The 57,671-nt window shown below is 44.1% G+C and carries 51 protein-coding genes and 1 other annotated feature (2 of these 52 cut by a window edge); of the genes, 13 read left to right on the top strand and 38 right to left on the bottom strand.

Annotation, left to right across the window (positions count from 1 at the left end; translation table 11 throughout):
• The 14 genes from recA to ANCC_RS06530 all read right to left on the bottom strand — a co-directional run.
• On the bottom strand, positions 1-370 hold the 5' portion of the coding sequence (gene recA / locus ANCC_RS06595) for a recombinase RecA (protein WP_006568920.1). Its footprint begins 680 nt before the window's first position; 370 of the gene's 1,050 nt are visible here — the first part of the coding sequence; it begins with the start codon at positions 368-370; its stop codon lies beyond the left edge, outside the window.
• Positions 371-505: 135 nt separating this feature from the next.
• A complete protein-coding gene (locus ANCC_RS06590) occupies positions 506-1,744 on the bottom strand; it encodes a competence/damage-inducible protein A (RefSeq protein WP_006568919.1) in 1,239 nt (412 codons plus the stop codon).
• A gap of 12 nt (positions 1,745-1,756) precedes the next feature.
• Positions 1,757-2,290 (bottom strand): CDP-diacylglycerol--glycerol-3-phosphate 3-phosphatidyltransferase, encoded by a 534-nt coding sequence (gene pgsA, locus ANCC_RS06585; protein WP_006568918.1) that lies wholly within the window; start codon positions 2,288-2,290, stop codon positions 1,757-1,759.
• Positions 2,274-3,611, bottom strand: coding sequence for a 30S ribosomal protein S12 methylthiotransferase RimO (rimO, locus tag ANCC_RS06580; protein WP_006568917.1), 1,338 nt, complete (start codon positions 3,609-3,611; stop codon positions 2,274-2,276). Before rimO ends, pgsA begins: the two co-directional genes overlap by 17 nt.
• Positions 3,612-3,614: 3 nt before the next feature.
• A complete protein-coding gene (folD, locus tag ANCC_RS06575; protein ID WP_006568916.1) occupies positions 3,615-4,463 on the bottom strand; it encodes a bifunctional methylenetetrahydrofolate dehydrogenase/methenyltetrahydrofolate cyclohydrolase FolD in 849 nt (282 codons plus the stop codon).
• 21 nt (positions 4,464-4,484) lie between these two features.
• A complete protein-coding gene (locus ANCC_RS06570) occupies positions 4,485-6,158 on the bottom strand; it encodes a formate--tetrahydrofolate ligase (RefSeq protein ID WP_006568915.1) in 1,674 nt (557 codons plus the stop codon).
• 18 nt (positions 6,159-6,176) lie between these two features.
• Positions 6,177-8,537 (bottom strand): DNA translocase FtsK, encoded by a 2,361-nt coding sequence (locus ANCC_RS06565; RefSeq protein WP_006568914.1) that lies wholly within the window; start codon positions 8,535-8,537, stop codon positions 6,177-6,179.
• 160 nt (positions 8,538-8,697) lie between these two features.
• On the bottom strand, positions 8,698-10,185 hold the full coding sequence (locus ANCC_RS06560; RefSeq protein WP_006568913.1) for a 4Fe-4S dicluster domain-containing protein: 1,488 nt from the start codon (positions 10,183-10,185) through the stop codon (positions 8,698-8,700).
• A 129-nt stretch (positions 10,186-10,314) separates the two neighbouring features.
• Positions 10,315-10,965: a ClpP family protease gene (locus ANCC_RS06555; RefSeq protein ID WP_022260846.1), complete on the bottom strand. Its 651-nt coding sequence runs from the start codon at positions 10,963-10,965 to the stop codon at positions 10,315-10,317.
• Positions 10,966-11,045: 80 nt separating this feature from the next.
• Positions 11,046-14,507, bottom strand: coding sequence for a pyruvate carboxylase (locus tag ANCC_RS06550; protein WP_006568911.1), 3,462 nt, complete (start codon positions 14,505-14,507; stop codon positions 11,046-11,048).
• A 181-nt stretch (positions 14,508-14,688) separates the two neighbouring features.
• Positions 14,689-16,590 carry a bifunctional 4-hydroxy-3-methylbut-2-enyl diphosphate reductase/30S ribosomal protein S1 gene (locus ANCC_RS06545; protein ID WP_006568910.1) on the bottom strand — a complete coding sequence of 634 codons (1,902 nt, stop codon included), beginning with the start codon at positions 16,588-16,590 and terminating at the stop codon, positions 14,689-14,691.
• A 3-nt stretch (positions 16,591-16,593) separates the two neighbouring features.
• The gene (gene cmk / locus ANCC_RS06540; RefSeq protein ID WP_006568909.1) at positions 16,594-17,256 is read right to left on the bottom strand and encodes a (d)CMP kinase; all 663 of its coding nucleotides are present in this window, start codon (positions 17,254-17,256) and stop codon (positions 16,594-16,596) included.
• Between the two features lie 12 nt (positions 17,257-17,268).
• On the bottom strand, positions 17,269-18,489 hold the full coding sequence (locus ANCC_RS06535) for a BaiN/RdsA family NAD(P)/FAD-dependent oxidoreductase (protein WP_006568908.1): 1,221 nt from the start codon (positions 18,487-18,489) through the stop codon (positions 17,269-17,271).
• A 25-nt stretch (positions 18,490-18,514) separates the two neighbouring features.
• Positions 18,515-19,855 (bottom strand): MATE family efflux transporter, encoded by a 1,341-nt coding sequence (locus ANCC_RS06530; RefSeq protein ID WP_039947089.1) that lies wholly within the window; start codon positions 19,853-19,855, stop codon positions 18,515-18,517.
• Between the two features lie 108 nt (positions 19,856-19,963).
• On the opposite strand from ANCC_RS06530, the gene ANCC_RS06525 reads away from it, so the two are divergent.
• Together ANCC_RS06525 and ANCC_RS06520 are read left to right on the top strand one after the other, a co-directional pair.
• Positions 19,964-20,629: a DUF3298 and DUF4163 domain-containing protein gene (locus tag ANCC_RS06525; RefSeq protein WP_006568905.1), complete on the top strand. Its 666-nt coding sequence runs from the start codon at positions 19,964-19,966 to the stop codon at positions 20,627-20,629.
• Between the two features lie 345 nt (positions 20,630-20,974).
• A complete protein-coding gene (locus tag ANCC_RS06520; protein WP_006568904.1) occupies positions 20,975-22,090 on the top strand; it encodes a C45 family autoproteolytic acyltransferase/hydolase in 1,116 nt (371 codons plus the stop codon).
• 5 nt (positions 22,091-22,095) lie between these two features.
• On the opposite strand, the gene ANCC_RS17505 is transcribed toward ANCC_RS06520, so the two are convergent.
• The 6 genes from ANCC_RS17505 to queA form a co-directional block, all read right to left on the bottom strand.
• Positions 22,096-22,437, bottom strand: a complete 342-nt coding sequence (locus ANCC_RS17505) for a GyrI-like domain-containing protein (protein ID WP_156782927.1) — start codon at positions 22,435-22,437, stop codon at positions 22,096-22,098.
• Positions 22,438-22,457: 20 nt separating this feature from the next.
• Positions 22,458-22,790: a helix-turn-helix transcriptional regulator gene (locus tag ANCC_RS17500; RefSeq protein ID WP_006568902.1), complete on the bottom strand. Its 333-nt coding sequence runs from the start codon at positions 22,788-22,790 to the stop codon at positions 22,458-22,460.
• A 44-nt stretch (positions 22,791-22,834) separates the two neighbouring features.
• A complete protein-coding gene (locus tag ANCC_RS06510; RefSeq protein WP_006568901.1) occupies positions 22,835-23,032 on the bottom strand; it encodes a YwbE family protein in 198 nt (65 codons plus the stop codon).
• Between the two features lie 9 nt (positions 23,033-23,041).
• The gene (locus ANCC_RS06505) at positions 23,042-23,770 is read right to left on the bottom strand and encodes a Fic/DOC family protein (RefSeq protein WP_039947075.1); all 729 of its coding nucleotides are present in this window, start codon (positions 23,768-23,770) and stop codon (positions 23,042-23,044) included.
• Position 23,771: 1 nt separating this feature from the next.
• Complete coding sequence (locus ANCC_RS06500) at positions 23,772-24,296, bottom strand: DUF6788 family protein (RefSeq protein WP_039947073.1); 525 nt, start codon at positions 24,294-24,296, stop codon at positions 23,772-23,774.
• 172 nt (positions 24,297-24,468) lie between these two features.
• Positions 24,469-25,494 (bottom strand): tRNA preQ1(34) S-adenosylmethionine ribosyltransferase-isomerase QueA, encoded by a 1,026-nt coding sequence (gene queA, locus ANCC_RS06495; protein WP_009288729.1) that lies wholly within the window; start codon positions 25,492-25,494, stop codon positions 24,469-24,471.
• Positions 25,495-25,668: 174 nt separating this feature from the next.
• Between queA and ANCC_RS06490 the strand changes: the two genes are divergently transcribed.
• Positions 25,669-26,022, top strand: a complete 354-nt coding sequence (locus ANCC_RS06490) for a hypothetical protein (protein ID WP_006568897.1) — start codon at positions 25,669-25,671, stop codon at positions 26,020-26,022.
• 86 nt (positions 26,023-26,108) lie between these two features.
• Here ANCC_RS06490 and ANCC_RS06485 read toward each other — a convergent pair whose 3' ends face one another.
• The 4 genes from ANCC_RS06485 to ANCC_RS06470 all read right to left on the bottom strand — a co-directional run bounded on the left by ANCC_RS06485 (position 26,109) and on the right by ANCC_RS06470 (position 34,104).
• Positions 26,109-27,806: an aryl-sulfate sulfotransferase gene (locus tag ANCC_RS06485; RefSeq protein WP_006568896.1), complete on the bottom strand. Its 1,698-nt coding sequence runs from the start codon at positions 27,804-27,806 to the stop codon at positions 26,109-26,111.
• A gap of 161 nt (positions 27,807-27,967) precedes the next feature.
• The gene (pheT, locus tag ANCC_RS06480; protein WP_006568895.1) at positions 27,968-30,388 is read right to left on the bottom strand and encodes a phenylalanine--tRNA ligase subunit beta; all 2,421 of its coding nucleotides are present in this window, start codon (positions 30,386-30,388) and stop codon (positions 27,968-27,970) included.
• A 54-nt stretch (positions 30,389-30,442) separates the two neighbouring features.
• The gene (pheS, locus tag ANCC_RS06475; RefSeq protein WP_009288732.1) at positions 30,443-31,462 is read right to left on the bottom strand and encodes a phenylalanine--tRNA ligase subunit alpha; all 1,020 of its coding nucleotides are present in this window, start codon (positions 31,460-31,462) and stop codon (positions 30,443-30,445) included.
• Positions 31,463-31,531: 69 nt separating this feature from the next.
• Positions 31,532-31,705, bottom strand: a binding site (T-box leader).
• Between the two features lie 53 nt (positions 31,706-31,758).
• Positions 31,759-34,104 carry a transcriptional regulator gene (locus ANCC_RS06470; protein WP_233458251.1) on the bottom strand — a complete coding sequence of 782 codons (2,346 nt, stop codon included), beginning with the start codon at positions 34,102-34,104 and terminating at the stop codon, positions 31,759-31,761.
• Between the two features lie 262 nt (positions 34,105-34,366).
• Between ANCC_RS06470 and ANCC_RS06465 the strand changes: the two genes are divergently transcribed.
• From ANCC_RS06465 to ANCC_RS06435, 7 genes are read left to right on the top strand one after another with little or no spacing between them, the layout of a single operon-like run.
• The gene (locus tag ANCC_RS06465) at positions 34,367-34,780 is read left to right on the top strand and encodes a PTS sugar transporter subunit IIA (RefSeq protein WP_006568891.1); all 414 of its coding nucleotides are present in this window, start codon (positions 34,367-34,369) and stop codon (positions 34,778-34,780) included.
• The gene (locus tag ANCC_RS06460) at positions 34,777-35,253 is read left to right on the top strand and encodes a PTS sugar transporter subunit IIB (protein ID WP_006568890.1); all 477 of its coding nucleotides are present in this window, start codon (positions 34,777-34,779) and stop codon (positions 35,251-35,253) included. Before ANCC_RS06465 ends, ANCC_RS06460 begins: the two co-directional genes overlap by 4 nt.
• Before the next feature lie 14 nt (positions 35,254-35,267).
• Positions 35,268-36,032, top strand: a complete 765-nt coding sequence (locus ANCC_RS06455) for a PTS mannose/fructose/sorbose/N-acetylgalactosamine transporter subunit IIC (RefSeq protein WP_006568889.1) — start codon at positions 35,268-35,270, stop codon at positions 36,030-36,032.
• A 12-nt stretch (positions 36,033-36,044) separates the two neighbouring features.
• The gene (locus tag ANCC_RS06450; RefSeq protein ID WP_006568888.1) at positions 36,045-36,869 is read left to right on the top strand and encodes a PTS system mannose/fructose/sorbose family transporter subunit IID; all 825 of its coding nucleotides are present in this window, start codon (positions 36,045-36,047) and stop codon (positions 36,867-36,869) included.
• 10 nt (positions 36,870-36,879) lie between these two features.
• Positions 36,880-37,644 carry a ChbG/HpnK family deacetylase gene (locus tag ANCC_RS06445; protein WP_006568887.1) on the top strand — a complete coding sequence of 255 codons (765 nt, stop codon included), beginning with the start codon at positions 36,880-36,882 and terminating at the stop codon, positions 37,642-37,644.
• A 25-nt stretch (positions 37,645-37,669) separates the two neighbouring features.
• Positions 37,670-38,302 (top strand): beta/alpha barrel domain-containing protein, encoded by a 633-nt coding sequence (locus tag ANCC_RS06440; protein WP_006568886.1) that lies wholly within the window; start codon positions 37,670-37,672, stop codon positions 38,300-38,302.
• Positions 38,303-38,306: 4 nt separating this feature from the next.
• Positions 38,307-39,251, top strand: a complete 945-nt coding sequence (locus tag ANCC_RS06435) for a phosphoglycerate dehydrogenase (RefSeq protein WP_006568885.1) — start codon at positions 38,307-38,309, stop codon at positions 39,249-39,251.
• A gap of 117 nt (positions 39,252-39,368) precedes the next feature.
• Here ANCC_RS06435 and ANCC_RS06430 read toward each other — a convergent pair whose 3' ends face one another.
• From ANCC_RS06430 to licT, 7 genes are all read right to left on the bottom strand, one after another.
• The gene (locus tag ANCC_RS06430) at positions 39,369-41,474 is read right to left on the bottom strand and encodes a PTS sugar transporter subunit IIABC (protein ID WP_006568884.1); all 2,106 of its coding nucleotides are present in this window, start codon (positions 41,472-41,474) and stop codon (positions 39,369-39,371) included.
• Positions 41,475-41,536: 62 nt separating this feature from the next.
• On the bottom strand, positions 41,537-42,472 hold the full coding sequence (locus tag ANCC_RS06425; RefSeq protein WP_006568883.1) for a type I phosphomannose isomerase catalytic subunit: 936 nt from the start codon (positions 42,470-42,472) through the stop codon (positions 41,537-41,539).
• Positions 42,473-42,492: 20 nt separating this feature from the next.
• Positions 42,493-42,864, bottom strand: coding sequence for a DUF956 family protein (locus tag ANCC_RS06420; protein WP_006568882.1), 372 nt, complete (start codon positions 42,862-42,864; stop codon positions 42,493-42,495).
• A 152-nt stretch (positions 42,865-43,016) separates the two neighbouring features.
• Positions 43,017-43,928: a PTS system mannose/fructose/sorbose family transporter subunit IID gene (locus ANCC_RS06415; RefSeq protein WP_006568881.1), complete on the bottom strand. Its 912-nt coding sequence runs from the start codon at positions 43,926-43,928 to the stop codon at positions 43,017-43,019.
• Between the two features lie 18 nt (positions 43,929-43,946).
• Positions 43,947-44,747: a PTS mannose/fructose/sorbose transporter subunit IIC gene (locus ANCC_RS06410; protein WP_006568880.1), complete on the bottom strand. Its 801-nt coding sequence runs from the start codon at positions 44,745-44,747 to the stop codon at positions 43,947-43,949.
• A gap of 35 nt (positions 44,748-44,782) precedes the next feature.
• Positions 44,783-45,769, bottom strand: a complete 987-nt coding sequence (locus ANCC_RS06405) for a PTS sugar transporter subunit IIB (protein ID WP_006568879.1) — start codon at positions 45,767-45,769, stop codon at positions 44,783-44,785.
• Positions 45,770-46,039: 270 nt separating this feature from the next.
• Positions 46,040-46,870, bottom strand: a complete 831-nt coding sequence (gene licT / locus ANCC_RS06400; protein WP_006568878.1) for a BglG family transcription antiterminator LicT — start codon at positions 46,868-46,870, stop codon at positions 46,040-46,042.
• A 367-nt stretch (positions 46,871-47,237) separates the two neighbouring features.
• On the opposite strand from licT, the gene ANCC_RS06395 reads away from it, so the two are divergent.
• On the top strand, positions 47,238-48,053 hold the full coding sequence (locus ANCC_RS06395; protein WP_006568877.1) for a YihY/virulence factor BrkB family protein: 816 nt from the start codon (positions 47,238-47,240) through the stop codon (positions 48,051-48,053).
• Positions 48,054-48,118: 65 nt separating this feature from the next.
• Here the strand turns inward: ANCC_RS06395 and ANCC_RS06390 are convergent, their stop codons facing one another.
• Complete coding sequence (locus ANCC_RS06390; RefSeq protein WP_006568876.1) at positions 48,119-49,339, bottom strand: 6-phosphofructokinase; 1,221 nt, start codon at positions 49,337-49,339, stop codon at positions 48,119-48,121.
• A gap of 112 nt (positions 49,340-49,451) precedes the next feature.
• Between ANCC_RS06390 and ANCC_RS06385 the strand changes: the two genes are divergently transcribed.
• Positions 49,452-51,233 (top strand): aminopeptidase P family protein, encoded by a 1,782-nt coding sequence (locus tag ANCC_RS06385; protein ID WP_006568875.1) that lies wholly within the window; start codon positions 49,452-49,454, stop codon positions 51,231-51,233.
• A gap of 67 nt (positions 51,234-51,300) precedes the next feature.
• On the opposite strand, the gene ANCC_RS06380 is transcribed toward ANCC_RS06385, so the two are convergent.
• The gene (locus ANCC_RS06380) at positions 51,301-52,227 is read right to left on the bottom strand and encodes an AEC family transporter (protein ID WP_006568874.1); all 927 of its coding nucleotides are present in this window, start codon (positions 52,225-52,227) and stop codon (positions 51,301-51,303) included.
• Between the two features lie 11 nt (positions 52,228-52,238).
• Positions 52,239-53,075, bottom strand: a complete 837-nt coding sequence (locus ANCC_RS06375) for a substrate-binding periplasmic protein (protein ID WP_022260854.1) — start codon at positions 53,073-53,075, stop codon at positions 52,239-52,241.
• A 162-nt stretch (positions 53,076-53,237) separates the two neighbouring features.
• Between ANCC_RS06375 and sigG the strand changes: the two genes are divergently transcribed.
• Positions 53,238-54,014 carry an RNA polymerase sporulation sigma factor SigG gene (gene sigG / locus ANCC_RS06370; RefSeq protein WP_009288745.1) on the top strand — a complete coding sequence of 259 codons (777 nt, stop codon included), beginning with the start codon at positions 53,238-53,240 and terminating at the stop codon, positions 54,012-54,014.
• Positions 54,015-54,057: 43 nt separating this feature from the next.
• Here the strand turns inward: sigG and ANCC_RS06365 are convergent, their stop codons facing one another.
• From ANCC_RS06365 to ANCC_RS06350, 4 genes are all read right to left on the bottom strand, one after another.
• Positions 54,058-54,927 (bottom strand): AraC family transcriptional regulator, encoded by an 870-nt coding sequence (locus ANCC_RS06365; RefSeq protein ID WP_006568870.1) that lies wholly within the window; start codon positions 54,925-54,927, stop codon positions 54,058-54,060.
• Between the two features lie 174 nt (positions 54,928-55,101).
• Positions 55,102-56,040 carry a hypothetical protein gene (locus ANCC_RS06360; protein WP_182483051.1) on the bottom strand — a complete coding sequence of 313 codons (939 nt, stop codon included), beginning with the start codon at positions 56,038-56,040 and terminating at the stop codon, positions 55,102-55,104.
• A gap of 144 nt (positions 56,041-56,184) precedes the next feature.
• Positions 56,185-57,132 (bottom strand): magnesium transporter CorA family protein, encoded by a 948-nt coding sequence (locus ANCC_RS06355; protein ID WP_009288749.1) that lies wholly within the window; start codon positions 57,130-57,132, stop codon positions 56,185-56,187.
• A gap of 59 nt (positions 57,133-57,191) precedes the next feature.
• A protein-coding gene (locus ANCC_RS06350; RefSeq protein ID WP_006568867.1) for a Gfo/Idh/MocA family protein crosses the window boundary here: on the bottom strand, positions 57,192-57,671 show its final stretch. The gene runs 492 nt beyond the window's last position; the window shows 480 of its 972 coding nt (coding positions 493-972); its start codon lies off the right edge, out of view; the stop codon is at positions 57,192-57,194.

Genomic DNA, 57,671 nt, shown 5'->3' with positions numbered 1-57,671 from the left:
CTCCGGTATCCGGCTGAGAAATATAGAGGTTGTCCACATCCACTCCGATATTCTGCGCATAGACCGGGTCGAGAGCATGCTCTGCATCTATAAACCCTGCAATGCCGCCCCGCTTCTGCACTTCTGCCACCATATGTAATGCGACCGTTGTCTTACCGCTTGACTCCGGACCGTAAATCTCGATCACCCTTCCCCTCGGTATACCTCCGACTCCGAGAGCGATATCCAGGCTCAGAGATCCTGTCGGTGTAGTCTCAATGCTCATGTCTGCCTGGTATTCTCCAAGTTTCATCACGGCTCCTTTGCCGTAATCTTTCTCTATCTTCGTAAGAGCTGCATCCAATGCCTTTAACTTCTCTGTCTGTTGCATCTGTATTCTCCTTTTATCTTATTATGAACCGTTTTTGATTATATCATAGCACAAAGAGAAAAACAAGTGTTCGGCGAATATTTGTTCGTACTTGTTTTTCTCTTTTATTTTAACATATTTTTACATGTTTTACAATCACTCTGACAGCGCTTTCCGTATCATCGTCAGTGCCCTGCACACAGAAACTTCTCTGATCTTGGCGCGGTTTCCTCTCAGATCATACTTCTTCACAACAGTATTTCCCTTTCTGCTGACTCCGATATAGACCAGCCCCGGTTTCTTTGTTCCGGTCTCTCCTCCCGGACCGGCAAGTCCGGTAATCCCCACACCGATGTCGGCTCCTGAAGCTCTTAAGACGCCTTCCGCCATTTCCCGGGCAGTTTCTTCCGATACCGCCCCGTGGGCTTTCAGAGTGTCCTCTTTTACACCAAGATACTTCTTTTTAGCTTCATTGGAGTAAGTAATAAAACTTTCTTCCAGCACATTTGACGCCCCGGGAACATTGATCAGCCTTCCGGCCAGCAGGCCGCCGGTACAGGACTCGGCACAGGCGATCTTATCGCCCCTGCTCTCAAGCATCTTTACGACCACTTCCTCCAGTGTTTCGTCTTCCTCAATGGTATAAATCTTATCCCCAAATCTTGATTTCAGTTCTTCCACCATAGGCATGACAAGTTCCTTTGCCTCATCTTCAGAGTCAGCCTTGGCCGTCACCCTCAAATGCACTTCTCCTAATTTTGCATACGGTGCCACCGTCGGATTGCTCTGTTCATCGATCAGGTCCATGATCTGGGTTTCCACATAGCTTTCTCCCAGGCAGTCGATCTTGACAACCTTGGAATATAAGATACCAGGCTGAAGTCGGGAAAGAATCGGTTCTGCCTGCTCATGAAACATCGGGATCAGCTCACCTGGAGGTCCCGGCAGCAGGATAATCTTCTTGTCTTCCGGTGCGTTGACCACCATACCGGGCGCTGTGCCGTTTTTGTTGTATAAAACAGTACAGTCTTCCGGCACCATGGCCTGTTTTAAATTGTTTTCCGTCATCGGGCGTTTGATGCTCGTAAAGTAGGAAGTGAGCCGCTCCTTCGCCTCTGCATCTTCCACAAGTTCCTGTCCGCATGCTTTTGCCGCAATCTCTTTTGTCAGGTCATCCTTCGTAGGCCCGAGACCCCCTGACAAGATCAGGATATCCGACCGTTTCATTCCTGTCCGAATCACTTCTTCCACACGCTCCGGATTGTCACCCACAGTGGTCTCAAAAAAAACGCTTATCCCAAGGGCGGCTAAGCGTTCTGACAGGTAGGCAGCATTGGTGTTGACAATGTTGCCTAATAATATTTCTGTTCCCACACAAATAATTTCTGCTGTCATAATTGTCTCCTTCTATTTCAAGACATTCTTGTTTTTTAATAAATAATCCAACAATGATATGATGGTCAACACAAGCGAAATGTATACTAAAATATTTTCAATAAGCACCGCTGTGCCGGTTCCCAGGTCGATGATCAGCATGATGATCATAAACATCTGAAAATTGGTTTTGAATTTGCCCCAATAGCTGGCTGCAATTACCACACCGTTGTCTGATGCAATCAGACGGAAACCGCTGATAATAAATTCTCTGACGATAATAATGATTGCGATCCATGATGCCAGGCGGTTCATTCCCACGAGAGCAATCATGGCAGAGCAGACCAAAAGCTTATCTGCCAAAGGGTCCATAAATTTCCCAAAATTGGTCACAAGATTGTACTTCCTCGCGATGTGTCCGTCTAGAAAGTCCGTAAGGCTTGCGATGATAAAAATGGCCACGGCAATCCACTTGCTGATCTCGCCAAACGGTTCCGCCAGCAGTACAAAAATAAAAATCGGTATCATTAATACTCTCAATATCGTTAGTTTATTCGGTAAATTCATAGTCCATCTCTCCTATCAAATCGTACTCATTTCCTTTGGTAATTTTCACATAAACATAGTCTCCGGTCAGCAGTTCTTCCGGTGAAGTCACAAAGACACATCCGTCCACTTTCGGTGCATCCATATAGCTGCGGCCTACATACACATCATCTTCAAACAGGTATCCCTCAATCAGGACCCGGATGGTTTTTCCAACCATTTCATGAGTATGTTCATAAGAAATCTTCTGCTGCAGAGCCATCAGTTCATCCCTTCTGGCTTCCTTCACATCTTCTTCAATCTGTCCCTCAAATTCTGCTGCCTTAGTATCCTCCTCGGGAGAATAAGTGAAGACTCCCAGGCGCTCAAAGCGCTGCTGCCTCACAAACTCCTTCAGTTCTTCGTGCTGTTCTTCTGTCTCGCCAGGGAAACCGGTGATAAGCGTTGTACGAATCGCCATATCCGGAATCTCTTTTCTAAGCTTTGCGATGATCGTTTCAATATCATGTTTGGATGTCCTGCGGCCCATCCTCTTCAAAATCCCGTCACTGCAGTGCTGAATCGGCATATCGATATAGTTTACAACCTTTTCTTCTTCCTTTATGGTCCGGATCAGCTCATCGGTGATCTCCTCAGGGTAGCAGTACAGCAGGCGGATCCACTCAATTCCTTCCACCCCGCACAACTCTTTCAGAAGCGTTGGAAGCTCTTTTTTCCCTGTCAGGTCCTTCCCGTACAGAGTCGTCTCCTGAGCCACCAGAACAAGTTCCGTCACACCAGATGCAGCCAGCTCCCGGGCACTCTTTAACAGTTCCTTCATCGGAACACTCCGAAATCTCCCCCGGATCTTTGGTATGATACAATAGCTGCACCTTTTGTCGCATCCTTCGGCGATCTTTAAGTATGCCATGTGGCTTCCAGTTGTGACCAGACGCCGGTGTCCGGAATTGTCCGGAAGATAATCGATACTCTCATAATGTTCATAACCATTGCCCGCAAGAGCCTCATCCACTGCCTCGACAATGGAATCGTAACTGGTAGTCCCGAGTACCGCATCAATTTCCGGAATCTCCTCCAGTATCTCGTCTTTATAGCGCTCAGACAGACATCCTGCGACCACGAGAGCTTTCAGATTCTGCTCTTTATAAGCTGCCATCTCAAGGATCGTATTAATGCTCTCTTCCTTGGCGTCATGAATGAAACAGCATGTGTTGATGACGATCACATCCGCCTCTTCCTCGTCGTTCGTCAAAGTGTGTCCTCTCTCTGTGAGCAGTCCCAGCATCACCTCACTGTCTACAAGATTTTTATCACATCCAAGAGAAATAAAAAGTATTTTCATCTGTTATTCTCCAAACAATTTTTTTGACTGTACACAGTTTTTCATCAGCATAGCGATAGTCATCGGTCCAACGCCGCCCGGCACCGGAGTGATCGCAGATGTCTTTTCCTTCACTGCGTCAAAATCCACGTCTCCGCAAAGCTTGTTATTTTCATTTCTGTGAATACCCACATCGATAATGACAGCCCCTTCTTTGACATAAGATGCATCAATGAATTTAGGCCTTCCGACAGCTACTACCAGGATATCCGCGCGGCTGCATACTTCCCGCAGATTCCTTGTCCTGGAATGGCAGACGGTCACGGTACCGTTTTCTCTGAGCAGCAGCATGGACATAGGTTTGCCTACAATATTGCTTCTTCCCACGACGACACATTCTTTTCCGCCGATCTCCACACCGGACCGCTTCAGGAGTTCTATAATGCCGGCCGGAGTGCACGGAAGAAATCCGTCATTTCCAATTACCATATTTCCCACGCTGACCGGATGAAACCCATCTACGTCCTTTTTCGGATCAATGGCATGGATCACTGCGTCCTCATCCATATGCGGCGGCAGAGGGAGCTGGACTAAAATCCCGTTGATCTTTGGATCTTTGTTGCACTTTTCCACCAGATCAAGCAGTTCCTGCTGGGTGGAATCTTCCGGTATCTCATAAGATACAGAAGTAATCCCAATATATTCGCATGCTTTTTTCTTATTCCTCACATAGACAGAGGATGCAGGATCTTCACCTACCTGGATCACTGCCAGAGCAATCTCTTTTCCCTCTGCTTTCATGGCTGCTACTTCCTGCTTTAACTCGTCTTTGATCTCCGCTGAGATCTTTTTTCCATCTATTATCTGTGTCATGTCTGTTTCCTCTCGTCACTCCTAGAATAAACCGGTGATCTCACCGTCTTCGTTTACGTCAATGCCTTCTGCCGCCGGCTTTTTCGGAAGCCCCGGCATGGTCATGATATCTCCGGTCAGCGCTACAACAAATCCGGCTCCTGCATTTACATAGATTTCGCGGATCGTAATATCAAAATTTTCCGGACGGCCAAGCTTTTTCGGGTCATCAGATAAAGAATACTGGTTTTTCGCCATGCAGACCGGAAGATTTCCGTAGCCAAGTTCCGTAAGCTGCTTTTTCTGTCTGGCTGCCGCCGGTGCATAGATTACATTGTCCGCACCATAAATCTTTGTGGCGATCGTCTCAATCTTCTCTTCAATGGAAGTATCCTCGTAAGAATACAGCGGGCGGTACTCGCTTTTTTTCGTCTCTAACGTCCTGAGAACTGCCTTTCCAAGCTCAATGCCGCCGTCTCCGCCTTTTTCCCATACCTCTGACAGGGCAAAATCACAGTCTCTCTCCTCGCAGAAATGTTTGATAAAGTCCAGCTCAGCCTCCGTGTCTGTGACAAACCGGTTCAGTGTGACAACCACAGGCACCCCATACTGCTTCAGGTTGGAAATATGCTTTTCCAGATTTACAATACCTCTGCTCAGGGCGTCGATATCTTCCCTCCCCAGATCTTCTTTGGAAACGCCGCCGTTATATTTAAGAGCCCTGACCGTTGCTACCAGGACAACCGCATCCGGAGAGAGTCCTGCCATCGGACATTTGATATCCAAAAACTTCTCGGCTCCAAGGTCCGCTCCGAATCCTGCTTCCGTGACAGTGATGTCGGAAAGCTTTAAAGCCATCTTCGTAGCCTGGACACTGTTGCAGCCATGAGCGATGTTTGCAAAAGGACCGCCGTGTACAAAGGCCGGCGTATGTTCCAGCGTCTGGATCAGGTTCGGCTTTAAGGCATCCTTTAAGAGGGCCGCCATGGCTCCCACAGCATTTAATTCCGCTGCTGTCACAGGTTCTTTATCCATATTATAGGCAACAATAATCTTGCCTAAACGTTTCTTCAGATCTTCCATGTCATTTGCAAGGCAGAGAATTGCCATAATCTCGGAGGCCACCGTGATCACAAAGTGATCTTCACGGACAACTCCGTCCACTTTTCTTCCCAATCCCACGACAATATTTCTCAGTGCCCTGTCATTCATATCCAGGCATCGTTTCCAGACGATGTCTCTCGTATCGATCCTCAGTGCATTTCCCTGCTGAATATGATTGTCAATCATGGCTGCCAAAAGATTATTTGCGGAAGTGATGGCATGAAAGTCACCGGTAAAGTGAAGATTTAAGTCTTCCATCGGCACCACCTGGGCATATCCGCCTCCGGCAGCACCTCCTTTGATCCCGAAGCACGGTCCGAGAGAAGGTTCTCTTAACGCAGCCACCGTTTTCTTCCCGAGCTTTGTGAGTCCCTGTGCGAGACCAATGCTGGTCGTAGTTTTTCCTTCTCCCGCCGGAGTCGGATTGATCGCCGTCACAAGTACAAGCTTCCCGTCCTCACGATCCTTGATTTCGTTCATGAATCCGGAAGACAGCTTCGCTTTATATTTGCCGTACAGCTCAAGATCGTCTTCACTGATCCCAAGAGACGCCGCTACTTCCCTGATTGGCTGTAACTTTGCTTCCTGTGCAATCTGAATGTCTGTTTTCATTGGTTGGATTCCTTTCTTCTATAAATATTCCTCTTTGTATTGTTCAAATTCTTCCTGGCTCATAAGAACCTTACGGGGCTTTGTGCCTTCCTCTTCTCCGACGATCCCGGCTTCACAGAGCTGGTCCATCAACCTTGCCGCCCTGTTGAATCCGATCTTAAAAATCCTCTGAAGGCTTGCAATGGATGCTTTGTCCTTATCTATGATAAATTTGGCCGCATCTTCAAAATATTCGTCTCTGTCTGCCGAAACCGATGCCTTCACACTGGCCGTCTCGATTTTTTCTTTGATCTCACTGCCGTAGTCATCTTCTATGTTCTGGCTCTTTAAGAAGTCTACGACACGTCCCACTTCCTCATCGCTGATAAATGCTCCCTGGACCCGGACCGGCTTCTGGTATCCTGCCGGATAAAAGAGCATATCTCCTTTTCCTAAGAGCTTCTCTGCTCCGTTCATGTCAATGATCGTGCGGGAATCCACCCCGGAGGACACAGAAAATGCGATTCTTGAAGGGACATTAGCCTTGATCAGTCCTGTGATGACATTGACAGATGGTCTCTGGGTGGCAATGATCAGATGGATGCCTGCCGCTCTGGCAAGCTGAGAAAGCCTTACGATCGCATCCTCTACCTCACCCGGCGCAACCATCATAAGGTCCGCAAGCTCATCCACAATAATGACGATCTGAGGCAGCGGCTGGAAGTCTTCACCTTCCATTCCCTTTTCCATCATCTCTTTTACTTTTTCATTATATCCGGTCAGATTTCTTACATTGACGTCCGCAAACTTCTTATAGCGGTCTCCCATCTCCATAACTGCCCAGTTAAGCGCGCTGGATGCCTGCTTGGGATCTGTGACCACCGGGATGAGAAGATGCGGGATTCCCTGATATGTACTCAGTTCCACGACTTTGGGATCGATCATGATCAGCTTCACATCGTTGGGACTTGCTTTATATAAAATACTCATGATCAGCGTATTGATACACACTGATTTCCCGGAACCTGTGGCACCTGCAATCAAAAGGTGCGGCATCTTTGCAATGTCTGAGATAATCACCTTGCCAGCCAGATTCTTTCCTACCGCAAACGCGATATTGGAAGAGAAGCGTTTAAAGTCATTATTTTCAATCAGATCCCGGAACATGACCACCTGATTGGTCTTATTCGGCACTTCGATGCCCACTGCTGCCTTTCCCGGAATCGGAGCTTCGATCCGTATGTCCGGGGCCGCCAGATTCAGTTTAATATCATCGGAAAGCCCGACGATCTTGCTGACCTTTACTCCCTGCTCCGGCTGAAGTTCAAACCTGGTAACAGACGGCCCGCAGCTGATGTCCGTAATCGTCACATTGACGCCGAAGTTTCTCAGCGTCTGCTCCAGCTTCAGGGCTGTCTTTTTAAGTTCTGCCTGACTGTTTCCTCCGGCCTTCTTTCCCTTTTTCAGCAGAGTCACCGGCGGAAACACATAATCTCCCTCCTCCAGCGCAGAAGGATGTATGGAAATCTCCGGTATAGGTTCAGGCTCTGATTTCTCTCTGTTCACAAAAGATCTTTTGCCCGGCTTCAGCTCCGGCTCCTCCGGCAGTACTTCCTCATCGGGCTGTCCGATCATCTCGTCCAGATCAAACGGCTTGTCCGGTTCTTTTGCCGGCTCTTCCGGCATCAGAGTAAGGTCATCCAGTACCTTTGACTGTTTCTCTCTCCTTTTCAGCTTTAAGTCTGGAAGCTTTGGAGTCTTGATTCCTGATGCCTGCCTGTCCTCTTTTTCTTTTGGCTTTCTCTTATCAGCTGTTTTGGTCTTCTTTCCTGAAGTCCGTTCGGGTGCAAAAAATGCTGCCACACGCTTTACAAAGGAGAGCAGTGATCTCTCAGTAATCAGTATCATAGAAATTGCTGTCAAAAAAAATACGACAACATAACTTCCTGCCAGTCCCAGCTCCTTATACAGAAAAGAAGCGATGACACCTCCGACCACTCCGCCTCCCGCATGATGTTCCGATCCGTACCGGTACAACACTGCTGCATCAGACATACGGATGTCTGTCGCCATCTGCCATATCGCCGCAGTCATACACAGGAGCAGAACAATAAAAAAAGACTTCTTTGCCGAGATGCTGCTATACTGATTGGAGATCAGCAGAAGGATCATGATCAATATAACAATAGGAGCAGCATAGTGAACACCGCCCAGCACTCCGAACAGCGCGGAACTTACCGTGTTTCCCACTTTTCCGCAGAGTCTGAAATTACTCAAAAATAAAAAAAGACAAACTGCAAAACTTAACAGAACCGCAATTTCCTGATAGAACCCTGCAAAGTCTTTTTGCTTTTTCTTCTTTCGTGCTGTGTTTCTTCTCTTTCTTTTTTTTGCTGCCATTCTTCTGGAATCTCTTTTCTTCTTATATTTAATACTCAACAACCCTTCATCAAAAGAGTTATATGACTATTTTACAATTAACCTAAATAAATGTAAAGAGCCTGGACAGAACTCTTTGGTTCCGTTCAGACTCTTTTGTATCTTTGAAATATAATGAATATCAGTATTTTGCTGTCTCAGGCGGAATGAACTGCTCTGCTTCATTCACGAACTTCTTAACCTGTACACCCGCTTTGACTACCGGGATATTGGTTCCGGCTCCGGCAACGCATCCTCCCGGACATCCCATTCCTTCGATCAGGTACCCGTTCTTCTTGCCGGCTTTTGCCTGAAGAAGCATCTTCTTGCATTCTGCGAGTCCTTCCACATGGTCAATCTTCACATCCACTCCCGGATGGTATTCTTTTACGCATGCTTCAATAGCCGCGGCAACACCGCTTGCGACTGCATATCCGCGTCCTGCACCGAACGCATCGTTCATCTCGACTTCCTTGTCGTAAGTACTGAAATCAATATCCTTGGCGGTAAACATGCCGTCCAATTCTTCAAATGTAATGACAAAATCCACTTCACTTCTGACAGACTTTCTGGAAGCTTCCAGTTTTTTAGCCACACAAGGACCGACGAATACGATTTTTGCGTTCTTGTTGGTCTGTCTTGCGGCTCTGGCTGTCGCCACCATCGGGGTCAGTGAATTTGAAATCTGGTCGATCAGTTCAGGGAAGTACTTTTTCCCGAGCATAGACCAGGACGGACAGCAGGAGGTCAAAAGGAACGGCACCTCTCCTGTAGCAACTCCATGTGCATAGTGATCCGCTTCTTCCAGGGCACCTGCATCCGCTCCCACTGCCACTTCCCATACGTCGGCAAATCCGATCTCCAGCAGTGCGGCCTTCACCTTGGCAGGGGTTGCCTTCGGCCCAAACTGTCCAACAAAAGCAGGGGCCAGGATGGCGATGACTTCGTTGCCTTCATTCATGGCTTTGATCAGCTGGTAGATCTGTGACTTGTCTGCAATGGCTCCAAACGGACAGTTGACCATGCACATGCCGCAGGATACACATTTGTCAGGATTAATGGTAGCACGTCCTGCATAATCAGTCTCGATCGCTCCCACGCCACAGGCTACTTCACACGGCCTTTTTCTCTCATGGATCGCACTGTATGGGCATACTTTCTGGCACTGTCCGCACTTAATGCACTTTTCCTGATCAATGTAGGAATATCCGTCCACAAAACTGATTGCATTTTTCGGACATACTTCCATACATGGATGTGCCATACATCCCTGACACTCTCCTCCTACAATGAATGCTCTGTCCTTGCAGGCGTTGCATGCTGCCGGGATCACCTGCAGAAGCGGCGGCTCGTAGTATTTTTCAGCAATGTTGCTCTGTTTGATTCCTTTTGTTATTCTTGCAGGCTTATCAGCAGGTCTTAAAGACATCCCCATGGCAAGACGGATTCTCTCTCCTACCACTGCCCTTTCACGATAAATACTGTCGCGGTATGTCGGCAGCTCACCTTTCACTAATTCGTACGGCAGATCCTCGATTTCTTCAAGGTCTCTTTGTTCATAGGCAAATTTAGCAATCTCTGTAAATACCTTTTTTCTGATCTCTCGGACCGGGGTCTCAATTCCTCTCATAGCTCCTCCTTTAATGTTCGTTAAAATAAAAACAATCTATTATCATTCTACACTACTTTTACCCGAAATTAAAGGATTTTTTTGCTTTTTTTGTACTTTATTCTGTACACCGGAACCCCCGGTTTTTTCTCAGTTTTCCGAGGTATTTTGTATGAGTTCCTTAAGCTTTGCAAAGGCCTCGCTCATGCCCCCGATTTCATTGATCAGGCCCAGTTCCACCGCCTGTTCTCCCTCAAGTACGGTTCCTGCGTCTTTCACCTGTTCTCCGATGTGCAGCATCAGTTCTTCCACCTTATCCTCCGCAATGTCAGAGTGATCGCTGATGAATCTGGTAATACGGTCCTGAATCTTCTCAATATTACGGTAGCTTTGAAGCACACCGATGAAGGTTCCGCTGGAGCGCACCGGATGGATCATCATTGTTGCACTTTTAACAATAAATGAATAGTCAGAAGAGACTGCAAGAGGCACTCCGATGGAATGGCTCCCTCCCAATACAAGCGTTACCGTTGGTTTACTCAGGGAAGCAATCATTTCCGCAAGGGCAAGCCCACATTCCACATCCCCTCCAACCGTATTGAGCAGAATCAGTATCCCCTTGATATCGTCAGAGTACTCTGCTTTGGCAAGCGCAGGGATCATATGCTCATATTTGGTTGTCTTGGAGTTCTGCGGGGACAGCTGATGCCCCTCGATCTCTCCTATGACCGTCATGACATGAATCCCGCCCAGGTCCAGTTCTCCGGTATCTCTTATCTCATTTCTTTGATCTTCATTCATATCGAAATCCTCACTTTGATTTAATAAAAAGGAAGAAGCGCAGTGCTTCTCCCTTTTATTGTCTGTCATTATGAGTAAGATTATTCTTCTTCGATTTCAAAAGATACAAGCAGATCTTCCTGATTGACCTGTTCGCCTTCATTAACGTAGATCTTATCCACCTTTCCGTTAACTTTGGATACGACGGTGGTTTCCATCTTCATTGCTTCCACGGTAAGAAGCGGCATATTCACAGTTACCGGATCTCCCTCTTTTACGAGGACTTTTCCGACGGTTCCAGGAATTGTTGAGCCTAAATGTCCCGGATTGCTCTTATCCGCTTTGATCCTGTGGTCGGCCTTGACTTCCAGGTTGCGGTCTAAGATCTTCACTTCACGCATGGAACCGTTGACCTCGAATTCCAGCAGACGGTATCCGTTCTCATCGGGTTCTGACATATCCACAAACTTGATGATCAAATCTTTTCCTTCTCCGATGGTCAGTGTCGTCTCCTCACCCTTTCTCAGCCCGTAGAAATACACATGGCTTTCCAGCCTTGTGACGTCATTGTAAGCCTCAAAATGTCTGCAGTAATCCTCATATACTTTCGGATACATCGCATAGCTGATGGCTTTGCGGTGAAGCGTCTTTTCGTCTTCCATTGTATCAATATAAAAGAACTCTTTGAGCCCTTTCTTGATCTGATCGAAATCTTCCGGAGGAATCAGGCTTCCCGGACGGACGGTGATCGGCTCTTTGCCTTTCAGCACGATAGCCTGAAGTTCTTTCGGGAATCCGCCTTCCGGCTGTCCGATCATTCCTTCAAAATATTCGACTACGGAATCAGGATAAGATAATCCTCTGCCCTCTGTCAGAATATTTTCTTTGGTCAGACCGTTTTTAAACATAAAGATGGCAAAGTCTCCGACGACTTTAGAGGAAGGCGTAACTTTTACAATATTTCCAAGCAGATCATTGGCATCTTTGTACAGACTCTTGATCTCCTCAAAATCCTCTGCTGCTCCCATCTCTTTTACCTGAGCCAGCAGGTTGGAGTACTGTCCTCCCGGGATCTCATACTTGTAGATCTCTGTGTTCGGAGCGTCCATGCCGCTTTCAAACTGTTTATAAACCGGTCTCAGTCTCTCATAGTACTGGCTTAATTCTGTGAGTTCATCCGGAACTAATCCCGTATCCCTCTCGGTTCCCCTGAGTGCCTCTGTAAGAGAGTTCATGGACGGGTTGCTTGTCATGGAACTCATAGATCCGATGGCACAGTCAACAATATCCACTCCCGCTTCCGCTGCTTTCAGCAGAGTGCTGACTCCGTTTCCGGTGGAATCATGGGTATGCAGATTAACCGGTATATTCAGTTCTTCTTTTAACGTTTTGATGAGCTTTTCGGCTGCATAAGGCTTTACAAGCCCTGCCATATCTTTGATGGTAAAGATGTGGCATCCCAGGCTTTCCAATTCTTTTGCCTTTTTTACATAGTAATCCAGTGTATATTTTGTCTCATCCGGATTCAGAATATCCCCGGTATAACAGATAGCTCCTTCCACGATCTTACCGGTCTTTAAAGCCGTTTCAATCGGAAGCTTCATATTCTCAACCCAGTTTAAGCTGTCAAAAATACGGAATACATCGACTCCGCGGGATGCCGCCTCTTCGATAAAGGTTGTCACTACATTGTCCGGATAATTCTTGTATCCGACCGCATTGGACGCCCGAAGAAGCATCTGAATCAGGGTATTCGGCATTCTTTCTCTTAAGAGTGCCAGTCTTACCCACGGAGATTCCTTTAAGAAGCGGTAAGAAGTATCGTATGTGGCTCCTCCCCACGCTTCCATGGAAAATGCATTTGCCATGTACTGGTTGGATGCCTTGGCAGCCCCTGCAAGATCCTTCGTTCTCATACGGGTGGCCATCAAAGACTGCTGGGCATCTCTCATTGTTGTGTCAGTTACATAAAGTTTTTTATCATTTAAGATCTTCTGAGTATAACCTTCGGCTCCGAGTTTTAAAAATTCATCCCTGGCGCCGTAAATCTCTTTCTTTTTGTCATACTTCGGAAGCACACGGTCTTCGAAAAACGGTTTTTCTTCTGCCTTCTGTTCGTTGACCATTTTATTTCCGAGGAACTCCAGAATCTTTGTGGCACGGTCCTGGGATGCGGCGAAAAGGAACAGCTCAGGAGTATCTTCTATAAATGTCGTATAGCACTGTCCTGATTTAAAAGTCTCATGGTTAAGGACATTGATCAGGAACGGGATGTTGGTCTTGATACCCCGGATTCTTGTCTCTTTCAGCACACGGGTAGACTTCATCACAGCCCCTAAGAACGTACGGTCATGAGAGCATGCCTTTACGAGGAGACTGTCATAATATGGAGTGATCTCTGCCCCTGCATATGCATTTCCTCCGTCCAGGCGGATTCCGTTTCCGGCTCCGGAACGGTATACTGTGATCTTTCCTGTATCCGGCAGGAAGTTGTTTGAAGGATCTTCGGTGGTGATACGTGTCTGAATAGCATAGCCCGTAGTTTCCACACTTTCCTGAGAAGGAATCTGAATCTCATCAGAGTCAAGGGCATACCCCTGAGCAACGAGGATCTGCGTCTGTACGATATCGATCCCTGTTACCATCTCTGTCACCGTGTGTTCTACCTGAACCCTCGGATTCATCTCGATGAAGTAAGGATTGTTATCGGCATCCACAAGAAACTCTAAGGTTCCGGCGTTGCGGTATCCGACCGTCTTTGCCAGCCTTAACGAACTGTCAAATATCACCTTCCTTGTCTCTTCCGGAATGCTGAAGGCCGGTGCATACTCTACCACCTTCTGGTGACGCCGCTGAACGGAACAGTCACGGTCATACAGATGAACGACATTGCCGTAGTTATCTCCGATGATCTGTACTTCAATATGTTTCGGACTTTTCAGGTACTTTTCAATAAAAATCTGATCGTCTCCGAATGCCTTTTTGGATTCATCTCTTGCTTCCGCATATTCCTTCGGCATATCTTCTGCCGTGTGAACGATGCGCATGCCGCGTCCGCCGCCTCCGTTGGATGCTTTCAGCATCACAGGATATCCGACCTTCTCTGCAATCTCAATGACTTCTTTTTCACTATATACCGCATGGTCCACACCCGGTATGATCGGCACATCCGCTTTGATTGCCATCTGCTTGGAAGAGATTTTATCTCCCATCGCCCTCATGATGTCAGATGTCGGTCCGATAAAGGTAATCCCGTGTCTCTCACAGGCATCTACAAATTCCGGATTTTCAGACAGGAATCCATACCCCGGATGGATCGCATCCACATTTTTCTCTTTGGCAATCCGGATGATGGTCTTGATATCCAGATACGCATCGATCGGTCCTTTATCCGGATTCAGCTGATATGACTCATCCGCCTTGGAGCGGAACAATGCATAGCGGTCTTCTTTTGAAAATACACCAACAGTGGTAATCCCCAGCTCATTGAGAGCACGGAATACACGGATCGCAATCTCACCGCGGTTGGCTACTAATACTTTTTTAAATTTCTTTATTTGCATTGGTAAACTACTCCTTATATAAAATTTGTCTTTCCTGACAGGACAATGATCCGCCACAGCAAGACGTATTAGAAAACATTATAGCTTAAAATCAGCCATATTACAATAGCCGATTCAAAGGGAACCCCCGACAGGTCAAAAAAAGACGGTTTCCTGCATCGGAAACCGCCCCGTCAATCTCTTATTCTGCATCCTCTGCATTGTCATTGAGCAATGCTTTCATGCTCAAGCTGATCTTCTTTTCATCCTTTTTGAAGTCAACGACTTTGGCTGTGATTTCCTGTCCAACGGATAAAACATCAGATGGCTTGTCAATATGTTCCTTGGCAATCTGAGAAACGTGAAGCAGTGCGTCAATGCCTGATTCCAGCTCAACAAATGCTCCGAAATCTGTCATACGTGCGACTTTTCCGTCCACAACATTGCCAACTTTGTATTTCTCTTCTGCCTTTAACCATGGATTTTCCTCTGGGAATTTCAGGCTCAGCGCGATCTTTTCACCCTGGATATCCTTGATCAGTACAGTTACCTTATCACCGATAGAAAATACCTTTTTCGGATTTTCCACACGTCCCCAGGACATCTCTGAAATATGAAGCAGTCCGTCTGCGCCGCCTAAGTCGATGAATGCACCGAAGTCTGTCACGTTCTTGACAACTCCGTCGATCTTCATTCCAGGCTCGATCTTTGCGAATAATTCTTTCTGTTTTTCTTTCTTTGCAGCCACTAACAACTGCTTGCGGTCTCCGATGACTCTTCTCTTTCTCGGGTTAAACTCACTGATGACAAACTCGATTTCCTGTCCGTCGTATTTCTTTAAGTCTCTCTCGTAAGAATCAGATACAAGGCTTGCCGGGATGAAGACTCTCGCCTCATCAATAATCACACTTAAACCACCATCTAAAACCTGAGCCACAGGCGCTTTGAGCACTTCCTTGTTTTCGTAAGCTTCTTCCAGGCGCTTGTTGCCTTTTTCTGCTGCCAGTCTCTTATATGTCAACAACACTTGTCCTTCTCCGTCGTTCACTTTAAGGACTTTTGTCTCCATCGTATCCCCTACTTTGGCGATCGTTGTTAAATCTAAGTTAGCCGCATCATTAGAGTACTCACTGCGTGTCAGGATACCGTCAGCTTTGTAACCGATGTTTAAGATGATCTCATCTGGTTTTACGTCAATGACTGTTCCTTCCACTACCTCTCCGTTACGAATCGTAACTAAACTTTCCTCTAATAATTGTTCAAAACTCTTTTCCGTCATGCTAGCATGAACCTCCTTGATAATTTTCTCTGGGGTGGATGCCCCCGCTGTAATACCTACCTTACCAGTCGATTCAAAAAGTTTCAAATCCAGGTCTTTAAGTGTCTGCACAAAAAAGGTGTTCCCACACTCTTTTTTGCTGATCTCATATAATTTCTGGCTGTTAGAACTTTGTCTGTCGCCAATGACAATCATTGCATCTACATCGTGTGCTATAGATTTTGCTTCCAGTTGACGCTCTTCTGTGGCATTACAAATTGTATTACATACTTCTATATGATAACTCTTTTCCTTGATAATTTCAACTATATCTTGAAATTTATTGTAATTAAATGTCGTCTGTGAAACAACACAGGCCGGTTTGTCTCCGAGTTCGACTCCCGAAAGCCCCTCTGCATCGGAGATCACATGGACTTCTCCGCTGCACCAGCCCCTGATTCCTTCTACCTCGGGATGCTCCGAGCTGCCGATGATCAGGATCTGTTTTCCTTCGGCACTGGCCTTCTCCACGATCCTGTGGATCTTTAAGACAAAAGGACAGGTGGCATCTACCAGATGCAGCCCCTTCTGCCGGATCAGCTCATAAATATCCTTTGCCACGCCGTGGGACCGGATGATCACGGTTCCCTCTGAAATCTGCTCCAGTTCTTTTCTGGAACGGAGGACTTTTACGCCTCTTTGTTCCAGATCGGAGACCACTTCCGAGTTATGGATGATCGGTCCGTATGTATAGACCTGTTCTTTTCCTGCCTCCTCATATACCTTATCCACCGCGCGTCTGACACCGAAACAAAATCCTGCTGTTTTCGCTAAGTTTACTTCCATCTCTTATTTCACCTTTTCAAATTCGCGGATCACCGTATCGGCTACTTCTTCGATCGTCATCCCGGAAGAATCCACGAGAACCGCATCCTCCGCCTGTCTAAGCGGCGCGATGTCTCTGGTCATATCCTGGTGGTCCCTTTTCTTTATATCTTCTTCAATGACAGCAAGATCTGCCTCCTGCCCTTTCTCAATGAGTTCATCATAGCGGCGCTTTGCCCTGACCTCCACGGAAGCCGTCAAATATATTTTTAAATCCGCATCGGGAAGCACATTGGTCCCGATATCCCTTCCGTCCATTAAAATGTCCGCAGTTTTTGCGAGATTTCTCTGCAGATCTAAAAGAGCAGCCCTCACAGAAGGATATGCGGATGTCTTGGATGCCATATTCCCCACTTTCTCCGTCCGGATCTGCCCGGTCACATTTTCTCCGTTTAAAATCACCTGCTGCATCCCGTTCTCATAAGTTATGCTGACTCTTATATCCTTACAGGCAGCGTCAATGGCCGCTTCATCTGTATAATCGATCTGGCTGCGGATAAAATACAAAGCCATGGCCCGGTACATGGCTCCCGTATCCACATAGATAAATTCCAATTTTTTTGCGATTGTTTTTGCGATCGTGCTCTTTCCGGCTCCCGCCGGGCCGTCAATGGCAATACTGTACATATATGATTCCTCCTAATTCATTCCTGCCAGGTATCCTGTGGACCATGCGATCTGAAGATTATAACCCCCGGTCAGCGCATCCAGATCCAACACTTCCCCTGCAAAATATAATCCCTGCACCTTCTTGGATTCCATGGTACTCGGGTTGATCTCTTTTACATCCACTCCGCCGTGAGTGATGATAGCCTCTTTAAACCCTCTCGTACTCGTGACCATAAGAGGCATAGCTTTTAATAGTGCTGTGAGATTCCTCCGCTCATCCTTCGTGATCTCATGAACCTTTTTGTCCTCCGGAATTCCGGATAGTTCTAGGATAACCGGGATCATTTTTTTTGGCAACAGCTTTCCAAGAGAATTTTTGAATTCTTTATTGATATTTTTCTGAAAATCTTTCAGAATTCTCTGATCCAGCTGTTCTTCCGATAAGGCCGGCTTCAGATCGATACAAAATTTTAACTGTTTTCCTTTATACCGCACCGCATAGCTGCTGGCGCTTATGATAATTGGTCCGCTGATGCCAAAATGAGTAAACAGCATCTCTCCGAACTCCTTATAAATCCGTTTTCCGTCTGCATAGAGGGACGCTTCCACATTTTTAAGGGAAAGCCCCTGAAGCCTTGAGCAGACTGTCCCGTCGATATTAAAAGGAACAAGCGCCGGGTCCAGATGAGTCACCTTATGTCCCGTTTTTTTTGCAAATGAGTGCCCGTCTCCGGTGGAACCTGTGGAAGGATAAGAAACGCCTCCCGTTGCGATGACTACCTTGTCCGCCTTCAGCTTTCGCCCGCCGTTTATTTCAACACCACTGACGCTGCCATTCTCCGTCAGAATCTGTCTCACCTCCGTATTCAGCTTAACAGACACCTTTCTTTTGCCAAGTTCTCTCTCCATGGCTCTGATCACGTCTGACGATTTGTCAGACACAGGAAACACACGGTTCCCCCGCTCTACTTTCACCGGACATCCCCATTGCTCCATCCATTCCATCATCTGTTCATTGGTGAAAGAATAAAATGCACTGTATAAAAATTCCCTGTTGGTAACTACATGGCCCATCAGATCTTCGATGTCACCGGCATTGGTCAGATTACACCTGCCTTTCCCTGTAATGAAAAGCTTTTTCCCCAATTTTTCGTTTTTTTCTAATAGGGTGACTCGATTCCCCTCTCCTGCAGAACAGATGGCAGCGATCATTCCCGCCGCACCTCCTCCGACTACGATTACTTCACTCATAAAACTCCTTTATTTACTTGATGATTTATTCTTCCAACAGCAGCCGTTTCTTCCGGCATGCGAAATACAGCAGGCCGAACATATCTGCCAGAGCCCAGCCGATGGGCACCGCCCACCAGATCCCCAGTAGTCCGATGACAGGCACCGATGACAGTGCATAAGCCAGTACAACTCTGCTTCCCAGTGAAATGACCGTCAGCCAGATAGAAACTCCGGAACGGCCCAGGCCCCGGTAAAGCCCATAGAGCAAAAACAAAATGCCGATCCCTGCATAAAAACAGCCCACGATGTGCAGATACTGCACCCCGACAGCGATGATCTCCGTCTCCTGGGGTTTTATAAAAATCAGCATAAGCTGTCTTGCAAAGGCCACGACGATAACAGACGCAGCCGCGCAAAACCCAATAGAAATGAATACCGCTGACCGAAGACCTTGTTTTATCCTGTCTGGTTTTCCCGCTCCATAATTTTGTGCGATATAAGTGGTAAAAGCATTTCCAAAATCCTGTGCCGGCATATAGGCGAAGGCATCAATCTTTACCACTGCGGCAAAAGCTGCGGAAGTAAGAAATCCAAAACTGTTGACTAATCCCTGCACCATCAAAATTCCAAGATTCATGATCGACTGCTGTATAGCTGTCAGAATAGAATTATTAATGATCATACCAAGAAGTTCCCGGCTGTAATACATATGACAGCGTTTTGGACACAAGTCTCCTGCTTTAGAAAAAAAATATACTGTAATCAGTACGGCAGATACCCCCTGGGCGGTTACTGTGGCCCACGCCGCCCCGGCAATCCCCATCCCAAATTTTAAAATAAAAACCACGTCCAGTATAATGTTCAGCACCGCAGAGACAGCCAAAAACACCAACGGTGTCACCGTATTGCCGATGCTGAGGAGTACAGAGCTGAAAAAATTATAGATGCAGACAAAAAAGATTCCAAAAAAAATAATAAATAAGTATTCTTTTGTAAACGGGGCCGCTTCTTTTGGAATGTGAAGCCACACAATCAAATGATCCAGCAGAAGAAATGCTGCTGCCGTAATCACGGCGGAAACCAACATAATAAAGACGAATGCATTGACAATAGATGTCTTCATTCGGTCATGCTCTTTACGCCCATAGAGTTGGGCAAAGACAACGCCGCTTCCCATACAAAGTCCCAGTAAAACAGAAGTCAGAAGAACCATCAGAGCATAGGCCGAACCGACTGCAGACAGTGCGGCAGCACCGATCGTTCTGCCTACAATCAGGGTATCAGCGATATTATATAACTGTTGTAAAAGGTTGCCCACAATCATTGGCAGGCTGAATAATATAATAGAACGGCCAATCCGGCCGTCGGTCAGGTCGACTTGCATCTGTACCCCCATATCTTTTGGTAATTCTGTCAGAAGAAAAAACATTTATATTCATATTTAAAAATTTCCACAAGTATACTGTCAATAATAAAAACTTATGAGGCCCTCATGCAGAAAATCCATAATAAAGTTCTGAAAGATACTATGTTCTATCATGATATCCCAGTACTCACCTATAAGATAAACTATCCTTTTTTTGAAACTACATGCAGTCCGCTGGCAGCCTGCCATATAAACGGTTATTATGCATTAAAGGCTGAAAAAACAGAGAAGAACTGCCGCACAGATCTCTATTCGCAGGCAGTGCAGGCGGCTCAGTATATTCCAGAGAATATACCGCCATTCAACAGCTATGAATTTCTTTCTGATTACCATATAGTTTACAATAAGGGCTGTATCGTAAGTCTTTATACAGATCAGTATTCTTATTCAGGCGGGGCTCACGGAGCAACTGTGCGCAGCTCTGACACCTGGGATTTCCGTATGGGAAGGCAGATAAACCTGACGGAATTTTTTCCCGGAGTACAGGGATTTCCCGAATGCCTTTTCCAACGCATAGAAAAACAGATAGAGGATCGTTTAAAAGAATCCCCAGCCACTTTTTTTGAGGATTACAGCCAGCTTCTCCGTAATAACTTTCATGCTGAAAACTTTTATATAACCCCAGCCGGCTTAGTGATTTATTACCAGCAATATGACATTGCCCCCTATGCATCCGGTATTCCGGAATTCGTCATTCCTTTCAGAAACAGCCGGTCCCCTGAAATTATGTAATCAGCATCGCGTCCGCAGAAAACGAGCGGTGCAGGGACACTTTTCCTACATCGCTTTTCTGTATATTTTATAATAGCCTATTTCAACTGTAAAGTTAATATAAAAGACAAGAAATTTTGTGTTTTTAATCTTCTCATAAACTTAAAATAAATTTCTGATTATCTTTTCACAAATTCTTATATGTCCGCAAAGCCTTATTCTGCAGGCTTTGCGGGCATTTTTACTGTCGGCAGATACTTCACGTTGTAAGAGAAAAATCAAGACGAATTAAATGCGCAAAATATATCATGAATTAAGTTGTCTGCTAATTTATAATATGAATTATATTAAGAAAAGAGGTGCTTTATGGAAAAAGCAAATGTAAGTATTTTTGAATTATGCGGCTCGAATTATGAAATTGGGTATCAGCTTGGGAAAATCGCAATGAACTGCCCTCAATTTGCAGAAATGCAAAAATGCCCACCCGGTGCTTATACGGAAAAACAAGCGGCACAAATGACCGAAATGTTTGATTGTTATTGCCCCGGACTGAACGAAGAATTGCAAGGTTTTGCAGAAGCTATTAAAACAACAAGATTGCAAATGCTTTACTATGCAATGACTTATTTAACGCCCGGTTGTTCTTTGCTTGCTGTACTGCCTAAATTAACAGCAAACGGACATGTAATGGCAGCTCGTAATTATGAGTTTTCTCACAAGATGGAGGACTTTTCCTTCTGCAAGACCAAAGTTACAGGTAAGTATGCTCACATGGGTGGAAGCATGATGCAGTTTGGGCGTGGCGAGGGAATAAATGAATGTGGCCTGATGGCTGCTCAAACATCTTGTGGTATGCCGGTTGGCAATATGGAAGTCATGCGCAGACCCTCTGTTACAGGTTTACAATTTTGGGCGGTCATTCGATCTTTATTAGAAAACTGCAAGAATGTAGAAGAAGCTCTGCAGACTCTAGAAGATATGCCGATTGCCTACAATATCAATCTGATTCTTGCTGATAAAGAGGGGAACGCTGCTTTATTTGAAACATTAGATGGGGTTAAAGCTTTTAGAAAAATTGATGATACTACTGAACAGCAGTATTTACATTCAACCAATCACGCACATTTGCAGGAAATAATTAATCTTGAGCCGATGGCAATGAAACATTCAGTTTGTCGATATAATTATATTGAAAATTTCGTGAATCAATCTCATGGGATAAATACCAGGGATTTAAAGACATTACTTTTATCTAAATATCCTGAGGGATTATGCTGTAACTGGTATGATAATTTCTTTGGCACAATTAAAAGTATGGTTTTTGATGTGACATTGGGTACTGTTGAAATTTGTTGGGGTGGATTAGAAAAAAATGGTTGGAAGACATATTCTTTAGTAAATGATATAAAAGCAGAAAATTTCACAGTTGACATCAAAACTTCCAATTCACAATTTGAGGATGGTGCATTCGTCAAAATATAAAAAGCTTATTTTATAGGAATGTAGATAAGGACATAATTATCTGCGTCTGTATACTCACGTACTTGCCCGTCGTATATTTCATATGATTCACGATTATCTAGTTGAAATTTTGAAGACATTGCCCAAACTCCATAAATATAGTCATAGGATAATACCAGGTTCTGGAGAGAACCGGTATGTGTAAACACCGCATATTTTCCTTTGGACAATGTCTTTTTTTCACAAGATTTTGGTACAGTTGAAAATGCTTCCATTGGTGAGCCTATCATCACTGAAAAACGAACATCATCATTTTCTAAATATGAAGCATTATGACTTTCACATATACTGTAACCAATTGTATTCATATTATGAATTCTACACATTTTCATATATTGAGACCATTTTTTCTATAAACGGTAGGTGACACATGAAATATATTTTTAAAAGCGCGGCTAAATGCTTCTGATGATTCAAATCCGCTGTCTATTGCAATATCTATAATTTTTTGTTTCGAATAAATCAGACTTCTTGAGGCTTCATACAACCTGCGTTTATTTATGTAGCTGCCCACAGATTCACCTAAAACCGCAGTAAACACACGTGTCATATGAAAATATGAATAACCTGCGTGATTTGCAACATCACGCAGCCCTATATCATTATGGAGGTTTGATTCTATAAAATTTACTGCAGTGTCTAAAATGTTTTTTTTACTCATAGATTAAGTCTCCACAAATACCATGGTTTCTTTCATATCCATATCTATCTGATAATCTCCTGTACCCGGCCTACCTGCCCATCCTCAAGCATCACTTTTATGCCATGGGGATGGCAGCTGCTCTTTGTCAATAGCCGAGCTACAATTCCTTCTGTCAGCTTTCCGGTCCGTTGGTCCGCTTTCAGGACAATCTTGACCGCCGCTCCAATCTTCACATCAGACCTGTTTTGTCCGTTCATCATTTTCCGCTCCTATTTTTTGAATTTCTCATGTTCCTGATATTCGTGCGGCCGCTCTTTATAGTCCCGCACCATATAATCGCCAATTTTCTCATATTTCCCAGCAGAATGTGCGCTAGCTTCATCACAAGTTCCCTCATCGTGGAGAATCGCGTCAAAAAAAATATTCTCCAGGTACTCGTACTTTGCATATATCCCCTGCGACGCCCAAACAAGGGCGCCGCGGACATAAGCGGAATGTGCCTTGAATAACTCGTGATCCACCTTAAAGCCGAGCGCCTTGGCAAGCAATACCGCAAAGACGATAACGCTGCGGGTATTGCCCTCCCGAAAGGGATGTGTCTGCCAAATCTGGGCAGTGATCCTTACGATACGGAATACAATGTCATTGTCAGTCTGCCTGTTTCGCTTCAGTTTGGAAATTTCTTTCATAGATGCCGTCAACTGCTTCTTAATTTCCTTGGGATACGCATAGTGCACCGTGTCGCCGCCCAAAACGTCTTCCGGCTTGATCATCTGTATCGTACGGAATTCTCCCGCCCAATCATAAATCTGTCCAAAAATGGTGCGATGAATGTCTTTTAACGTGTCTGTATTGAATTTCTCGTACGTCTGGTTATAGATACCCGTCATTGCTAAATTGGTGATGTCCGCCTCTGCCATATGAAGGAGCTTCGAATCTTTGATGCCTGCAAGATTTATCAGGACATCAGCGTCGTCATATAAATAGGGATCCCGCATTTTACACCTCCACAGAAAAGCCATATCGTTTGAGTGTTGTTTCAAAGACCGATAAGAAAGGTTTGTTTCCGTTTTGCCAAGCCGCAATATCCTGCGCTGTTTGTTCGCTGACAGGAATCCCCTCGACAGCGTTAATAGTATCGGCAAAAGACGAGCTCCTCCTTTTTTGTTCTGCAGTCAAACTGTCCATCCCTGTACTAAGCTTCAAAAGCATGAGTTGGCGGCTGATATTTTTCCCAAGCAGCCCCGCAGCCTGTTCCAGTTCACTGAGCCGGGCTCTCAGCTTTGGTAATTCCGCCTCACATTGTCTGCGGCGTGTAACCTGTTTTGTGATCTCATCAACTTCCTCTTTCTTTAGATACTGACTTGTCAGTTTCCCATCAACTCTGCTCTGAAGATAACAGTAGGTTTTGCCCTTAATCGTCTTTTTTGAAATGTAGCCCTGCACTAATTTCTGTAACTCTATTTCCAACTTCAATTTACGTTCAAGCAAATCTTTATATTCTGATAAGATCATATCTTCCATATGTTTCACACCCCACTTTCGTTTTTCTATTATATCATATTTTAACCTCATAATAAATACTTATTCAAGTTTGTAGGTTATCCATATAAGATGTATCATCTTGTGCTAAAAGCCCGCAAAATCCCAGTATTGTCAGGCTTTTTGCGGGCTCTTGTCCGTTCTAAATTTTTACTCACATTATAAACATCGCATCACCAAAGCTGAAGAAACGGTACCGCTCCTTCACAGCCTCGTCATACGCCTTTAAAATATGCTCTTTTCCCGCCAGTGCAGACACCAGCATTAAAAGTGTAGATTCCGGCAGATGAAAATTAGTGATAAGACCGTCAATGACCTTAAACTTATAACCCGGATAAATAAAGATCTCCGTCCATCCGCTCTTAGGTTCAATAAATCCGTTTTCATCTGCCGCGGATTCCAAAGTTCTTGTGCTGGTCGTACCAACGGAAATGATCCTTCCGCCTTCTTTTCTGGTTTTATTGATTTTTTCTGCTGCCTCTTCATCTACAACATAAAATTCAGAGTGCATATGATGTTCTGTGACATCTTCCACCTTCACAGGACGGAACGTTCCAAGCCCCACATGCAGAGTGACATAGGCAAGCCGTATTCCTTTTTCTTCGATCTCTTTCAGCAGTTCCTTTGTAAAATGCAGCCCTGCTGTCGGCGCCGCCGCAGACCCTTCGTGTTTGGCGTATACGGTCTGATACCGGTTCTTATCCTTCAGCTGATGAGTGATGTACGGAGGCAGAGGCATCTGTCCCAGCTCGTCCAGCACTTCCTCAAAAATCCCATCAAACTCGAACTTCACGAGACGGTTTCCTTCGTCCACAATGTCCGTAACCTCACCGACAAGTTTCCCCTGTCCAAAAGAAATTCTCGTCCCCGGCTTCGCCTTCCTTCCCGGTTTTACAAGTGTTTCCCACGTATTGTCCTGTTTTCTTTTTAAGAGCAGGACCTCGATTTTCGCACCTGTTCCCTCTTTTTCACCAATCAGCCGGGCAGGGATAACCTTCGTATCGTTTAACACAAGGCAGTCTCCTCTTTTCAGATAACCGGCAATATTCCGGAAACCCTCGTGTCTTATCTCCCCTGTTTCTTTGTCTAACACTAATAATCTTGAACTTGAACGGTCGGTCAGCGGATCCTGTGCGATCAGCTCTTCCGGCAGGTCAAATGTAAAATCTGATGTTTTCATAATTGCTCCTGTTTTCTCTAATTTCTTTTCAATAGGATAGTATAGCATTAAAAACAAAGCGCCGCAATGCAGAGCCCGGTTTTCTTTGATTTCCTATTGACCTGGTATTATTGCAATTCTTCTTAAATAAGAGTAAAATAAAATCAAAACCGGACGACAGAGGAGGTTCCCATTATGAAAAAAGATGTATTAGATTTTGTTGTAGAAAAAACCCGCGAACTAATCGATTCTCCTACATGCAGCAGTGAAACCAGAGATGCGGCTAACACCTGGCTGGATTCTGTGGGCACCGAAGCGGAGACAGAGGAAACAAAAAAATACATTGCCGAGTTGGAAGAAGATATTATGCCCATTGACACTTTGATCGGTTTTGCAGAGTCCGAAGCCGGAGCTCAGGTTTTCGGGGCAGACAAAGCAAAAGATGTTGCGGCACATGCCAGAGAGATCAAGGCGGAAGGCGCCGAATACTGCGACTGCCCTGCCTGCGCAGCTGCAGCCGCCATCCTGGAAAAGAAAGACCAGCTCTAGGAAAACAACCAAAAATACATAACTCCAATAAAACCCGGATATGCAGCATAACCTCTGCATATCCGGGTTTTTGTGTCATTCAAAAACTATTCCCTGAATAAATATCCTTCAAAATCATACTTCATAACACGGTAAGAGTACTTGTCCGCATCGTAGTAGAAGGAATAAATGAGTTTTCCGTCCTTGTCATATTCTCCGAATGTTTTGCTGGTACCGCTTCCAAAAGAAATATTATTCTTCAGGTGTTCAACACTGCTGACGATCGGAGAGTAAGGGATCGAAAAGGACTGCACCAGTTTATAAGTCCTCTTGTTTTCATCCACGAGATACTTATAATACATAGACTTCTCCCCTTCTTTCATTGTTCCGGTTCCTGGGAACATACTCCAGTCAAAATTCTTGATCGTGGCAGAATATCCGTAATTATTATTGAACATGTAGAGATAATACTGGCCTTTCGGAAGTGACTTATCATGTTCCACCGAAATTGTATGCTGTCCCGCCTGGCCAACAAAATTTCCTTCTTTTTTCAGCAGATATTTCTGATAATCCGTTCCATTATAGACCGTGCCTCCATGGATCAGATAATCCACTTCCGGTTTTTCAAACACATTTTTCATCTTAATAAGCGTGCTCTGCTCCCTGCTGCTGAAAATCATACTGTCATCATCGATCATATTCATGGAGTTTAAATGAAGCCAGTCAAGTCCCGTTCCTCCATAAGTGTTTTTCTTCGGGCGGTATGCCAGAAGCCGCATGGTCTTAAAATAGTCTTCAAAATCAATCAGTTCCTTTACTTCTCCCGTCTTTACATCAACAGAAATTACAATGTCCTCAATGGTATCCTGTTTTTTGTCATTGACGAGGCAGATAAATTTATTTTGTTTTTCTGCATAAAGAAAGTCATGATGAAATTCATAATTTTCTCCAAGATCATAAGTCTTTGTGACTTTCCCCAGCCTGTTGACCATGGCGATCTTGTTAAAGTCGTAAGAGTAAGCCATATCATCGCCGATGAAAAGCAGACGGTCTGTGCGGTAGTCATTTAAAGGCATCCTTCCCCGGTTTACTCCATTGTTATCATAGAGATAAATGTTTGCATTCTGTGCCTTATCATGTCCAAGCAGTGCAAACAGTCCATCTTCCATTTTTTGTTCGGAACTTCCCTTGGACTTTTTCAAAATTCTAGGAATCACATCGTCTTCAGGTATATCCACATAGAAATACTGTTTTTCCACAGCCCTGTTTTCTTCATTGAAAAACTCCATCGTCACCTTATTCCGGGTGCCTGCGGACAGGCCTATGATCTGGTATTCATGGGTCGTGCTGTACTTTTTCTTGCTTTTCAATTTATGCTTGTATACAGCTGCCCCGGCATTGGGCGCTTCAACCGTACACACAGCATAGGAAGCACGGTCGGTTTTTCCGTAATAATACAGAGCCGTCGTATTTGTCCCATAGGCATTCTGGATTACCATTGGCTTTTGGATGGTATAGTTTTTCTTCTTCTGTTTGTCAATCTGATCCTGGGATTCTTTCTGGTAAGCTTCTGTAAACACATCCTTTTCCTTGTGTTTAAGTGTCATAGGCTTTACTTTGATCTCTCTTAGTTTTACGCTTTTAAAGAACTGTTCTTCTTTGTAATTCGCATAAACACGGTATCCCAAGAAACCAGCTGTCAAAAGAACCAGAACCGCCAGAATGCAAACGATGACTTTTTTCTTCCTGTGTTTCTTGCCCTCGGTCTCCTGCATTTCTTCGATCATTCCTTTCAAATAGCTCATTTCTCATATCCTCCTGTGACATTTTCAACGGTATTATAACACATTTCCATAATATATGTAACTATTTTGTAATAAATTTAACACAAAAGAAAAGAAGAGTAGAAATATATGCAGAATCCGCACTCTCTCTACCCTTCTTATTATTTCCTCTTATTTCCCGCTTATGCCCTCAGTTCAATGCCTAATGTCTTTAATTCTTCTAAAATCTTATCAACGATCTTATTAACCTCTGCTTCCTCCAGTGTCCTGTCCTGAGCACGGAAGGTCAGGGAATATGCCACAGACTTATATCCTTTTTCGATCTGGTCGCCCTCATACACATCGAACAGTTCAAAGCCTTCCAGCAGTTTTCCTCCCTTGTCTCTGAAGATTTTTTCGATCTGTCCAACGAAGATCTCCTTTTTCACCACCATACTGAGATCCCTCTTCATCGCAGGGAATTTTGCCACCCCGGTATATTTGCGGTCAAAGGTCGCCTGTTCCGTAAGAACCGGCATATCTATGACGGCCACATAGACTTCCCCTTTCATTCCGTAGTTTTCTGCGGCCTGTGGATGCATCTGTCCGATATATGCGGCCTTTTGTCCTCTGATCAGCACATCTGCCTGACGGCCCGGATGCATGAAAGGATGCTCCCTGGTCGGAATATATTCGGACGCTCCGCCGAGTCCGAGATCTTTCAAAATATCTTCCAGCACTCCCTTAAGCGTAAAGAAATCGCCGTCTCCGTACATTCCCAGAGTCAGCTGCATCCGCTCCTCCGGAAGTTCCGTGAGGGGAAGAGCCTTTGGAATATAAATATTTCCGAACTCGTAAAGACGAACATTCTGATTTCTGTGGCTGTAATTATTGGCCAGAGACGTCATCATGCCGTTCAGTGAAACAGTTCTCATGATACTGAAATCTTCACCCAGCGGATTGGAAATTTTAATTGCTTCCCGCTCTTTTGCGCCTTCCGGAATCAGCAGCATATCAAACACTTTCGGGCTCTCAAAAGAGTAGCACATTCCTCCGCTGAATCCATTCTGCTCAGCAGACTCTCTCGCAATATCCTCCACACGGATCTTAAACGGCTTTTTCCCCGCAGTCGCTTCTCCTCTCGGCAGAGTGACCGGAATGTTGTCGTATCCGTAGAATCTTGCCACTTCCTCTGCCAGATCCGCCATACAGTTCAAATCCTGCCGGAAAGAAGGAATCCGTAATTGGTTGGAATTCATATCATATTCCACATCAATACGCCTGAAATATTCGATCATCTCTTCCATAGAAATATTCGTTCCGAGCAAAGCATTGATCTTATCCACTTCCAAAGGAAGACAAACCGGCTGTTTTGGTTCCGGATAGACATCCACTGCCCCTCCGATCACTTCTCCTGCTCCCAGTTCCTCGATCAGCTGGCATGCACGGTCCATAGCCGCCATGGCATTTTCCGGGTCCAGCCCTTTTTCAAACTTGCTGGAAGCGTCAGTCCGAAGTCCGATCCTCTTTGAGGACAGACGGATGTTTGTTCCGTTAAAACATGCAGCTTCAAATAAAAGTGTTTTAATATCATCTGTGACCATGGAATTTTCTCCGCCCATGATACCGGCGAGTCCAACCTCTTTTTCACCATCACAGATCATGAGGACATCACTGTCTAAATTCCGTTCTTCACCGTCAAGAGTCGTAAATTTGTCTCCGTCCTTTGCCCTCCGCACGATGATCTCATTTCCAGCTATGGTATCCAAATCATAGGCGTGCATCGGCTGTCCGTATTCTTCCATCACATAGTTGGTGATATCTACCAGATTGTTAATCGGACGGATTCCCATAGCTGCAAGTCTTCTCTGCATCCATTCCGGCGACGGTGCCAGTTTGATATTTTTCACAACCCTTGCCGTATAACGCGGACAAAGATCGGTGTCCTCTACGGTTACTTTGATAAAATCATTGACGTCTTCGCCATTGCCTGTCTTTGTAACGACCGGCGGATGAAATTCCTTCCGAAAGGTCGCCGCAGCTTCTCTGGCCATACCGATCATACTGAAACAGTCCACACGGTTTGAGGTAATCTCAAATTCCACCACCTGGTCGCGGAGTCCCATGGCTTCCACCGCATCGTCTCCCGGTTTTACATCTTTCTGGAAGATATAAATTCCCTCTTCCGGTGCTTCGGGATACATATCTCTGCTTGTTCCCAGCTCTTCCACGGAACACATCATGCCAAAGGATGGCACTCCCCGAAGCTTTCCTTTTTTGATTTTAATTCCCTCTTCCGGGTTTGGGCTTCCGTCATGGCCGCCGGCCACTTTCCCCCCTGCTAAAACGACCGGTACCAAATCACCCTCAGAAACATTCTTTGCTCCGGTGACGATCTGGACATTTTCCGTCCCCACATCCACCTGACAAATGATCAGTTTGTCGGCATCCGGATGCTTCTCTATGGAAAGAATTTTTCCCACTACGATCTTTTCCAGATTTTTATCTAATTCTTCATAGCATTCCACATTGGACCCGGAAAGTGTCATCTTGTCTACATATTCCTGTATCGTACAGTCAAGATCCGGCACATATGCCCTGATCCAAGAAATTGGTGTATTCATTCTCTATTCTCCTTCAAAATCTAAATATATTCACTTGCCTTTGCCGCCCGAAAGTTAAAACTGGCTCAAAAATCTCTTATCGTTTTCATACAGCAGGCGCATATCGTCAATCTCATACTTCAGGAGCGCCACACGTTCCAGACCGATTCCGAATGCAAATCCTGAATAAACTTCCGGGTCGATCCCGCAAGCCCGCAGAACATTCGGGTGCACCATACCACATCCGAGAATCTCGATCCATCCGCTGCCCTTGCACATACGGCATCCTTTCCCTCCGCACTTAAAGCAAGTGATGTCCACTTCCGCACTCGGCTCTGTGAATGGGAAGTGATGGGGACGGAATTTCACCTTTGTCTCCGGTCCGAAAAACTCTGTGGCAAACTGCTGAAGGGTTCCCTTTAAGTCCGCAAAGGTGATTCCCTTGTCCACGACCAGACCTTCGACCTGGTGGAATGACGGTGAATGGGTGGCATCCACCTCGTCAGAGCGGAACACCCGTCCCGGAGCAATCATACGGATCGGCATCTGACCGGTCTCCATGACCCGTGCCTGTACCGGTGAAGTCTGGGTGCGCAGAAGAATATCCTTTGAAATAAAGAAGGTATCCTGCTCATCTTTTGCCGGATGGTTTTCCGGGATATTGAGCATCTCGAAATTATACTTATCGTATTCTACCTCCGGTCCTTCCACGACTTCATAACCCATTCCGATGAATACCCGTTCCAAGTCTTCAAGAGCAATCTGGTTCGGATGGCGGTGTCCTTTCTCATGGACTTTCCCCGGAAGCGTCACATCAATAACTTCTGTTTTGAGCTTTTCTTCCATAATCTTTTTCTTAAGAAGAGCCATCTCCTTTTCCAATGCCTGTTCTACGGCTGCCCTCGTGTCATTGACCATCTGTCCGACCATCGGACGTTCTTCTTTGGCAACATTCTTCATGCCTTTTAATACCTGGGTAAGTTCTCCCTTTTTGCCCAGAACCGCTATCCTGATATCATTCAGAGTGTCCATGGCATCTGCTGTGTTGATCTTCTCCAAGGCTTCTTTTTTAATCGCCTCAAGTTTCTCCTTCATAATCACTTCTCCTTGTTTTATAATCTGATCTAATAGAATGAAAAAAATCCCATCCCTTATATAAAATATATAAGGGACGGGAATCATCTCGCGGTACCACCCTAATTCCAGGAAAAAACGACCTGGCTCTTAGTCTCCTGCGTAACGTGCAGATAACGTTATCCCCTACTGTTCTTTCAGGGATACGACTCCGGTGTGAAATTCGGGAAAGACTTCCTTACTGTGCACCTTCTCTGTCTTTATCATTCCTTATTTTATCACACAAAAGCGGAATGTCAAGACGGAAAACCGATTCTTTATCTCTCCCATAAGCTCTGCAGCGCACTGTGGAAAACAGCCTCATACAGAATCTGATAATCCTTCATGGTAAATGCAGATACATGAAAATCAGGCGAGGACAGCTCCTGTATTTTCTCCTGGATGACCTCTAAGACAGCATAATCAATATCCATGTGATCCATGACATTTTTAGAAAAATCAAAATTATGTTTCTTCTGAAATAAGATACAGTTTGCATGAAAAAGGAATTCAAAGATCAGGCTGTTATTTAACTTGATATCAAGCTTCTTTGCAATTGCTCTCAGAGCACGAAAAAATAGTTCATTCGTTGTAAACGTATTGATTCCGGGGGTAAGCTTGGACGCAAACAAGAGATGTTTATCTGCGGATCTTAAAGTATAACTCTTTAACTGGTTGTCTTTTAATATCTTCATCTCATCATTCTGGCTTATTAACAGGTTTGGGATGATGGAAATAATACTGGCATTTTTCTTCACAGACAGCTTTAAAATCTCTTTCACCAGAATAAAGGAATGAAACTGGACATTATAAGACAATACCTTCGTCTTAGGAAAAAAGTAATTGGTAATGGTTTGTTTCATATCCGCGTCTGATAAGATCAGGACCCCCTGTCCCCGATTAATACTGACCGCAAATTCATATAAATTCTCAAGGTTCGTTCGTGTCTCATTTCTTTTTCCGGATAAAACAGCAGGAAAGGTATGAATGATTCTCCGGTCAAAGAATAAATTGAAGAGATTTGCGTAATTGCTTGCCAACAAATGATATTTTGAGGTAATAATCACAGGAATATGGATATCACTCATGATTAAGTGGGCATATGCCAGTATAGATTGGATCATTTTTTCTTGGGTTTTTGACAGTTTGCAGTGGTTTGTCTGTGCTAATTGAATCAGATTGTTTAACAGTGCTTTCATCTGTGGTGTTTGAATGTCCATAGAAGGGGTTTCCTTCACAATATCCAGACTTTTATCTTTCCGGAATACAGACAGAATCATATGTTCCACTTTTTCTTTTAAAAATGGGTCCTGGCAGAATACACTTTTATTGAATGCCTTTGTGATCCCTGAAATAAGCCTATCGCCGGAATAACTGTTCTCAGATACAGCGGCAGTCACCCTGGAACAGATCAGCAGCTGCTTTGTAAAATAATCTGAAACTATATTTTTTGTTTCAGCCAAAAGCTCATTGGAGTTAAGAAACAATTTATCAAAATCAATTTCTCCGTTTGGTCTGATTTGTATCTTGTCAGGGATCTCTGCCTTTAGTTCTGGAATGGATTTTATAATTTCATCCCTTTCACTATCAAGCAAAACCGATGCATCTAACATAAGTTCATTGTTTTTACCTGCAGTACTTGATGTATAGAGAATCCTTGAAATTGTATATAAAATCTCATTTTCTAATTGATGCAGATTGCTGCACTTATGTAAAACCAGCTGAATGAACTGGGAAGATACAAACATTGTTTTATCTAAACGGTTGCTCTCTTTTTGGATCATACTCAATAGAATCGAAATCAATTCTGATTGCGGCCGGTCTTTTGCGGAAGGAAAGTTCAGGATGACAGGACTGATGGAATGAAGCAGGTCTGACTGTAATTCTGATGCCCCGATAAAGGCAATCATCGGCGCGTCTTTTTTATTTTTATATTGAATTTCAAGAGAATGTACAAAACCGCTTAAGACTTCAGCGTCTACGTTTTTTTGAACAAACTCGATTGCCAGGATAAAAATATTATGATCCTTTTCCATCATCTCTATGGTCTTTCTTAGATTGACGTAGATATCGCTGAATTCGATATAATAAACCGATGATTCCCGGGAAGCCAATCCCAACATTTTTGCACGGTTTAACATTTCTTCTAAGAAAAACTTCTTCCCCGTCCCAGCTTCCCCCTGCATAAAAAAGATCTTAAAGAAATATTTGGGGAGATAAAACACAGGCAGGATTCTGGTTACAGCTTCATATAAGGACCCATTTTGCTGACTTCCGACCATAGAAAATGACTGGACGATGGTCTGTTCTTTTGTAGGTACGTCATATCGGATGAAGTCTGAAATAGTTTCATTTTTATTCAATGTATCAGGGATGGATGCAAAAGGAAAAGAGTTCCGGATGATCTCTCTTGAAATAAAAGTGGTGGGGCGTCCTGCCTTCTTGATTAATTTTCCTTCTTTGTGCAGATCATTTAGGATACGTGACACGTTTGTCCTGTCAATATATAAATCCATCGACAGAATAAGCGCATTGCATTTTTCAAAGGTAAAATTATGATGATTGATGCTTTGCAAGGTTTCTTCTTTTAAATAGGATAAAATCTTCTCTTTGTTCGTAGACATGGCCATATCTCCTGCGTATATTTGGTGCTGATTACGGTGTTTCTATAACACACACAAATTGAATCAGATGTAATTAATATACACTTATCATACACGAAACTTAAAATTTACGCAAAATCCACAGTAAAAAACTCAAATAGAGTGTAAATTAAGTGTGTATATAAAAAATTTGCGTATATAAAGATTGTGGGTTAGGATATGCCCAAGTGATGTAAGCGCATACAGAACGAATTACCATATTAACGGATAAAGGAGGATGTAGATGACAGACATTATAGTGGCGACACACGGGGGACTTGCAGAAGGTATGATCGATGCATTGGAACTTATGATAGGGAAGCAGGAAAATATATGGTTTCTTGGATTGCGGCATGAGGACAGTATTGATACTTTTATCAAAAGGGTCGATTCTTTTGCCGCGGACACAGATCACGATATCTTATTCATGACAGACTTATTAGGAGCCAGCCCATACAATGCCGCAGCCCAGGCGATTCATCATAACAGGGATAAACATGTTATCTGTGTGTCGGGAATTAATCTATCTATGCTGGTGGAAGCAGCTTTGAAAAGAAACGATATGAAATTGGATGAGCTGGCAGATTATCTTGTTGAGACCGGAAAACAGGGAATTGCCAAATTATCATTAAATATGGAGAGAGGAGGGACATTATGAGCAAAATAGTATTATCACGGATTGATGACCGTTTGATTCACGGCCAAGTCATGACAGCATGGGTCCAGCATGTGGGAGGGAATGAAATTGTGATTGTAGACGACAAAGTCGCAAAGGATCCATTTTTAAGTGCAGTCATTACAGGTGCAGTACCAAAGCACCTAAACGCTCAGGCAATGACCATTGACGACGCCGCAGAGTATTTAGAAAAGATAAAAGATAAGGATAAAAACATCATTCTTTTAGCAAAGGGACCCAAAGTTTTTCTGGATTTGCTTGAAAAAGGTGTCCAAGTAAAAGAAATCAATTTAGGCGGAATGGGTTCTACTCAAGAACGAAAAAAATTATATAAAAATATTTCAGCAAGTGATAAAGAGAGAGATATGTTGAAGCAATTGTCAGCACAACATATACATGTGTATATTCAGGTCGTGCCAAATATGGAAACTGTAGAGATAAATAAAATACTTTAAGCGGAGGGAGAAACATGCATATTTCAATTTTACAGGCAGTTTTGATTGGCCTGGTCTACTATTTGGGAGCAAATGGGACACCATGGCTTACTGTTAACATGAGCTGGGCGCTGAGAAGGCCTTTAATATCCGGAATCCTGGTTGGTCTTATCTTAGGCGATCCTGTCAAAGGCTGTATGGTCGGTGCGGCGATCAATGTAACCTATCTTGCACAGATTACGGCAGGCGGCGCCCAGACCATGGATGAGGGCCTGGCGGGAACTGTCGGAACAGCACTGGCAATCATTTCAAATGCGTCCACAGGAGTCGCAGTGACACTTGCAGTACCGATTTCCTTGCTGGGCAACTTGTTATGGATGATTTATATGACAGGGGATATTTTCATTGTCCATAGAACCGATAAAATTGCGGAGACAGGAGATGTAAAGAAAATTATTTTCTATAACATCGTTCCTTCCCAGATTTTTAAGTGTATCATTTATACCATTCCGGTAGCAATTGCCGTATATAGCGGGTCAGGTGTTATTACAAGTATGCTGCAGGCATTAAAAGGGACACCAGTGATTGATGTATTGACTACGATCGGGACAATTCTTCCTGCCCTTGGTATTGCAATGAATTTTAAAGCCATCTTATCTAACGCTGGGGCAAAAGCATACTTATATCTGCTGTTAGGTTTTATTTTATCTATTTATATCAACCTGCCACTGGTGGTCATCGGTATTTTAGCAGTGATTATAGCACTTTTACAGAACAGCGAAAGTTCAGCTTTAAGTTAGGGAGGAATCAACATGGAAACCATAGAAAAAAAGAGATTAAGTAAAAAAGATATCATTAAGTCCTATCTGATCTGGACATTCTTCAGCCATTCAACCTACAACTATGAACGAATGCAGGCTTCCGGGGTGCTGCATACTCTGGCGCCGAGTCTGGAAAAATTATACGGAAAAGAGACACAGGAATTAAAAGACGCATGCAAACGACACATGGAGTTCTTTAATACAGAACCGAATGTAGGAGGCTGTATCTTAGGGATTACTCTTGCCTTAGAAGAGCAAAAAGCAAACGGTGAAGATGTAGACGAAGAAATGATCTCAAGCATCAAAACAGGTTTGATGGGACCTCTGGCAGGTATCGGCGACACAATCTGGCAGGGAACGTTATCCCCCATAGCATTGGGTATTATCCTTGGTATGGCAAAGGCCGGCAACTTCTTAGGACCGATCATCTACTTATTGATCATTGGTGTTGTGTTATTCGGTCTTGGTTACTTATCCTATACCAAAGGTTACTATATGGGACGCGAAGGAATCGGAAAGATCATCGGAAGCGGTTTATTAAACAAAGTAACCGAAAAAGCAACCATCGTCGGGGCAACTGTACTGGGAGGACTGGTGGCATCTTATGTAACTGTGTCCTGCGGATTAAAGTTAAATTTAAGCACAGGTACACTGGACGTGCAGACTGCGGTATTTGACAGTATCTTAAAAGGTATACTGCCGTTGGGAATCACTCTATTAACTGTATTTATGTTGAGAAAAAAAGTCAATGTAAACATCATATTGCTGGTGCTGATCCTAATTGGCACAGTGGGAACACTGATCGGATTCTTTTAGAGGATAAACCATGAAAATTATACTAAATGCTGACGATTTTGGATTGACCCATGAAGCGAATCTGGGAATCGCAAAAGCCTTCAATGAAGGTTTTTGCTCCCAGGCTTCTGTCGTGACCAACACGAATTATTTTGATGAGGCAGTGTCCCTGGCAGAAAAAAATAACTTTAAGCACAAGGTCGGCTTACATATCAATCTGTTCGACGGGACACCGTTAACCTCCGGGATTAAAAAGCTGAAACAATATGCCAGATCAGATCTGTTTGATTATCACCCCGATTTTCTGCACCGGGTTACACCAATGTACGCAGATGTCATCGCAGAGGAAATAGAAGCACAGATCCAAAAGTATTTAAGCGGAGGTTTTTCTCTAATGAATATAGACTCCCACCACTGTGCATTTTATGATATTCCGGTTCTTTACGGATTGATACCCTTGTTAAAAAAATACAAATTTGAATCTGTCCGTTACATTGGAAACAGTTTTTTTAACGGGAGTAAATGGCGGCATTTCTACGGCACCCAGTGGAAGAAAAAAATGAATCAGCTGCACCTTCGTCATACAGACTATTCCAGCAGTGTGGCCACCTTTGATAAAAACCGCAAGAGCAGGAATCCCCAGCTTATGAAAGAAAAGAAGGCAGAGGTATACGTTCATCCTGTCTTGGTCGAGGGTTATTTTATTGATAACTACACAGGCGGTACGCATCTTGAAGATAGTTTCAAAAAGGCTAAATTAGACAAAATGAAATTTATTACATCCAGAGACTTATAACTTATAAAAGAAAGAAGAGATAAAAATGAAAAAGGAAGAAATTATTTTAGGAATCAAAAAAACCGGCTTAATGGCAATCGTCCGGGTGGATACTGTGGAACGTGGTTATGAGATCGCTCAGGGATGCCTGGATGGCGGAGTCAATGTTCTTGAAATCAGCTATACCAACAACAACGCCGGAGAAGTGATCTCTGCTTTAAAAAAGAAATATAAGGAGGATCTTCTGGTCGGCGCAGGCACCGTCCTGGACGGAACAACGGCCCGCCTTGCAATTATGAGCGGGGCACAATTTATCATTGCCCCTTGTTATGACGACGGTGTCGCGCAAATTTGCAACTTATACCAGATTCCATATGCACCGGGATGTACTTCTTATACGGAAATGTTGACGGCATTAAAGGCAGGCGCATCCTTTATAAAGGCATTTCCAATCTCCAATTACTACGGCCCCAGCTTAGCTAAAGTGGTAAAAGTCCCATGCCCCCAGGTGCCGGTCATGGCATCAGGCGGAGTTGACTTCGACAACCTTGCAGAGTGGTTTGACAGCGGAGCTGACTGCGTTGGCCTGGGCGGATTACTTACCAAAGGTTCCACAGAGGAAATTGCGGCAAACGCAAAAAAGCTGCGTGATATTGTAACAGACGTAAGAAAAGGATGAGCATATGAAAACGATTCTAGTAACACCGAGAGGATACGCAAAATACGGCAGTAAAGCAGGAAAACGTTTAGAAGTACTTGGCTATGAAATGGACGTCAATCATACAGGCAGACCACTTCCAAAAGACGTGTTTGCAGAAAAAGCAAAGCGGGCGTCCGGGATCATCGCGGGCGTTGACGAACTGAATGAAGAGCTCCTCCGGAAATGCAGGCACCTAAAAGCCATTGTGAAATTCGGGGTTGGGACCGATAATATTGATCTTTCTGTCTGTGAAGAACTAGGGATTAAAGTCGGCCGCTGCATTGGAACGAATTCCAATGCAGTCGCCGAACTCACCATCGGAATGATGTTTGCAGCGGCAAGGCATATTGTGAGCAATGCTATGAATGTCAAAAGTCACGGCTGGGACAAACCAACAGGACTGGAACTCTTTCATAAGAAAATTGGTATTATCGGGTTTGGTAATATCGGAAAACATGTCGCGAGAATAGCAAACGGGATCGGAATGGAAGTTCTGATCTATGATATGTTTGATGCTGCCCAAGATGTACTGGCTGAATACAACGCAAAGCAAACATCTGTGAATCATATCCTGAAAGAATGTGATTTTATATCCATCCACGTGCCGCTTACTGAAAATACAAAAGACATGATCTCAACCAAAGAGTTTAAAATGATGAAGGACACGGCTGTCTTAATAAATGCAGCCCGGGGCGGAATTGTAAACGAATACGCTCTTTACAAAGCTTTAAAAAACAAGGAGATCTACGCCTGTGCATCCGACGTCTTCACCACAGAACCTCCCCATAGGGAACCGTGGGTCGATGAGCTGATCAAGATGGATCACTTTATCCAAACTGCCCACATCGCATCCCGTTCAGTAGAGTCTGAGATCAATACCGTAAATACAGCAACGAATATAATGATCCAGCTTTTGCAGGATCCATGATCCATATCTCCCTCAATATATTATATATTTATGGCACTTGATGACTTTGTGATAAAGAACGATCCAGACAAAAGATCTTCTTGCGGCCATCCGTTGGAAGATCTTTTTCACTTATTCCTATTTTTTTAATGTAAGCACTTTTGTTCCGGCGTCCAATTCCCCGGTGTTCTCTATGGTAATGCTTGTATACTCTTCACTATTGCTCACCACCACAGGTGTTGTGACAAAAAAGCCCTCCTGCTTGATCTTTTCAAGATCAAACTCAGCGATCCGGTCCCCTTTTCTCACTTTCATGCCTGACTCCACCTTCACATGATAATATTTCCCGGCAAGTTTGACTGTATCAATTCCCATATGAACCAGGACCTCAGCCCCGCCCCCAGACGTGATGCATATAGCGTGCTTCGTGTTAAATACCGTAGTGACTGTACCGTCCACAGGTGAAATCACATTTCCGTCAGAAGGTCTTACGGCAAACCCCTGTCCGAGCATCCCTTCTGCAAAGACCTCATCTTCCACTTCATCCAGTTCTACTGCTTCTCCATTGACCGGCATACAGACAGTTTCCGCTGCCACCTCCGGCATCTCTTCTGCCACAGGGGCTCTCGGTGCTTCTGCTGCCCTGTCCGACAAGCTGCTGGCCAGATAATCTTCCAGATTTGATTTTATAACAGTGACCATCGGCCCATAGATAATCTGAACCCCGTCTCCTTTTTTTACAATGCCCCGTGATCCGCTTTTTTGCAGCATCCTGTCATTCACTTTTGAAGGGTCGGCAATGGTACATCTTAGCCGTGTCACACAGCAGTCCACGTCTTTGATGTTTTCCTTCCCTCCCAGCCCCGCGGCAATGAGCGCTGATAGATCAGAACCGTCGGTTTCTTCTCCTTCTTTCTGATGTTCTGCAGCCATGTCGGCTCTAGTGTATAGTTTTATTTCCTTGTCTTCCTTTTCACGTCCAGGGGTTTTTAAATCCAGCTTCCTGATCAAAAAACTGAACATAAAGTAGTATACAGTGAAATATATGAGGCCTACCGGAATAAACATCAGCCAGTTTGTTTTTGCCTGTCCCTGCAGAACTCCAAACAAGAACATATCAATAATGCCGCCCGAAAATGTCAGGCCGACACAGACATTCAGGATATGCATCAGCATATAAGCCGCTCCTGCAAACACGCAGTGAATCACATACAGTCCAGGTGCCACAAATAAAAAAGTAAATTCCAAAGGCTCCGTAATCCCTGTCAGCATAGATGTGAGGGCTGCGGATATCAGAAGGCCGCCCACGGCTTTCCTCTTTTCCGGTTCCGCACACCTGTACATAGCAAATGCAGCTCCAGGCAGGCCAAAGATCATCAGAGGAAACTTACCTGTCATAAATCTTGTGGCGGAAACCGCAAAATGGGTTGTCCCCGGATCGGCCAGCTGTGCGAAGAAGATATTTTGAGCACCGTCGATCATCCTTCCTCCGATTTCCATCGTTCCTCCAAGAGAAGTCTGCCAGAAGGGCAGATAAAATACATGGTGCAGTCCAAACGGAATGAGCGCACGCTCCATAACGCCATAGATAAAGGTGCCGAAATAACCCGATGCACTCACAAGTCCCCCTGCCGCATACATGACATCCTGGATCGGCGGCCAGATAAAATACATAATGATCCCGACAAATACGAATACAACCGTACTGATTACCGGCACAAATCTTGTTCCGCCAAAAAAAGACAAGGCTTCCGGAAGCCTGATCTTATAAAATTTGTTATGCAGCGCCGCTACGCCAAGACCCACAATAATTCCTCCGAAAACTCCCATCTGAAGAGAGGTGATCCCCAGAACAGAAGTCGTTGCACCCTCACGCATGGCTGCCGCTCCGCCGTTGATCGAGATCATAGCCGATATCGCCGTATGCATAATAAAAAATGCAATAGCACCGGCCAGTGCCGCAACCTCCTTTTCAGCCCTTGCCATCCCAACCGCAACACCAATGGCAAAAATCAGCGGTAAGTTTCCGAAAACGGCATTCCCACAGTCACCGCATACTTTCAGGACCGCATACGGAATCGTATCCGGCCCCATGACTCCAAGCAGTCCATAGGCGCTCAGCATGGTTTCATTTGTCAGAGATTGTCCGATCCCCAGCAGCAGCCCGGCCACAGGCAGAATTGCGATCGGAAGCATGAAGGAACGTCCCACACGCTGCAAAACACCGAATAACTTGTCTTTCATATTCTCCCTCCTAAAAACCTCATATCAAAGACATATCTGAACTTACCTGCAGCTTAAGCCATTTACAGAGCTGCTATCATAACATCCATCGTTCCATCGAATATCGTTTCTTTTTGATCTGAACAAATAAGAAAATGATCACCTTTTATGACATCATTCCCTCCAATGGTTCCTTTTCCTTCAATCACACTCACCATTTGGAACGGCACACAGTTTTCTACCGTATTTTTTCCGTTTATTCGGTAACAGTCTACTTTAAAGAAATCACTTTCCACATATCGTACTTTTGTTCCGTTTTCCAGCAAAATCTCATCGAAAGATTTATTGCCGCTGATCTGCGCAGGTACATTGGTAACATCAATGGACTGCTGTACGTGCAGCTGTCTTTCATTTCCATCCTTATCTTTCCGGTGATAATCATAAACACGGTAGGTAATGTCGGAAGACTGCTGAGCCTCGTAGATCAGTGACCCGCTGCAGATAGCATGCAGAGTTCCTGATGGAATGTAGAAGAAATCTCCCTCCTGAATCTCAAAGGAATTTAAAAGGTTCTCATAATCATCTTCTTCGATCGCTTTCACAAATTCCTCTTTGGTCTTGGCATGATGACCCATGACCATCTTCGTACCCTCGTCTGCCTGGAGCACATACCAGCATTCCGTTTTTCCCAGAGAGTCCTCGTGGTCCTTTGCATATTCGTCATTCGGATGTACCTGAACTGACAAGTCATCTTTTGCGTCGATGATCTTCACCAGCAGCGGGAATTCATTTCCTTCGATATTGCCGAACAATTCTCTGTGATTTTCAAACAGCCAGGATAAGGTCTTTCCCGCAAATTCACTGTTTTCAATGGTACAGTCCCCGTTTTTATGGGCAGAGATTGCCCAGCATTCTCCCGTGTGATCGCTGGGGATATCGTATCCGTACACATCTCTGAGTTTATGTCCGCCCCAGATCATCTCTTTAAACACCGGTTTAATTTTTAGAATATGTCCCATAATCTTATCCCTCCTAAGACTTATTTGTTAAACTTGGCTTTTAACTTCTTTTTGATCACTCCAAAAAAGCTTAAAGAGCGGACCATATGGTCAGGTGCAACATACCTGCTGACCGCACGCAGTACTTTCTTCGGCTCTTTTGAGGCAAAAGAATAAGTTCCGTTTTCTTTTGTCTGGATCGCATAGCGCGGAATGTGTTTTCCCTTAAACATGACTGAGGCAATCACGTAATCAACTTCTTTCCATGGAATCTGAATATAATCATTTACATTCCGGTCATTGTAAAATTCAAATCCTTTATCGCCGATCATGATCTTTCCATAACTGTTCAGGCCGTGATAAGAAGTTCCGCTGATTACCAAATCTACTTTTGTGTTTATTGACTGAGCCATAACAACTCTCCATTTCTAATTTATTCTTAAACAGTATCTAAAACATTATATCACGATATGGTTCAGTAAACAAAGCAGGCAGACCTGCTTTATTTCTCAGGCTCCTCAAAGAATAAAAAAAGTTCGGATTGCTCCGAACTTTTTTCATTAGCTTATAACAATCCGATAAGGTGTCCGCCAATACCAACTAAGAATAATGCGATGATAATAATGATTGGTGAAACATTCTTTTTCAGCAGCCACATACAGAATAATGTTAATAATAATGGAACTAATCCAGGAATCAAAGAATCCAGGTTGTTCTGTAAAGTTGTGATCTTGGTCGGGGTCAGTGACAGGCCTGATGCATACTGCTCAAATGCCTGCTGGATTCCCTTTGCTCCCTCAGGAAGTTTTCCCCAGTCAATGTAGGCTCCGTCACTCAGAGATACCTTTGATACAACGGGCTGGAAACTGATGGATACCCACCGCTGAACCAGCGAGCCGAGGATAAACATACCGAGAATGGACGCACCCTTCGTGACTTTCTGCAGCAGTCCTCCGGAAAGGTCCTCTGTGATCTTTGCGCCGGCTTTGTATCCGAATTCCTGTGTGTACCACATGAATCCCCAACGGATCACATTCCACAGTACGAAGAATAAGATTGGTCCCATGATGTTTCCTGTCATCGCAAGAGATGCTCCGAGAGCTCCAAGGATCGGACGAACGGTGAACCAGAATACCGGATCTCCGACACCGGCCAGAGGCCCCATCATACCGACTTTAACACCCTGGATCGCTGCGTCATCGACCTCTGCTCCGTTTGCACGTTCTTCTTCCAGCGCCAGTGTAACACCGATAACCGGAGAAGCAACATACGGATGCGTGTTAAAGAATTCCAAGTGACGTTTTAACGCCGCTGAGCGTTCTTCTTCTGTCTTATACAACTTTTTGATTGCCGGGATAATTGAAAATGCCCAGCCACCATTCTGCATACGTTCATAGTTCCAAGAACCCTGAAGGAAGGTAGAGCGCAATGCAACGGACAATCGTTCCTTCTTACTTAATGTAATTTTTTCTGCCATTTTTCATACCTCCTTCAATTAATAATTATTCAGAATATCGCCGAGCGGATCACCTGTATTGCTTCCTCCGCCGTTAGAAGAACCGCCGCTCTCAGACAGTGTAAGGTAAATCAATGCCAGAGATACACCGATAGCTCCCAATGCGATCAATGTCAGATCTGAAAGTGCAGCAACACAGAAACCGATTGCAAAGAACGGCCAAACTTCTTTTGTTGCCATCATGTTGATAACCATCGCATAACCAACGGCTACAACCATTCCACCGCCGATTGCCATACCATCTGTCAGCCATGCCGGCATAGATGTAAGGAAATTCTGCACGGTTGTCGCAGGAATGAACAGAAGCGCTCCTGCCGGAATTGCAATACGGAGTCCCTGCATAGCAATCGCGATGATGTGCCAAATTTCAACACCTTTGAAATTTGCTTTTTCAGCAGCTGCGTCCATACGGTGAACACATGCCACAGAAAGTGTACGTACAACCATTGTTAAGAATAAACCTGCAACTGCCAAAGGAATCGCAACTGCGATGGCAGTGCTGACACCAGCGGTGCCCTGTCCTCCAAGGACTAAGATGATAGCGGAAGCTACAGAAGCTAACGCGGCATCCGGTGCAACAGCGGCACCGATGTTTGCCCATCCCAAAGCGATCATCTGTAATGTACCGCCCAAAATAATACCTGCTTCTAACTGACCGGTCACAAGTCCAATTAATGTACACGCAACCAGCGGCTGATGGAACTGAAATTCATCCAGAACTCCTTCCATACCAGCTAGAAAGGCAACTATAATAACTAATACGATTGAAATTGCTGACATTATAATTCCTCCTCTATTTTCTGAATGTGTGAAGCCTAAGATAACTCGGCTTCTGCTTTTTTAATGATCTCATCCATGTTTTCTTTGGAATCGCTCGGCACCTTGCGGACATCAAAGCCGATTCCATGTTCCTTTAATTTTGCAAACGTCTTGAGGTCTTCTTTTCCGAGAGATACAACTTTGCTCACGGCTACTTTTCCGACAGAATGAGCCATGGAGCCGATGTTGAGCTCCTTGATGTCCACTCCGCCTTCGATGGCACGCAGAGCATCCTGAGGTGTCTCAAAAAGCAGCAGTGCTTTTGTGTTTCCAAAGCGCGGGTCTTTTGAGACCTCAATCATTTTGTCCACAGGAACAACATTTGCGCGTACTCCCGGAGGCGCAGCCTCCTGAATCAGTTTTTTACGCAGATCGTCATGAGCCACTGAATCGGATACGACGATAATCCTGTTCGGCTGTGTTGTCTTTGTCCATGCAGTTGCCACCTGTCCGTGAAGCAGACGGGAATCAATGCGGGCAAGCACAAATTTGATGTGTCCGTCCCCTAATACGGTTCCTTCCGGGATCGCTCCCTGAGGCTGTGCTTCTGCCTGCTGTCCGGCTGCCGGCTCCTCCTTCGGTTCCAGAGACTCCGGATAGATGCGCACCCCTTCTTTTCCGCTTCCTGCGATCTGGACTGCAACTTCGTGAGCTGTCTCCATCGTCATGCGTGAGCCGTAGGCATCGATCAGCATCGGCAAATTTAAGCCGGCTACAATCGCCCATTTGTCCTCATGCTCTGATACAAGTCCGTTTGCCTGATTGAATGGAGTTCCTCCCCAAAGATCGACTAAGAATAATACTTCGTCCTGACTTTCAAAAGAAGCGATTGCGTCTTCCATCTTCTTTCTGATGTCATTTGGCCCTTCGCTCGGCTGCAGTGTAACAGCTGCCACATCGGGCTGGTCACCGAAGATCATGGACCCGGACTGCATAATACCATCTGCGAATCCGCCATGCGTAGCAAGAATAATTCCTACCATTTAAACATTCCTCCTTTTCTAGTTATCCTTCGGAATCTTTATTCTTTTATATTAACCAAGAACTCAGGTCCCTATTTATAAAATCCCCCGCTGGGGGTGATTTCCGTAAAACACGAAAGAAATAAAAAAACCCGACTCAAACACCGGATCTTTTCAATCCACACACCTCAGCATATATTGCGAAACATATGGATTCAAAAATCCTTCGGTTTGAATCAGGTTTAGCCTGCATTACCAGTAACAATCCTTATTCTAAATCAATATGAACTTTTATCTTGTAATCACTCTTTTGATATGAACGGTGAGATACATCATCTCCTCATCCGTTATATCATGATTGCACGTATTTTTTATATAAATTCTGATCTTTTCCACACAGTCCAGACATTCCTGATACTTGTTCCGGATAATCTCCTGGAACTCTGTGTCGTCACTCTCCACTTCATTGCCTGTAAAGATTCTCTGTGCAAAAAACTTCAAATGTGTGATAAATCTTTCGTAAAAAACAGATTCTTTATCCATCTGGTCAGGAAAACACTCGTCTACGATCTTTAAGATATGCTGTGTGAGCTTGGTCATGGAAACCATCTCTGTCATATCCAGATCCAGTTCTGCATTGACAATATGCAGTGCGATAAACGCCGCTTCATCCTGCGGCAGAGTAACCTTTAACTTCCGCTCAATCATGCGGATGGCGGCCTGCCCGATCAGATATTCCTGATAGTAGAACTTTTTGATTTCCCATAAAAATGGATTCTGGAAGGGAACACCCATCTCTACCCGTTCAATGGCAAAATTAATATGGTCTGTGAGAGAAATATAAATATTGTCATTGATATTCTTTTGCAAAGTGTCTTTTGCATATTGAATAATTTCATTACATATTTCCAATCGTTCAATGGGGATGTCTGCTACCATCTGCTGAAAGCGATGTGTCATTCCATGGTCTTTCATTATGTAAGTCTTCTCGACTTTATCTGAGTCGATCACATCTCCGGGATGTCTCTGAAAGCCCAGTCCTCTTCCCATTAGTACCACTTCACGATGGCTGTTATCTTCTGAAATTACAATATTATTATTTATAATTCTTGTAATTTGCACAGTTCCACTCCGTATTGTAAAATATTAAGTTAAGAAAAAAAATAAACCACACCTATCGAAATCTATCTGTATAAATCCCATAAGTTGGTTTAGCCTGCATTACCAGTAACAATCCTTCTTTCTTATTCCCTTAACTTATTTCCAATTTTATCAAAGTGTACCCTCTATGTCAACCACTTTCTTTATAATTTGTTTATAAATTTTTAAGATTTATTCTATGAGAAAACAAATCTTTCTCTCCTGCTGTCCCGGTATTCCTGTGGTATCCAGCTTTTTCTTGAGTATTTCAAATGCTTATGATAGAATATATAAACTATTTGTATAAAACAAAATTTTGCTATATCAATATGATCTGAGAGGTATTTATATGTTAAAGTTAATCGCCCTTCTGAATTCGGTGATCGCGAAAGCTCAGAAGGATCATATCACTGCCTTTTCTGCTCAGGCAGCATTCTTTACGGTGCTTTCTTTTTTCCCGTTCCTGATCGTTGTGCTGAGCCTGATGCGCTTTGTTCCCGTGACGCCGAAAGACCTGATCGGCCTTGTGAACTACTATCTGCCGGAACAGTACAGCGTCAGTCTGGTTGCCGTCATCAACTCCTTATATGGAAAAATCACGACAACCTACATGTCATTCACGATCATCACCCTGCTGTGGTCCGCATCAAAAGGAATCCTTTCCATGATGACCGGACTGAACACGATCCACGAGATCCCGGAAAAACGGAATTATTTTGTACTCCGGTTTATCTCCACTATGTATATTGCGTTTATCGCGGTAGCGGTCCTGATCGGAATCATTGTGCTCTTATTCGGAAACACACTGCTGAACCAGCTGTATCAGTTTTACCCGTTTCTGTCCAACCAGCATATTATATTTTTGCTGATCCGTTTCGGCATTGCATTTTTTATATTTTTTCTGGTATTTTTTATCATGTACCGTTTTCTTCCAAGCGAACATTTTAAAGCCAGACAAGTGATGCCGGGAGTGATATTCAGCTCTGCGGGATGGATCATTTTGTCCTCACTGTTTTCTATCTATTTTGATAACTTTAAATTTTTCAGCATTATGTACGGGGGTCTTACCGGTATTCTGCTTACCCTGTTCTGGCTGTATTTCTGTATGATGATCCTGTTCATCGGAGCCGAGCTAAACCAATATATTATGAAAAACCATAAATAACAGAAACGTAAAGAGGAACTTTTCCGGATTGGTACAGAAAAGTTCCTCTTTTTTATTTGAATGATTTAAAGAATAAAATGTTCCGGAACCCCGTCTTTATACGGAATCCGCACTTCCCCCTGAATCAAAGGCCTTAAATAGTCCACCATCTCCTGCGTGATATCATGTCCGTTTTCTGTGATCCACTCAAGAGGCACTGTCTTTTCAACATTTGCAATCTTGGACAGATCAGCCAGTACGATCTCAACCTGATAGTTATCTCCCGGCATCCGTTTTAAAGCGGACATCTTACCGCTCTCACCCCGGATGGCGCTGACAGCGGCAAAGGCCCCCAGATTTCTGGATTCGATGATGTCGGTTTCACTCAGCATATATCCGGCGCAGCGCTGAAGAATATTGAGTTCCACAGAGCGGACCTTGCAGCTGATCTTGTCCGTGATCACCTGTTCCAGGTATTTTCCAATGCCCGACAGGTATTTATGTCCGAAAGCATCTTCTTTCCCGGACTTCATTTCTTCTCCAACGTAATTTCCCCGGGCGTCCTTTAATCCTTCGCTGACCGCGATGATAATGTTATTCTCCCGCTCCAGCGCTTCCTTTACATCCTCCACAAAACGCTCCGTATCAAATGCTCTCTCACACAGGTAGATCAGCTGGGGCACATGTCTCGCTTCATTTCTTGCAAGGGCCGCACTGGCCGTCAGCCATCCCGCATTCCGTCCCATGACTTCCACAACCGTCACGGACGGAATATCATAGACATAACAGTCGCACGCAATCTCTGTAAAAGCGGTGGCAATAAATTTGGCCGCAGAGCCAAATCCCGGACAATGGTCTGTCTCTCCGAGATCGTTGTCGATGGTCTTCGGAGCTCCCATGATCTTGATATCATCCACTCCGTGTTCCCGGCAGTATACGGAAAGCTTATAGACAGTATCCATAGAATCGTTTCCGCCGGTATAAATAAAATATCCGATATTATTTTTTCTCAGGATCCGGATGATCTCCTCAAACTCTCTCTTGTCTTCTTCCGGATTTTTCAGTTTCCAGCGGCAGGACCCCAGCGCTGCTGCAGGTGTCACGGCCAGCAGATCCCTTGTCTCGGGGCTTCTGCATATGTCATCCAGCATTACAAAATTTTCGTTTAATACTCCTTTGATCCCATTCAGCGCACCGTATACATGTTCTACCCGGCTGCTCGCAAGTCCTGCGTCGATCACGCCGGTGATGGTTGCATTGATCGCCGCCGACGGTCCTCCTGACTGTGCCACTAGCATGTTTTTCATCTTTGATGTCCTCCTCATTCAGCTGCAAAATTTCTGCACATATTCTAAAATTCTATTTTTCATTATATCGTGTTATAATAAAAATCACAACAATAAAAGGAGGCTCTGAATTATGACTACACCACTGACAAAGCTCCAAAAATCTATGATTGAAAAAAACATTGCGTATTACTTGATTCCCAGTGAAGATCCCCACCAGTCCGAATACGTGGACGCTCACTATAAGTGCCGCCAGTTCATCTCCGGATTCACCGGATCATCCGGAGCAGTCCTGGCAGAACAGACCGAAAGCCGGCTCTGGACGGACGGGAGATATTTTACCCAGGCCGAAGCACAGATCGATTCTGAGCAGATGAAGCTGATGAAGATGGGTGTTGCCGGCGTTCCGACGATCCTTGAATATCTCACAGAGCATCTCAGTGAAGGAGATGTCCTCGGCTTAAACGGCCGTATGATCAATACCTCTTATGGAAAAAAGCTGGCCAGGCTGGCTGCTTCAAAAAAAGCAGTCCTTGAGACAGATCATACTCTCGCAGAGGATCTCTGGACTGGCCGTCCGGCTGCCGCAGCATCCCCGATTTTTATCCATGAAGATATTTACGCCGGGGAATCTGTGCCGTCGAAGCTCAAAAGAATCCGCAGCTGCATGGAGACAGTTTCCGCAGAGGCTCATTTTATCGCCTCTCTGCCGGATATCGCATGGATCTTCAATCTGCGCGGCAATGACATGCCCTGCACGCCTCTGTTTTACAGCTATGCATGGATCACACAGGAAAACTGCTGCCTGTTTGTGAGGGAAACCTGTCTTTCGGAAGAAGTCAGTCGCCGTCTCGAACAGGATAAAATAACGATTCTGCCCTATGGACAGATTGATTCTTTCTTGGCAAAACAGAAGGGAAGCGTACTGATAGATCCCGATACCGTAAACTACAAACTCTGCCAGGAGCTCGAAAAAAACCAGATTATTTTTGGTGAGAATCCTTCTTCCGGCATGAAAGCGGTGAAAAACGAGACACAGATCAGCGGGCTTAAAGAATGTCACTTATCTGACGGCATTGCCATGACAAAGTTCATGTTCTGGCTGAAGCAGAACATCGGTTCCGTTCCTATGACGGAGCGTTCTGTCCAGGACCGTCTGGAAGAGGAGCGCAGAAAACAGCCTCTGTATCAGGGCCCGAGCTTTGATACCATCTGTGCCTATAAAGATCACGCGGCTATGATGCACTACTGTTCCACCGAACAGTCCGATGTCTGCCTGAAACCGGAAGGACTGCTTCTGATCGACTCGGGCGGCCAGTATCTGACCGGGACGACGGATGTCACCCGAACTTTTATCTTAGGTGATATCTCCGAAGAAGAAAGACGGCACTTTACCCTTGTATTAAAAAGTATGCTTTCCCTCTCCGATGCTAAATTTCTTCTTGGATGCCGGGGAAGCAGCCTGGACATTCTGGCCAGAGGCCCGCTCTGGGAAGAAGGAATCGACTACCGGTGCGGAACCGGACACGGCGTCGGACATTTTCTCGGAGTCCACGAAGGCCCCAACGCCTTTCGCTGGCAGGTCAGAGACAATCAGCTGGATGCTGTCCTGATGCCCGGTATGGTCACAACCGACGAACCTGGAGTGTATATACCAGGAAAATATGGCATCCGTACAGAAAACATGCTCCTGTGCAAAAAACAGCGGCAGAATGAATACGGCAGCTTTTTAGAATTCGAGCACCTGACGTTGGTGCCTATTGATATGGACGGTGTCGATGAGGCGCTTCTCAATGATAAAGAAATCCGTCTCCTCTATGCCTATCACCAGCTTGTCTTCGACAGTCTCTCTCCTCATCTCACCGATGAAGAGGCCGGCTGGCTGTATCATTTTCTGAGAATCCAAAACAGCTGAATTTTATGTGAAATACAAAAATCCCATGGTTCTTTCCGCGGAAAGAACCATGGGATTTTCTGTCTTATTATAAGAAAAATTTTTCTCCGAGAGAGATCATGAGCGGCAGCGTGGCAACCGCTGCAATCGTGGAAACTGCAAATAATTCTGCCGCGTAGCCCACATCCTTCTTAAACTTCACCGCAAACATGGTCGTGATCGCCGCAGTCGATGCAGATGAAGCAAGCAGCGACAATATTTTAAGATCCTTGGATACCGGCACGACGAGAAGGATCAAAAACATGACCATTGGCATAAGAAGAAGCCTCAGTGCCGTCATGACATAAATCCTCGGTCTTGTCAGTGTCTTCAAAAGATTTGTCTGCGCAATGGCAGTTCCGGATATGATCATCGCCAGGGGTGTATTCATATCAGCGATGGCTTTCAGCGGATTGTAGATCAGAACAGGAAATTTAATCTGAAACAGGTAACAGAAAAGTCCTGCGAATGTTGCAATCATAACAGGTGCTTTGAATATTTCTTTGACTGATCCCCGGTTAAATGTCCCCTGCATGCTGGCAGCTCCGTGAGACCAGATAAACAGATTCTGTGCGGCAATAAATGCTGTTATGTATATAACCCCCTTCGGACCCAGCACCGCCTGGGCCAGAGGTATCCCCATAAAACCGCAGTTCGGGTACACAATGCTGAACCGTTCCAGAACTGTCCGGTCATTATCCTTTCCGCGGATCAGCAGAAAGGACAAAACGATCGCTGCCGCATGTACCGCAATTCCTAAAATAAAGGTAACCAGAATTCCATGGAATATGTCTGCATCAAACTCAATCTGAAAAGAAGTGAGCACTACAAATGGAATGACTAAGAAAAGGGTGATATTGGAAAGATCTGTGCTTCCCCGTTCGGTTATGAGGCCCGCCTTATAGGCGGCTGCCCCCACAGCCATCATACAAAACATCATGACGATCTGTCCAAATACAATTGAAACAATATTCATGAATTCCCCTCTTAATCTTCGTCTTCCGATCCAATCCACTCGTTCTTAATGGTCTGGTAGGTGCCCTCTGTATTCAATACCTGAAGCGTTACATTAAACTTTCCGACGGAAGGATCTTTCTTTCGGAACATGATCCCATAGTTGCTCTCTGCTGAGTTAAGCTTTTCATCTAGAGCAGAGATTTTGTCCCCTTTATAATTTGCCATGAAATAATCAACACCTGTTGCATCATAAACCGTAGCATCGATCTTTCCTTTTTCAAGATCTTTGAATACCTTGTCCATAGATGGATAAACCTTAATCTTATTCTCCTCAGAAAGGTTGGTCTGTGCATATTCTGCGTTGGAGGTTCCCTCCTCTACCCCTATAGTTTTTCCTTCCAGTTCTTTTCTGTCTGTTATGTTTTTATCTGTATTGACCATAACTTTTAATGTATTTTCAAAATAGACATCCGAAAACTGAAACTCCTTTTGGCGGCTGTCCGTAATACAGATACCGGAGATAGCAAGGTCGATCTTCTTCTCCCTGAGCAGGTCCGTAAGCTCCCTCATCGGAGCGACGCGAAGCTTGTACTCAAAGCCCAGATACTCGCTGATCCCCTTGATCAGATCGATGTCAAAACCTTTCATCTCCTTGGTTTTTTCATCTCTGACAGAAAACGGCGCCATACCGTCGGACACGCCGATGATCAGCTGTTTTCCCTTCATGGAATCTTTGACTTCTGATGCTGTTATGTTTTCTTTCCTGACATTTTTATCTCCTGTCTTTTCCTTGTCCCAGGGAAAATTGCAGCCCCCCAAACAAAAAACAAGACATATCATCATACAAATTAGCAGTAATTTTTTCATGATATGATTCCTCATTTCTATATTTTCTTCTTACTCATAATATCATTGGTAAATATGGGTGTCAAACGGTCTGGCAATTTTTTCATCGTATAAATCCATTTTGATTGGTGAATGATTTTAATATATCGTTCGCAAGAACAATTTACAAATGGAGGAATTATCATGGCACTTAATAAAGTTGAAATCTGCGGAGTCAATACTGCTTCTCTTCCTTTACTCACCAATGAAGAAAAAGAAGAACTGTTCATAAGGATCGAACAGGGTGACCAGGAAGCAAGGGAACAATACATCAAGGGCAATTTAAGGTTAGTTTTAAGTGTCATTCAACGTTTTTCCGGCAGCAATGAGAATGCCGACGACCTGTTTCAAGTTGGATGTATCGGGCTTATGAAAGCCATCGACAATTTTGACCGCTCCCTGAACGTTAAATTTTCTACCTATGCGGTTCCGATGATCATCGGAGAAGTACGGCGTTACCTGCGGGATAATAATTCCATGAGAGTCAGCCGTTCACTCAGGGATATTGCCTACAAAGCCATCACAGCAAAGGAGGCTCTGACCAAAAAATTCAACAAAGAACCGACCATCGAGGCCATCGCAGAAGAGATTGAGATGAAAAAAGAGGATGTCTTATTTGCCCTGGATGCCATCGCAACACCTCTTTCACTCTACGAACCAGTCTATCAGGACGGCGGAGATACTCTGTTTTTGATGGATCAGGTAAAAGATAAAAAAAACAAAGAAGAATTGTGGGTTGAATCTATCGCATTAAAAGATGCTATGGAACATCTTCCTGAAAGGGAATATAACATTATAAGGCTTCGCTTTTTTGACGGCAAGACCCAGACAGAAGTAGCCGATGAGATTAGTATTTCACAGGCTCAGGTCAGCCGCCTGGAAAAAAATGCTCTGAAACATATGAAGCACTATCTGGATTAAAACAGCACAGGGACATTTCTAACTCAAAGAAATGTCCCATATCTTATAGTACCGGAACCCAAAACTGAATCTCACTCTCTCCCTTTTCATCAGTCTCTTCTCCGTATTTGGCAAAATCATAACGGCTGTGTTCATTCAGCCTGCAGGTCGAATACGGAAACCACTGCCGGTAAATATAATCCACAACAGGCTCAAGACTGTCCTCGTTTTTTCCTCTGAGAGTAAAAACAGCATACCTGCCGGAAGGCAGTTCAAAACTTTTCATATTCTTGGGGATCCGCTCCGGCAGACTAACCTGCGCCGCCGCAATATAATGAAAAACCGGGCTTGTGTGTTCAAGTTTGAATTGAGAATAATCATTTACTCCTATGAGGAACCTTTGATCTGTCCGGTTTCCAATCTTATCTTTATTTTTATGCAGTAACTTCCAGCACTTTCCGATGACTTTAAAGCCCTTTTCAGTTCTTCCGTCATAACCAACAAGATATAATTTATCCTCTTCTGCCATTTTTACATCTAGCATCTTATCTCCCCTCAGCTCCCTTCGGTTTCTGACATCATATTTCATCTGAAGCGGAAGAAAATCATTTCGCTTTCTGTAAAAGCTGGGTGTGCACCGGAACATAGATTTAAAGCTCCTTGAAAAAGAACGCTGGGTGTCGTAGCCAGAGCACAGTGCGATATCTGTCAGGGGTTTTGCTGTAAATACAAGCATCCGTGCCGCCTCCGTCAGCCTGCGGCGCAGGATATACCTGTGAATGGGAATGCCCACAACAAACGTAAACATTCTGTGCAGATGATATTTGGAATACCCGATTTCCCCTGTAATCCTGTCCAGGCTCAAGTTTTCCTCGGTGAGATGCTCCTCTATATAATCCACTGCCCGGCCGATCATTTGTAAATTATTATCCATATAACTACCTCCTGATGTTAGAATAACAAAATGTGGATTATTATAATTCACATATCTTGCGGACTGTTAAAATAATTATTCATTTATTTTACGAATAAAATCACACATGATAATCTTGAGTAAAACTAGTACCTCAATAGACATAGACTGACCGGAAAATATAAAATTATACTTTTAGTCTTTATATTCATACTTCATTATATTTTCGTTATAGTAAAATTTTTTATTATTGATGAAAAATTCATTTATTAACAAATATCTCTCATCCTCAATTTCAAAAATAATACGTGCAAAGTACTTCTTCATAGGAAGTACCTCCTTTTTATAATCAGATAAATTAATCTTGTAAGTTCTGGATTCTTCTTTCTGTTTTGTCTCTTTATCAAATTTACGTTTGTCTGTTTGATAAAACCCTGATGTTCTAAAATTTCTCACCTTCTGTTCTGCTACTTTAATCTTATCACCTGTTAGTATCTGCAGTCTAACATGTTTTATTTTTTCATTAGATCTTGTATTAATCTTTACTTTTCCATCTGAACCAAATCTCGTTTCAATTGTTATGTGTGGAGCAGGGCTAAGTATCCCTATTGCAAAAGAACAGAAAACAAAAAACGTGAGAATGTACAAACCGAAATGTTTACATATCTCTTTTATTTTTATTTCACTCAATATCCGTCTAAATATAACAATACATACTATTGAAACTATACCTATTGTCAACAAAACCAAACCATTATAAATACTTTTTTCTATTATGAAAACAGCAACAAAACAAAAAAAAGTGGATAAAATCAAAGTCAGAATTGAACCTATGATTACCATATGATACATTTGATCTTCCCACTCATTTAATGGCAACTTAAATACATGAATATTATCCAGTTGTACTAAATATAGAAATATATACAAAACCAAATAAAAGATAGTTGATATTAGTCCAGAATAAAATATAAAGAGCGGAGAAAATTCTATCAGGCTACCTGCTACATCGTTAGTAAAAAAATCTGCCTGTTCTTGTGTTACTTTCCCCGTCATTTTAAAACATAACCAAAAAACAGGAACTAGTCCTATTAAAAAAAACACACGCTCTTTTCTATTAACTTTACTTTCCAAACCATTATCTCCTCTAAAATTAATTTTCCCAAACCTGAAAAGGGCCATCTACTATAGATGTCCCCTTTTTAATATATAAAGCAGTTATCTTCTGTTTTCAGTAAAAAAGCTTTTCCGGTTTTACTACAAATATTACGAAATAACTCACAGTAAATTTTTCTTCTTCAAAATCAGCACCGCGATCACACAGACAGCCACAGAAAACGCACTCACGATGAAGAACCCCATCGGGCTTCCCGAAAACGGCATTCCTGCGGGATTCAGGTTCATCCCATAAAGCCCTGAGATCATTGTCGGCAGTTCCAGCACAATCGTGATGGCAGCCAGAAACTTCATGACCTGGTTTAGATTGTTGTCGATGATGGAACCAAACAGCGACATGGTACTTCTTAAGATATTATGATAAATATAGGTCATCTCCATCGCCTGCTTATTCTCGATAATAACATCTTCCAGCAGTTCCTGGTCTTCTTCGTAGTGTTTAAGTCCTATATGCTTTCTGAGTTTCTCCAGCACCACCTCATTTGACTTCAGGGAAGTGGTAAAATACACAAGACATTTCTCTAAATCGTAAAGCTGGATCAGGTCCTTGTTCCTGGATGTCTCATGCAGAATCTCTTCCACCTGGTTGGCTCTTTTATCGATCATTCTCAGATAAACCAAAAACAGAGCCGCATTGTTATAAAGAATCTGATATACAAATCTAGTCTTCATATATGTATAGAAATTCGGCACCAGCCCGTCCGTAAACTGCTTCAAAATATTGGTCTCTTCCAGGCAGACCGTAAACACGACCTTTTCCGTGATAAAGATGCCAAGAGGAATCGTCTCATAAAGCCGCTTCCCCTCTTCTGCACGTACTACCGGGATATTGGCCAGTATCATCGTATAATTATCTTCATGTTCCAGACGAGAACGTTCTTCCTCATCCAGAGGCGCCCTCAGATCGTCCAGATCGATCTGGTATTTTTCTGCCACCATCTGAAGTTCTGCTCCGTTCGGATCCGTCATCATGACCCAGGATTCGCGTTCAATCTCGGTAATCTCTCTTAATTCTTTTGATCCCTCATAAGTTTTAAATATCCTGATCATGATTCCCCTCCTTTTGACAATACTATCATTATAGCAATTGAAAAAGGAAACGGCAACCATTATTCAAATGGATACTTCATTCCCCACTGTGTTCTCACACTGCTCAGAATTTTCATGACATCTCTTGAAATCTCCAGATTGTTATCGGAAAACGTACCGCTGACGGTTCCTTCCATGGCTTCTACCTCATATACTAAAGCGTCTTCTGTCCTGCCCGCCTCAATGGTTTCTGTAACGCCTGTCTCTGTATTTGTGATCGTTGCCTTTGAAGCCCTCGGATACTCGTATACTTCGATATATCCTTTATCTCCTGTGACAACACCCCTCTTCGGCTGTTTTGCACGAATGGTAAGGCAGATCACCGCCATCTGGTCAGACTCGTTTTTCAGAATGATACCGGACTGTTCATCCACACCAGTCTCTACATACTGTACTGTGGTAAGGATCGTATTCGGCGCCTCGTCCATAAACGTTCTTGCAAATGTCGTGGCATACCCTCCGATATCGAGAAGTGCTCCTCCGGCTGCTTCCAGTGCAAA

The organism is Anaerostipes caccae L1-92 (assembly GCF_014467075.1).
Classification (GTDB): Bacteria; Bacillota; Clostridia; order Lachnospirales; family Lachnospiraceae; genus Anaerostipes; species Anaerostipes caccae.
Note: the sequence above shows the minus strand (reverse complement) of the source record. Positions and strands in the feature narration are given on the sequence as shown.

Coding starts and splice junctions, on each gene's coding strand:
- ANCC_RS06565 (WP_006568914.1), bottom strand. CDS start 8,537: ATGGCAGCAAAAAAAAGAAAGAGAAGAAACACAGCACGAAAGAAGAAA.
- ANCC_RS06470 (WP_233458251.1), bottom strand. CDS start 34,104: ATGTCTACGAACAAAGAGAAGATTTTATCCTATTTAAAAGAAGAAACC.
- ANCC_RS06525 (WP_006568905.1), top strand. CDS start 19,964: ATGCAGAAAATCCATAATAAAGTTCTGAAAGATACTATGTTCTATCAT.
- ANCC_RS06410 (WP_006568880.1), bottom strand. CDS start 44,747: ATGTCAGCAATTTCAATCGTATTAGTTATTATAGTTGCCTTTCTAGCT.
- ANCC_RS06385 (WP_006568875.1), top strand. CDS start 49,452: ATGACTACACCACTGACAAAGCTCCAAAAATCTATGATTGAAAAAAAC.
- ANCC_RS06535 (WP_006568908.1), bottom strand. CDS start 18,489: ATGAGTGAAGTAATCGTAGTCGGAGGAGGTGCGGCGGGAATGATCGCT.
- rimO (WP_006568917.1), bottom strand. CDS start 3,611: ATGAAAATACTTTTTATTTCTCTTGGATGTGATAAAAATCTTGTAGAC.
- ANCC_RS06550 (WP_006568911.1), bottom strand. CDS start 14,507: ATGCAAATAAAGAAATTTAAAAAAGTATTAGTAGCCAACCGCGGTGAG.
- ANCC_RS06440 (WP_006568886.1), top strand. CDS start 37,670: ATGAAAAAGGAAGAAATTATTTTAGGAATCAAAAAAACCGGCTTAATG.
- ANCC_RS06445 (WP_006568887.1), top strand. CDS start 36,880: ATGAAAATTATACTAAATGCTGACGATTTTGGATTGACCCATGAAGCG.
- ANCC_RS06485 (WP_006568896.1), bottom strand. CDS start 27,806: ATGAGCTATTTGAAAGGAATGATCGAAGAAATGCAGGAGACCGAGGGC.
- pheS (WP_009288732.1), bottom strand. CDS start 31,462: ATGAAGGAGAAACTTGAGGCGATTAAAAAAGAAGCCTTGGAGAAGATC.
- ANCC_RS06375 (WP_022260854.1), bottom strand. CDS start 53,075: ATGAAAAAATTACTGCTAATTTGTATGATGATATGTCTTGTTTTTTGT.
- ANCC_RS06465 (WP_006568891.1), top strand. CDS start 34,367: ATGACAGACATTATAGTGGCGACACACGGGGGACTTGCAGAAGGTATG.
- sigG (WP_009288745.1), top strand. CDS start 53,238: ATGGCACTTAATAAAGTTGAAATCTGCGGAGTCAATACTGCTTCTCTT.
- ANCC_RS06380 (WP_006568874.1), bottom strand. CDS start 52,227: ATGAATATTGTTTCAATTGTATTTGGACAGATCGTCATGATGTTTTGT.
- ANCC_RS17500 (WP_006568902.1), bottom strand. CDS start 22,790: ATGAGTAAAAAAAACATTTTAGACACTGCAGTAAATTTTATAGAATCA.
- queA (WP_009288729.1), bottom strand. CDS start 25,494: ATGAAAACATCAGATTTTACATTTGACCTGCCGGAAGAGCTGATCGCA.
- ANCC_RS06395 (WP_006568877.1), top strand. CDS start 47,238: ATGTTAAAGTTAATCGCCCTTCTGAATTCGGTGATCGCGAAAGCTCAG.
- ANCC_RS17505 (WP_156782927.1), bottom strand. CDS start 22,437: ATGAATACAATTGGTTACAGTATATGTGAAAGTCATAATGCTTCATAT.
- ANCC_RS06510 (WP_006568901.1), bottom strand. CDS start 23,032: ATGATGAACGGACAAAACAGGTCTGATGTGAAGATTGGAGCGGCGGTC.
- ANCC_RS06450 (WP_006568888.1), top strand. CDS start 36,045: ATGGAAACCATAGAAAAAAAGAGATTAAGTAAAAAAGATATCATTAAG.
- ANCC_RS06590 (WP_006568919.1), bottom strand. CDS start 1,744: ATGACAGCAGAAATTATTTGTGTGGGAACAGAAATATTATTAGGCAAC.
- ANCC_RS06455 (WP_006568889.1), top strand. CDS start 35,268: ATGCATATTTCAATTTTACAGGCAGTTTTGATTGGCCTGGTCTACTAT.
- ANCC_RS06570 (WP_006568915.1), bottom strand. CDS start 6,158: ATGAAAACAGACATTCAGATTGCACAGGAAGCAAAGTTACAGCCAATC.
- ANCC_RS06555 (WP_022260846.1), bottom strand. CDS start 10,965: ATGAATGAAGATCAAAGAAATGAGATAAGAGATACCGGAGAACTGGAC.
- ANCC_RS06530 (WP_039947089.1), bottom strand. CDS start 19,855: ATGCAAGTCGACCTGACCGACGGCCGGATTGGCCGTTCTATTATATTA.
- ANCC_RS06435 (WP_006568885.1), top strand. CDS start 38,307: ATGAAAACGATTCTAGTAACACCGAGAGGATACGCAAAATACGGCAGT.
- ANCC_RS06365 (WP_006568870.1), bottom strand. CDS start 54,927: ATGGATAATAATTTACAAATGATCGGCCGGGCAGTGGATTATATAGAG.
- folD (WP_006568916.1), bottom strand. CDS start 4,463: ATGACACAGATAATAGATGGAAAAAAGATCTCAGCGGAGATCAAAGAC.
- ANCC_RS06460 (WP_006568890.1), top strand. CDS start 34,777: ATGAGCAAAATAGTATTATCACGGATTGATGACCGTTTGATTCACGGC.
- ANCC_RS06500 (WP_039947073.1), bottom strand. CDS start 24,296: ATGGAAGATATGATCTTATCAGAATATAAAGATTTGCTTGAACGTAAA.
- ANCC_RS06420 (WP_006568882.1), bottom strand. CDS start 42,864: ATGGCTCAGTCAATAAACACAAAAGTAGATTTGGTAATCAGCGGAACT.
- ANCC_RS06505 (WP_039947075.1), bottom strand. CDS start 23,770: ATGCGGGATCCCTATTTATATGACGACGCTGATGTCCTGATAAATCTT.
- ANCC_RS06425 (WP_006568883.1), bottom strand. CDS start 42,472: ATGGGACATATTCTAAAAATTAAACCGGTGTTTAAAGAGATGATCTGG.
- ANCC_RS06490 (WP_006568897.1), top strand. CDS start 25,669: ATGAAAAAAGATGTATTAGATTTTGTTGTAGAAAAAACCCGCGAACTA.
- ANCC_RS06520 (WP_006568904.1), top strand. CDS start 20,975: ATGGAAAAAGCAAATGTAAGTATTTTTGAATTATGCGGCTCGAATTAT.
- ANCC_RS06545 (WP_006568910.1), bottom strand. CDS start 16,590: ATGGAAGTAAACTTAGCGAAAACAGCAGGATTTTGTTTCGGTGTCAGA.
- pheT (WP_006568895.1), bottom strand. CDS start 30,388: ATGAATACACCAATTTCTTGGATCAGGGCATATGTGCCGGATCTTGAC.
- ANCC_RS06430 (WP_006568884.1), bottom strand. CDS start 41,474: ATGAAAGACAAGTTATTCGGTGTTTTGCAGCGTGTGGGACGTTCCTTC.
- ANCC_RS06415 (WP_006568881.1), bottom strand. CDS start 43,928: ATGGCAGAAAAAATTACATTAAGTAAGAAGGAACGATTGTCCGTTGCA.
- ANCC_RS06560 (WP_006568913.1), bottom strand. CDS start 10,185: ATGAGAGGAATTGAGACCCCGGTCCGAGAGATCAGAAAAAAGGTATTT.
- pgsA (WP_006568918.1), bottom strand. CDS start 2,290: ATGAATTTACCGAATAAACTAACGATATTGAGAGTATTAATGATACCG.
- ANCC_RS06390 (WP_006568876.1), bottom strand. CDS start 49,339: ATGAAAAACATGCTAGTGGCACAGTCAGGAGGACCGTCGGCGGCGATC.
- ANCC_RS06405 (WP_006568879.1), bottom strand. CDS start 45,769: ATGGTAGGAATTATTCTTGCTACGCATGGCGGATTCGCAGATGGTATT.
- ANCC_RS06355 (WP_009288749.1), bottom strand. CDS start 57,132: ATGATCAGGATATTTAAAACTTATGAGGGATCAAAAGAATTAAGAGAG.
- cmk (WP_006568909.1), bottom strand. CDS start 17,256: ATGTACAGTATTGCCATTGACGGCCCGGCGGGAGCCGGAAAGAGCACG.